General features: G+C 58.8%; 52 protein-coding genes and 1 riboswitch (2 of these 53 only partly in view). Of the genes, 32 read left to right on the forward strand and 20 right to left on the reverse strand.

The annotated features are described in order from the left end of the window. The 4 genes in view from AB5Y76_RS02500 to sdhC are tightly spaced (at most 16 nt apart) and all read right to left on the reverse strand, a layout consistent with a single transcriptional unit that may run on beyond the window. A protein-coding gene (locus AB5Y76_RS02500; protein ID WP_005333549.1) for a succinate dehydrogenase iron-sulfur subunit crosses the window boundary here: on the reverse strand, positions 1-285 show its beginning. The gene continues 432 nt to the left of window position 1, outside the view; 285 of the gene's 717 nt are visible here — the first part of the coding sequence; the start codon lies at positions 283-285; the stop codon falls past the left edge of the window. Between the two features lie 16 nt (positions 286-301). Then, positions 302-2,068, reverse strand: a complete 1,767-nt coding sequence (sdhA, locus tag AB5Y76_RS02505) for a succinate dehydrogenase flavoprotein subunit (protein WP_040066317.1) — start codon at positions 2,066-2,068, stop codon at positions 302-304. A gap of 1 nt (position 2,069) precedes the next feature. After that, positions 2,070-2,414 (reverse strand): succinate dehydrogenase, hydrophobic membrane anchor protein, encoded by a 345-nt coding sequence (sdhD, locus tag AB5Y76_RS02510; RefSeq protein WP_368177668.1) that lies wholly within the window; start codon positions 2,412-2,414, stop codon positions 2,070-2,072. Further along, positions 2,408-2,785: a succinate dehydrogenase cytochrome b556 subunit gene (gene sdhC / locus AB5Y76_RS02515; protein ID WP_005333571.1), complete on the reverse strand. Its 378-nt coding sequence runs from the start codon at positions 2,783-2,785 to the stop codon at positions 2,408-2,410. Before sdhC ends, sdhD begins: the two co-directional genes overlap by 7 nt. A gap of 64 nt (positions 2,786-2,849) precedes the next feature. Here sdhC and AB5Y76_RS02520 point away from each other — a divergent pair, with 64 nt between their 5' ends. From AB5Y76_RS02520 to AB5Y76_RS02530, 3 genes are all read left to right on the forward strand, one after another. Continuing rightward, positions 2,850-3,050 carry a hypothetical protein gene (locus tag AB5Y76_RS02520; RefSeq protein WP_124929313.1) on the forward strand — a complete coding sequence of 67 codons (201 nt, stop codon included), beginning with the start codon at positions 2,850-2,852 and terminating at the stop codon, positions 3,048-3,050. Between the two features lie 177 nt (positions 3,051-3,227). After that, complete coding sequence (locus AB5Y76_RS02525; RefSeq protein WP_040066320.1) at positions 3,228-4,514, forward strand: citrate synthase; 1,287 nt, start codon at positions 3,228-3,230, stop codon at positions 4,512-4,514. 92 nt (positions 4,515-4,606) lie between these two features. Beyond that, positions 4,607-4,927 carry a DUF4377 domain-containing protein gene (locus AB5Y76_RS02530; RefSeq protein ID WP_005352532.1) on the forward strand — a complete coding sequence of 107 codons (321 nt, stop codon included), beginning with the start codon at positions 4,607-4,609 and terminating at the stop codon, positions 4,925-4,927. Between the two features lie 77 nt (positions 4,928-5,004). On the opposite strand, the gene AB5Y76_RS02535 is transcribed toward AB5Y76_RS02530, so the two are convergent. Together AB5Y76_RS02535 and AB5Y76_RS02540 are read right to left on the reverse strand one after the other, a co-directional pair. Then, positions 5,005-5,445, reverse strand: coding sequence for an acetyltransferase (locus tag AB5Y76_RS02535; protein WP_263717319.1), 441 nt, complete (start codon positions 5,443-5,445; stop codon positions 5,005-5,007). A 57-nt stretch (positions 5,446-5,502) separates the two neighbouring features. Then, positions 5,503-6,348 carry a DUF5718 family protein gene (locus tag AB5Y76_RS02540; RefSeq protein WP_139463062.1) on the reverse strand — a complete coding sequence of 282 codons (846 nt, stop codon included), beginning with the start codon at positions 6,346-6,348 and terminating at the stop codon, positions 5,503-5,505. A 299-nt stretch (positions 6,349-6,647) separates the two neighbouring features. On the opposite strand from AB5Y76_RS02540, the gene AB5Y76_RS02545 reads away from it, so the two are divergent. The 4 genes from AB5Y76_RS02545 to AB5Y76_RS02560 all read left to right on the forward strand — a co-directional run bounded on the left by AB5Y76_RS02545 (position 6,648) and on the right by AB5Y76_RS02560 (position 9,629). Then, positions 6,648-7,205, forward strand: a complete 558-nt coding sequence (locus AB5Y76_RS02545) for a class IV adenylate cyclase (RefSeq protein WP_263717321.1) — start codon at positions 6,648-6,650, stop codon at positions 7,203-7,205. Positions 7,206-7,222: 17 nt separating this feature from the next. After that, positions 7,223-7,615: an NUDIX domain-containing protein gene (locus tag AB5Y76_RS02550; protein WP_127006563.1), complete on the forward strand. Its 393-nt coding sequence runs from the start codon at positions 7,223-7,225 to the stop codon at positions 7,613-7,615. A 91-nt stretch (positions 7,616-7,706) separates the two neighbouring features. Beyond that, a complete protein-coding gene (locus AB5Y76_RS02555; RefSeq protein WP_144713480.1) occupies positions 7,707-8,213 on the forward strand; it encodes a GNAT family N-acetyltransferase in 507 nt (168 codons plus the stop codon). A 297-nt stretch (positions 8,214-8,510) separates the two neighbouring features. Further along, positions 8,511-9,629 carry a glycerol dehydrogenase gene (locus AB5Y76_RS02560; RefSeq protein ID WP_263717322.1) on the forward strand — a complete coding sequence of 373 codons (1,119 nt, stop codon included), beginning with the start codon at positions 8,511-8,513 and terminating at the stop codon, positions 9,627-9,629. A gap of 102 nt (positions 9,630-9,731) precedes the next feature. On the opposite strand, the gene pdxY is transcribed toward AB5Y76_RS02560, so the two are convergent. The 3 genes from pdxY to AB5Y76_RS02575 form a co-directional block, all read right to left on the reverse strand. Continuing rightward, positions 9,732-10,595 carry a pyridoxal kinase PdxY gene (gene pdxY, locus AB5Y76_RS02565; protein ID WP_263717323.1) on the reverse strand — a complete coding sequence of 288 codons (864 nt, stop codon included), beginning with the start codon at positions 10,593-10,595 and terminating at the stop codon, positions 9,732-9,734. Between the two features lie 173 nt (positions 10,596-10,768). After that, positions 10,769-11,545 carry a DUF429 domain-containing protein gene (locus AB5Y76_RS02570; RefSeq protein ID WP_368177669.1) on the reverse strand — a complete coding sequence of 259 codons (777 nt, stop codon included), beginning with the start codon at positions 11,543-11,545 and terminating at the stop codon, positions 10,769-10,771. 83 nt (positions 11,546-11,628) lie between these two features. After that, on the reverse strand, positions 11,629-12,192 hold the full coding sequence (locus tag AB5Y76_RS02575; protein ID WP_263717325.1) for a phaC PHA synthase: 564 nt from the start codon (positions 12,190-12,192) through the stop codon (positions 11,629-11,631). A 260-nt stretch (positions 12,193-12,452) separates the two neighbouring features. On the opposite strand from AB5Y76_RS02575, the gene ybcJ reads away from it, so the two are divergent. Further along, entirely contained in the window at positions 12,453-12,686 is a 234-nt protein-coding gene (gene ybcJ, locus AB5Y76_RS02580; protein ID WP_005361116.1) for a ribosome-associated protein YbcJ, read from the forward strand. A 33-nt stretch (positions 12,687-12,719) separates the two neighbouring features. Here the strand turns inward: ybcJ and AB5Y76_RS02585 are convergent, their stop codons facing one another. The 4 genes from AB5Y76_RS02585 to AB5Y76_RS02600 all read right to left on the reverse strand — a co-directional run bounded on the left by AB5Y76_RS02585 (position 12,720) and on the right by AB5Y76_RS02600 (position 19,816). Continuing rightward, positions 12,720-13,193 carry a DUF4442 domain-containing protein gene (locus AB5Y76_RS02585; protein WP_005352552.1) on the reverse strand — a complete coding sequence of 158 codons (474 nt, stop codon included), beginning with the start codon at positions 13,191-13,193 and terminating at the stop codon, positions 12,720-12,722. 167 nt (positions 13,194-13,360) lie between these two features. Further along, entirely contained in the window at positions 13,361-15,112 is a 1,752-nt protein-coding gene (locus tag AB5Y76_RS02590; RefSeq protein ID WP_124929305.1) for an ABC transporter transmembrane domain-containing protein, read from the reverse strand. Continuing rightward, complete coding sequence (locus AB5Y76_RS02595) at positions 15,109-16,845, reverse strand: ABC transporter transmembrane domain-containing protein (RefSeq protein ID WP_263717328.1); 1,737 nt, start codon at positions 16,843-16,845, stop codon at positions 15,109-15,111. The genes AB5Y76_RS02590 and AB5Y76_RS02595 overlap by 4 nt, the downstream gene beginning before the upstream one ends. Before the next feature lie 166 nt (positions 16,846-17,011). Beyond that, positions 17,012-19,816 carry a response regulator gene (locus AB5Y76_RS02600; RefSeq protein WP_139463071.1) on the reverse strand — a complete coding sequence of 935 codons (2,805 nt, stop codon included), beginning with the start codon at positions 19,814-19,816 and terminating at the stop codon, positions 17,012-17,014. A 187-nt stretch (positions 19,817-20,003) separates the two neighbouring features. Here AB5Y76_RS02600 and trxC point away from each other — a divergent pair, with 187 nt between their 5' ends. Both trxC and AB5Y76_RS02610 read left to right on the forward strand, forming a co-directional pair. After that, entirely contained in the window at positions 20,004-20,438 is a 435-nt protein-coding gene (gene trxC / locus AB5Y76_RS02605) for a thioredoxin TrxC (RefSeq protein ID WP_263717329.1), read from the forward strand. Between the two features lie 161 nt (positions 20,439-20,599). Next, the gene (locus tag AB5Y76_RS02610; protein ID WP_005333606.1) at positions 20,600-21,982 is read left to right on the forward strand and encodes a DASS family sodium-coupled anion symporter; all 1,383 of its coding nucleotides are present in this window, start codon (positions 20,600-20,602) and stop codon (positions 21,980-21,982) included. A 175-nt stretch (positions 21,983-22,157) separates the two neighbouring features. On the opposite strand, the gene AB5Y76_RS02615 is transcribed toward AB5Y76_RS02610, so the two are convergent. After that, the gene (locus AB5Y76_RS02615; protein ID WP_263717330.1) at positions 22,158-23,027 is read right to left on the reverse strand and encodes a transposase; all 870 of its coding nucleotides are present in this window, start codon (positions 23,025-23,027) and stop codon (positions 22,158-22,160) included. Positions 23,028-23,259: 232 nt separating this feature from the next. Between AB5Y76_RS02615 and AB5Y76_RS02620 the strand changes: the two genes are divergently transcribed. The 7 genes from AB5Y76_RS02620 to AB5Y76_RS02650 all read left to right on the forward strand — a co-directional run bounded on the left by AB5Y76_RS02620 (position 23,260) and on the right by AB5Y76_RS02650 (position 32,413). Beyond that, entirely contained in the window at positions 23,260-23,709 is a 450-nt protein-coding gene (locus AB5Y76_RS02620) for a hypothetical protein (protein WP_058056695.1), read from the forward strand. A 4-nt stretch (positions 23,710-23,713) separates the two neighbouring features. After that, positions 23,714-26,704: a YncE family protein gene (locus tag AB5Y76_RS02625; RefSeq protein ID WP_263717332.1), complete on the forward strand. Its 2,991-nt coding sequence runs from the start codon at positions 23,714-23,716 to the stop codon at positions 26,702-26,704. Next, complete coding sequence (locus tag AB5Y76_RS02630; RefSeq protein WP_257725015.1) at positions 26,704-27,543, forward strand: FTR1 family protein; 840 nt, start codon at positions 26,704-26,706, stop codon at positions 27,541-27,543. The genes AB5Y76_RS02625 and AB5Y76_RS02630 overlap by 1 nt, the downstream gene beginning before the upstream one ends. Before the next feature lie 102 nt (positions 27,544-27,645). After that, positions 27,646-29,070: an NAD(P)/FAD-dependent oxidoreductase gene (locus tag AB5Y76_RS02635; RefSeq protein WP_368177670.1), complete on the forward strand. Its 1,425-nt coding sequence runs from the start codon at positions 27,646-27,648 to the stop codon at positions 29,068-29,070. Positions 29,071-29,104: 34 nt separating this feature from the next. After that, positions 29,105-29,665: a hypothetical protein gene (locus tag AB5Y76_RS02640; RefSeq protein ID WP_263717334.1), complete on the forward strand. Its 561-nt coding sequence runs from the start codon at positions 29,105-29,107 to the stop codon at positions 29,663-29,665. A gap of 158 nt (positions 29,666-29,823) precedes the next feature. Continuing rightward, positions 29,824-31,131 carry a hypothetical protein gene (locus AB5Y76_RS02645; protein WP_263717336.1) on the forward strand — a complete coding sequence of 436 codons (1,308 nt, stop codon included), beginning with the start codon at positions 29,824-29,826 and terminating at the stop codon, positions 31,129-31,131. A gap of 70 nt (positions 31,132-31,201) precedes the next feature. Beyond that, entirely contained in the window at positions 31,202-32,413 is a 1,212-nt protein-coding gene (locus tag AB5Y76_RS02650; protein WP_257725019.1) for a Bcr/CflA family multidrug efflux MFS transporter, read from the forward strand. A gap of 75 nt (positions 32,414-32,488) precedes the next feature. On the opposite strand, the gene nhaD is transcribed toward AB5Y76_RS02650, so the two are convergent. Together nhaD and AB5Y76_RS02660 are read right to left on the reverse strand one after the other, a co-directional pair. Further along, positions 32,489-33,913, reverse strand: a complete 1,425-nt coding sequence (gene nhaD / locus AB5Y76_RS02655; protein WP_263717337.1) for a sodium:proton antiporter NhaD — start codon at positions 33,911-33,913, stop codon at positions 32,489-32,491. Positions 33,914-34,020: 107 nt separating this feature from the next. Next, on the reverse strand, positions 34,021-34,488 hold the full coding sequence (locus tag AB5Y76_RS02660; RefSeq protein ID WP_005333716.1) for a DUF4357 domain-containing protein: 468 nt from the start codon (positions 34,486-34,488) through the stop codon (positions 34,021-34,023). 197 nt (positions 34,489-34,685) lie between these two features. Here AB5Y76_RS02660 and AB5Y76_RS02665 point away from each other — a divergent pair, with 197 nt between their 5' ends. From AB5Y76_RS02665 to AB5Y76_RS02685, 5 genes are all read left to right on the forward strand, one after another. Beyond that, a complete protein-coding gene (locus AB5Y76_RS02665; protein ID WP_263717338.1) occupies positions 34,686-35,366 on the forward strand; it encodes an ABC transporter ATP-binding protein in 681 nt (226 codons plus the stop codon). Positions 35,367-35,396: 30 nt separating this feature from the next. Beyond that, complete coding sequence (locus tag AB5Y76_RS02670) at positions 35,397-37,826, forward strand: FtsX-like permease family protein (RefSeq protein WP_263717339.1); 2,430 nt, start codon at positions 35,397-35,399, stop codon at positions 37,824-37,826. Continuing rightward, a complete protein-coding gene (locus AB5Y76_RS02675; RefSeq protein ID WP_263717340.1) occupies positions 37,823-38,896 on the forward strand; it encodes a lipocalin-like domain-containing protein in 1,074 nt (357 codons plus the stop codon). The genes AB5Y76_RS02670 and AB5Y76_RS02675 overlap by 4 nt, the downstream gene beginning before the upstream one ends. Positions 38,897-39,384: 488 nt before the next feature. After that, entirely contained in the window at positions 39,385-39,882 is a 498-nt protein-coding gene (locus tag AB5Y76_RS02680; RefSeq protein WP_263717342.1) for a hypothetical protein, read from the forward strand. A gap of 130 nt (positions 39,883-40,012) precedes the next feature. Next, the gene (locus AB5Y76_RS02685; protein WP_263717343.1) at positions 40,013-41,713 is read left to right on the forward strand and encodes a hypothetical protein; all 1,701 of its coding nucleotides are present in this window, start codon (positions 40,013-40,015) and stop codon (positions 41,711-41,713) included. Positions 41,714-41,927: 214 nt separating this feature from the next. On the opposite strand, the gene AB5Y76_RS02690 is transcribed toward AB5Y76_RS02685, so the two are convergent. After that, positions 41,928-42,734, reverse strand: coding sequence for an alpha/beta fold hydrolase (locus tag AB5Y76_RS02690; protein WP_263717344.1), 807 nt, complete (start codon positions 42,732-42,734; stop codon positions 41,928-41,930). A gap of 118 nt (positions 42,735-42,852) precedes the next feature. Here AB5Y76_RS02690 and AB5Y76_RS02695 point away from each other — a divergent pair, with 118 nt between their 5' ends. Genes AB5Y76_RS02695 through AB5Y76_RS02705 form a run of 3 tightly spaced genes read left to right on the forward strand, consistent with a single transcriptional unit; the run spans position 42,853 to position 44,102 of the window. Continuing rightward, positions 42,853-43,236, forward strand: a complete 384-nt coding sequence (locus AB5Y76_RS02695; protein ID WP_263717345.1) for an MmcQ/YjbR family DNA-binding protein — start codon at positions 42,853-42,855, stop codon at positions 43,234-43,236. Continuing rightward, complete coding sequence (locus AB5Y76_RS02700; protein ID WP_263717346.1) at positions 43,233-43,709, forward strand: GNAT family N-acetyltransferase; 477 nt, start codon at positions 43,233-43,235, stop codon at positions 43,707-43,709. Before AB5Y76_RS02695 ends, AB5Y76_RS02700 begins: the two co-directional genes overlap by 4 nt. 57 nt (positions 43,710-43,766) lie before the next feature. Next, entirely contained in the window at positions 43,767-44,102 is a 336-nt protein-coding gene (locus tag AB5Y76_RS02705; RefSeq protein ID WP_005333735.1) for a DUF3802 family protein, read from the forward strand. Positions 44,103-44,363: 261 nt separating this feature from the next. Here the strand turns inward: AB5Y76_RS02705 and msrA are convergent, their stop codons facing one another. After that, positions 44,364-44,996, reverse strand: coding sequence for a peptide-methionine (S)-S-oxide reductase MsrA (gene msrA / locus AB5Y76_RS02710; protein ID WP_005333739.1), 633 nt, complete (start codon positions 44,994-44,996; stop codon positions 44,364-44,366). 268 nt (positions 44,997-45,264) lie between these two features. On the opposite strand from msrA, the gene argA reads away from it, so the two are divergent. Both argA and lysC read left to right on the forward strand, forming a co-directional pair. After that, positions 45,265-46,593 (forward strand): amino-acid N-acetyltransferase, encoded by a 1,329-nt coding sequence (gene argA / locus AB5Y76_RS02715; RefSeq protein WP_005345063.1) that lies wholly within the window; start codon positions 45,265-45,267, stop codon positions 46,591-46,593. Positions 46,594-46,700: 107 nt separating this feature from the next. Next, a riboswitch (Lysine riboswitch) is annotated at positions 46,701-46,924 on the forward strand. A 90-nt stretch (positions 46,925-47,014) separates the two neighbouring features. Beyond that, entirely contained in the window at positions 47,015-48,367 is a 1,353-nt protein-coding gene (lysC, locus tag AB5Y76_RS02720; protein ID WP_263717347.1) for a lysine-sensitive aspartokinase 3, read from the forward strand. An 82-nt stretch (positions 48,368-48,449) separates the two neighbouring features. Here lysC and AB5Y76_RS02725 read toward each other — a convergent pair whose 3' ends face one another. Continuing rightward, complete coding sequence (locus AB5Y76_RS02725; RefSeq protein ID WP_005333743.1) at positions 48,450-49,535, reverse strand: hypothetical protein; 1,086 nt, start codon at positions 49,533-49,535, stop codon at positions 48,450-48,452. 255 nt (positions 49,536-49,790) lie between these two features. On the opposite strand from AB5Y76_RS02725, the gene AB5Y76_RS02730 reads away from it, so the two are divergent. Continuing rightward, positions 49,791-52,046: an LTA synthase family protein gene (locus AB5Y76_RS02730; RefSeq protein WP_263717348.1), complete on the forward strand. Its 2,256-nt coding sequence runs from the start codon at positions 49,791-49,793 to the stop codon at positions 52,044-52,046. Positions 52,047-52,110: 64 nt separating this feature from the next. Here AB5Y76_RS02730 and AB5Y76_RS02735 read toward each other — a convergent pair whose 3' ends face one another. Continuing rightward, positions 52,111-53,127: a S66 peptidase family protein gene (locus tag AB5Y76_RS02735; protein ID WP_263717349.1), complete on the reverse strand. Its 1,017-nt coding sequence runs from the start codon at positions 53,125-53,127 to the stop codon at positions 52,111-52,113. 265 nt (positions 53,128-53,392) lie between these two features. Between AB5Y76_RS02735 and AB5Y76_RS02740 the strand changes: the two genes are divergently transcribed. The 4 genes from AB5Y76_RS02740 to asrC all read left to right on the forward strand — a co-directional run. After that, positions 53,393-54,235 carry a patatin family protein gene (locus AB5Y76_RS02740; protein WP_005333746.1) on the forward strand — a complete coding sequence of 281 codons (843 nt, stop codon included), beginning with the start codon at positions 53,393-53,395 and terminating at the stop codon, positions 54,233-54,235. A 200-nt stretch (positions 54,236-54,435) separates the two neighbouring features. Continuing rightward, positions 54,436-55,494 (forward strand): anaerobic sulfite reductase subunit AsrA, encoded by a 1,059-nt coding sequence (gene asrA, locus AB5Y76_RS02745; RefSeq protein ID WP_043819574.1) that lies wholly within the window; start codon positions 54,436-54,438, stop codon positions 55,492-55,494. Between the two features lies 1 nt (position 55,495). Further along, positions 55,496-56,335, forward strand: a complete 840-nt coding sequence (gene asrB / locus AB5Y76_RS02750; RefSeq protein WP_263717350.1) for an anaerobic sulfite reductase subunit AsrB — start codon at positions 55,496-55,498, stop codon at positions 56,333-56,335. An 11-nt stretch (positions 56,336-56,346) separates the two neighbouring features. Next, positions 56,347-57,061, forward strand: partial view of a sulfite reductase subunit C gene (gene asrC, locus AB5Y76_RS02755; protein ID WP_040066440.1) — the 5' portion only. It continues 296 nt past the right edge of the window; only the first 715 of its 1,011 coding nucleotides appear in the window; it begins with the start codon at positions 56,347-56,349; its stop codon lies beyond the right edge, outside the window.

Genomic DNA, 57,061 nt, shown 5'->3' on the forward strand with positions numbered 1-57,061 from the left:
GGGCAAGGGGCGGATAACGACGTTATTGCCCTTCTTCAGCAGGTCGGAGAGCGGGGTGATACAGGCAAGACCGTTCTTGCCATTCATGTTGAGACCGTCTGATCCACAGACCCCTTCGCGGCAAGAGCGGCGGAAGGCGAGCGTGGGATCCAGCTCTTTCAACTGGATCAGTGCGTCGAGCACCATCATGTCGGAACCTTCAGGAATATCAAGACGATATTCCTTCATATGGGGGACGTTATCAACATCCGGATTGTATCTGTAGACAGAGAATGTGACGTTCATAGGGCTGGCTCCGCAATCAGTAAGTCCGGACCTTGGGCGGGAACGCCTCACGGGTCTTGGGTGACATGTTGACAGCGCGACGGGTCATGGACTCGGTATCCGGATGATAGAGGCTGTGGCACAGCCAGTTCTCATCGTCGCGATCCGGGAAGTCGAAGCGGCAGTGAGCACCGCGACTCTCGGTACGGAAGTTGGCGGCAACCGCCGTGGCAAACGCCGTCTCCATCAGGTTGTCCAGCTCCAGGCACTCGATGCGCTGGGTGTTGAACTCTTTGGAGGTGTCATCCAGACGGGCTGACTTGAGGCGCTCGCGGATAACCTTGAGCTCGGCCAACCCTTCTGCCATCGCCGCACCTTCACGGAATACAGAGAAGTTGTTCTGCATGCAGCGCTGCAGGTCTTTGCGGATCTGCACCGGGTCTTCCCCGTCACGGCAATTTTCCCAGCGGTTGAAGCGGGCCAGTGCGGCATCCAGATCCGACTCGGAAGCATCGCGGCCGTGATCCATCTCGCCCAGGGTGTTGACCAGATGCATGCCGGCCGCGCGGCCGAACACCACCAGATCCAGCAGGGAGTTGCCACCCAGACGGTTGGCACCGTGTACGGAGACACAGGCAATCTCGCCCACCGCAAACAGACCGACTACCGGCACATCGTTGCCGTTCTTGTCCTGGGTCAGGCACTGGCCATTCACGTTGGTCGGCACGCCGCCCATCATGTAGTGGCAGGTCGGGATGATCGGGATCGGCTCTTTGACCGGATCCACGTGGGCGAAGGTGCGAGAGAGCTCGCAGATGCCCGGCAGACGGGATTCCAGCACCTCTTTGCCGAGGTGATCCAGCTTGAGCTTAATATGCGGGCCCCAGGGACCGTCGCAGCCACGGCCTTCACGGATCTCGATCATGATGGAGCGGGCCACCACGTCGCGACCGGCCAAGTCCTTGGCGTTCGGGGCGTAACGCTCCATGAAGCGCTCGCCATCCTTATTGAGCAGATAGCCGCCTTCACCACGGCAGCCTTCGGTTACCAGCACTCCAGCCCCGGCGATGCCGGTCGGGTGGAACTGCCACATCTCCATGTCCTGCACGCCGACGCCGGCACGCAGCGCCATGCCGACACCGTCACCTGTGTTGATGTGGGCATTGGTGGTGGACTGGTAGATACGACCGGCACCGCCAGTCGCCAGCACGGTGGCCTTGGCCTTGAAGTAGACCACTTCACCGCTCTCCATATCGATGGCGGTACAACCCACCACATGGCCGTCCTGGTTTTTCACCAGATCCAGCGCATACCACTCGGAGAAGACGGTGGTCTTGTTTTTGACGTTTTGTTGGTAAAGGGTGTGCAGCAGGGCGTGACCGGTACGGTCGGCCGCAGCCGCAGTACGGGCAGCCTGCTCGCCACCGAAATTCTTGGACTGACCACCAAACGGACGCTGGTAGACAGACCCGTTATCGAAACGGGAGAAGGGCAGCCCCATGTTCTCCAGCTCATAGATAGCCTCGGGACCGGTTTTGCACATGTACTCGATGGCTTCCTGATCACCGATGTAATCGGAACCTTTTACCGTGTCATACATATGCCACTGCCAGTTGTCATCGTGGGCATTACCCAGCGCAACCGTGATCCCGCCCTGGGCGGAGACAGTATGAGAACGGGTTGGAAAAACCTTGGACAACAGAGCGCAGCTCTTGCCGGACTGGGCAATCTGCAGCGCGGCGCGCATACCGGCACCACCGGCACCAATCACTACCGCATCAAATTCACGAGTTGGAATAGTCACCTTACACACCCCACAGCACGACGAAACCCGTCATCAGATAGACAAACAGCACCACGACCAGGGCAAATTGCAGCGCCCCGCGCAGCCCTACCGGCTTGATATAGTCAGTCAGCACCTGCCACAGACCAATCCAGGCGTGGATCAGTACGCAGAGCAGGGTCAACAGGGTGAATACCTTGGTGAATGTTTTGGCGAAGAAGCCTGCCCACACCTCGTAGGTGATGTCGTTGAACGCGACAAAGCCCACCAGATAGAGGACATAACAGGTCATGATGACGGCGGTGGCGCGGATCAGGATGTAATCGTGAACGCCGCTGCGCCCGAAGGTTGCAGAATTGGTTACCATACAAGCACTCCCGCCAATACAGCCAGGATCGCGGTGATCACGAAGGCCACGCGGGCGCTCTGATTGCCGGATTCCAGCTCTTCCCAATAGCCCATATCCATGACCAGATGACGCAAGCCGCCCACAATGTGGTATGCCAGCGCAGTCAGGATCCCCCACAGCACGAGTTTGACCAGGAAGTTGTCCATGATGGCAACCACGGTTTCAAACCCTTCGGGAGAGGCGAGTGAAGTACCAAGCATCCACAGCAAAATGCCCAGTGCAACAAAGGTAATGACCCCTGAAACACGGTGCAGGATGGATGCAATGGCAGTGACAGGAAAGCTGATCGTCTGTAGGTCGAGGTTGACCGGTCTCTGTTTGTTTTTCACGCTTGCCCACTCAGCTCCATTGAGCACGTTAGTTATTGTTTTAACTCACACTTGAGGGCACGGAATGGTGATTGTTGGTTTTTTGTTACCAAAACACTCTGAAAAAGCCAAAACGCGAGTTTTCGGTTTCACATCAGGCTTTGCCAAAGCGTTTCAAACACCCGCAGCCATGACCCACGTGGCGCAGTATATCGGCGGCCTTAACCGAAGACAATCAATTAGCTACAAAGAAAACACAAAACCGCAAACTCGATCGCATATTTAATTTAACATTTCATTAATGCCATTAATGGGGTTCCAGCAAAATTGACATTGATAAGGAACTCTGTTTCAAATAAGGCGCTCCAGCCACTTCGGTATGGGTAACAACCTTTGCCAGCGTCATAAAAGTCGTAATAGAGTAGGACTGGAACCAAATTATAAAGAGCAAAGGAGACGTGCTATGGCTGATAAGATAGCCACCCTACACCTGCCCGGAAAAGATCCGGTCGATCTGCCGATCCTCTCCGGCACCATCGGCCCGGATGTCATCGATGTCAGAAAATTGGGATCACAGGGGTATTTCACCTTTGACCCCGGTTTTATGGCGACCGGTTCTTGCAAATCTGCCATTACCTACATTGACGGGGATCAGGGTGTCTTGCTGCACCGTGGTTACCCCATCGCCCAGTTGGCCACCCAGGCCACCTATCTGGAAGTCTGCTATATCCTGCTGTACGGCGAAGCGCCGACCAAGGCCCAATATGCCGAATTCGAACGCTTGGTCACCCGCCACACCATGGTGCACGAGCAGATCGCCTTCTTCTTCCGCGGCTTCCGTCGCGACTCCCACCCCATGGCCATCATGTGCGGTGTAGTCAGCGCCCTCTCCGCCTTCTATCACGATGCCCTCGACATCAACAACGAGCAGCATCGCGAGATCTGTGCCTTCCGTCTGCTCTCCAAGATGCCGACTCTGGCAGCCATGTGTTACAAGTACTCCATCGGCCAGCCGTTCATGCAGCCGCGTAACGCCCTCTCCTATGCCGGTAACTTCCTGCACATGATGTTTGGCGTGCCGACCGAAGAGTACAAGGTCAACCCCATCGTTGAACGCGCCATGGATCGTATCTTTACCCTCCATGCGGATCACGAGCAGAACGCCTCCACCTCCACCGTTCGTCTGGCTGGCTCCTCCGGTGCCAACCCGTTCGCCTGTATCGCCGCGGGGATCGCCTCCCTGTGGGGACCGGCCCACGGTGGTGCCAACGAAGCCTGCCTGCGCATGCTGGAAGAGATCGGCTCGGTGGATCGCATCCCCGAGTACATCGCCAAGGCCAAGGACAAGAATGATCCGTTCCGTCTGATGGGCTTCGGTCACCGTGTCTACAAAAATCACGACCCCCGTGCCACCGTGATGCGCGAAACCTGCCACGAAGTACTGACCGAGCTGCAGATCAAGGATCCGCTGCTGGACGTGGCCATGGAGCTGGAGCGTATTGCGCTCTCCGACCCCTACTTCGTCGAGAAGAAACTCTACCCGAACGTGGACTTCTACTCCGGCATCATCATGAAGGCGATCGGCATCCCGATGAGCATGTTCACCGTGATCTTCGCCATCTCCCGCACTATCGGCTGGATTGCGCACTGGAACGAGTTCCACTCAGACCCGGACAGCAAGATTGGTCGCCCACGCCAGCTCTACGTGGGCCACCCGCTGCGCGAGTTCACTCCACTCGAGCAGCGCTAACCACTGCGCTGATATGGTTTGTTACAAAGGCGGTCATTGACCGCCTTTTTGTTTGCCGCTCTAATGCCCCCTTTCGCGTTAAGGAGTCCATTATGAAACCACTGTTTATCAGCGCAGCCTTGCTGCTGACCGCCTGCCAGAGCGCCCCCGCCCCGTCACAGGGGGAGACCCTCTATATCAACAGCCAGTTGGTCGATTGCGTCGGGGTTGGCCCAATGCAGTGCATGCAGGTTCGCAGTGATGAGCAGCAGCCCTGGACGCTGTTCTACCAGAATATTGAAGGTTTCCAGTTCGAGCCGGGTTACCGCTACCAGCTCACTGTCAGCAAGGAGCAGCTCACCGATGTGCCGGCCGATGCCCCCTCCGTGCGCTATCAGCTGATCAAGGTGGTGAACAAGGTCGCCAGCAAGTAACAAACACGATCAAAAAACGGGGGATGGCTGATGCCATCCCCCGTTGGTTTATGGGTACTGCGCCTCATCAGGCACGATCAGGTCGGCGCCAGCGCCATATGCAGCAGAGGATAGGGCTTGCCCTGACCATCCAGCGGCGAACGACCCGTCACGGTGAATCCCATCTTCAGATAGAAGCCCACCGCCTGTTCGTTCTGCTCGTTGACGTCAACCTGCGTCGCGCCGCCCTGCGCGATGGCATGGGCCACCAGCAAACGCCCCACGCCACTACCGCGCGCCCCGGGAGCCACAAACAGCATCTCCAGCTTGCCCTCGTACACTCCGCTAAAACCCGTAATCTGCCCCTCTTTTGTGCGGGCACTGTGCAGTGTCACCGCATCGAAGTAGTGCTCCAGAATAAGCGGTTTAAGCGCGAGGATCTCGGCCTCGGGCAGGAAGTGGTGGGTCGCCCGCACAGAGGCCTCCCACAGATCGATCAGGGCCGGATAATCGGCCCGGGATACCGGAACAATCGTCATGAAATGACTCGATATGATAACCAGCGGGAAGAGACATCTTCCCACTGGCAACGGTGATTAGCGCGCCTGCACCGCCTGCAGCAGCACCGACATATCAGCGCCAAAGTGGCGGCTGCGGATCGCTTCGCGAATATCCGCTTCGCTATAACGGCTGCCCGGGTAGACCACTACGCAGGAGGTGTCGCCCGGTTTGAGGAAGTGGGTCTCGCCAAACGGGGTATAGCGGGTGGCACCGATACTGATGAGCGCATGGGGAGGATGTCCCGCCTGCGCCAGCAGTCCCTGAATATGCTCCGCCGGCCCCTCATCCTGCTGATGATTGAACTTGTCGATGGCCCAGTCGAGCAGCTTGCCGTGGAAGTAGCTGTAGTCGATGGCGGCGCTGTCTACCCCGTAGGCGTGCAGCTCACCGTCCCGCTCCAGATAGCAGGCGATACGATAGTCATCGAGTTCGCAACCGGCGGCAAAACCGGAAAGCGGCAGCAGCTTGGCCGCCAGCCCCTTGCTCTCTTCGCCCCAGTTCTTTTTCTCGCTGATCTTCTTGGCGTTGGGACGACGGATGGAGCAGTCGTTATAGGCACCAAAGGCACGGGGATGGATCGCCACCACCTGCTTGCCGGCATACTCCAGCTCGCACCAGAGGGCTACTTCCGGCTCGATCTGCACCTTCTCATCACCGCTGACCGCCGCTTCCGGCAGGAAGATGGCGTTATTGCTCAGCGGAAAGACCCCGAGCTGACCCGGATGACCCGGCACGAAAAAGGGAAACAGCGCCTTGGGTGCCGTGGTGTCGCGCACAACTACCGCTACGAAGTCCGACGCTTCACCCGCCTGCTCCAGGTGACCGGCGAAATTGCCCGCGACCCCGAGTCCGATAAACTTGCTCTCTGCTGCTATCTGCATCTTGCTCACCTGCATCTTGCCCACGCAAGGTAGCAGGCTCGTCGCCCACTACCGCTAAAGTGGCAAGATTAAACCACAAGGATCCCGCCTTCGCCCAGTCCGGCCCTGTCGTGATGTGCGCCAGTCCGCTTTTTTAGGGACGAGAAGGCTGTGGCGAACCAGCCATTGCGCACTCATTCAGCTACGCGGTCACCGCGCTGGAAACAGTGCGTTTCCGGCATCTGCCCTCTTTCTCCTTGGGACTCAACTTCATCTTTGTTAGGCTGCCTGCCACACAGGCTCACAGAGGGATCTTCTTGATGTCACAGGCGCACTTTCAGGGCCGCTTCGAAGTCGAGTTCAAATATCAGCTGACGGATCGCCCCGCCTTCCTCCAGGCACTGCTCGCCCTCAATCCGGAGATCATGCTGGAGGATAATCTGGAGCAGGATCGTTACTTTGACACCCCGGACGATGCCCTTGCCCAGGCTGGTAAAAGTCTGGCTATCCGCACCATGCAACCCTCCGGCATCCAGCTCTGGATCGTCAAAGGGACCAAGACGGATCGCTGCGAGGCGGTCACTATCAATGATGCGGACAAGGCCGTCAGCATGCTCTTGACCATGAACTACCGGCAGATACTCGTGATCACCAAAAGGCGCAGCATCTACTTCATTGGCCCGTTTCACGTCACCCTGGATCATCTGGCCAAGATCGGGGATTTTGCCGAGCTCGCCATCATGACCGATGACGAGGAACGCCTCCCGGCGTTTCGCCAGCAACTGCTCGCGCTGGCAGATCAGTTGGGACTCTCTCCCGATGCGCAGGAGCCTCGCTCCTACCGCACCCTGTACATGCAGGCAATACACACCACATAACCAGAGGATGCAACTCAATGATCGACAAACTCGCCTGGCTCACCTTTAAAGATCAGCAACTGCTCTGCGCCCGCTCCCACGGCAAGGACATCTATTACATCCCAGGTGGCAAGCGGGAACCGGGCGAGAGCGACGAGGCGGCGCTGATCCGCGAGATTGAGGAGGAGCTGGCTGTCACCCTGCAGCCCGATACCCTACGCTTTGTCTGCGAGTTCAGCGCTCAGGCCGATGGCAAACCGGCAGGAGTCGAGGTGCGACTGCGCTGCTACACCGGCGAAGCGAGCGGCACCCCGATCGCCTCGGCAGAAATTGCCGAGCTGCGCTGGCTCGACAGCTCTCACCTCGATGAGCTCTCCCCCGTCTCCCGCCTGCTGTTTACCTGGCTGGTTGAGCAGGAGCTGATCCGCTGACAAGCCGTACTCGCGGCGAGCATAAGTACCTACCTCATATGAACCAACGGTGGCAATCAGCTACATAACAGCGCAACGACAAGGATGTCAGATGAACATTGTGGAAGTTAAGAGCGCAGCAACCTACCAAAGTGCGCTCATCACCCTGCTGCAAGATTGTGTCGATAGCGGCGCCTCGGTCGGTTTTTTACCGCCGCTGACCACGGAGGAATCTACCCGCTACTGGCAAGGAGTTGAAGCGGATCTAGCGGCAGGTCACCGAAAGCTGTGGCTGGCCCTTGAGCAACAACAGCTCGTGGGAGCGGTTCAGCTCGCGCTCTGTGGCAAGGCCAACGGTCGCCACCGGGCCGAGGTGGAAAAACTGATGGTACTGCAAACGGCGAGAGGCAAAGGTGTCGGTCATGCGCTGATGCAGGCAATGGAACAAGGCGCCCATGCCGCGGGCCGTTCGCTGCTGGTGCTCGATACTCGCGCCGGTGATGTGGCCTCCCACCTCTATCGTCAACTCGGCTATCTGGAGGCGGGCCAGATCCCGATCTTTGCGCGCAACGCAGATGGCACTCTTGCTGCGACCGTCATCTTCTATAAACCGCTCTGACCATCCCCTATCTCTTATCCACATACAGCAGGGCCGCACCAAGCGGCCTTGCTTGTTGCCCGCGTGACTGTTTGTTGCAGCAATATGGCTTGCGACGGATTGCCACGATACGGCCATTGCGCCTGTATGCCTCAACACCGCCAATCGCCGCCCCAAAATACAGCCAAACAAATAGAAAGATTAATTAATGATTAAAACGCCCCCCTTTTCTTCTTCATCTATTGCCTCATCAGGCGTATCGTAAGAGACCCATTTGATAATCAATTTTATGTTATTCACTGCCTTGAGGAATAATGGATGCCCACTTTGCCCCGTACAGTTACCTCCCCCAAAAAGTTCATCATCGGTCAACACCTTCTCCCGCAACTCCATGAGCACGTTAAGGATTTTGGTGACTATGCGTTGCTCATCAGCGATGAGTTCATTCTGGAGCGGGTACGGGAAGAAGCTTTGGCGGGGCTCCTGCAGGCAGGTCTCAGGGGAGTGGTCGACAAGTTTCGCTACGAATGCACCGAACAGGAGATCCACCGCCTGACCCACCTTGCAGAGCAATATGGTGCGAACGTGATTGTCGGGATCGGCGGCGGCAAGACGCTGGATGTCGCCAAGGCCGTGGCCTTCTATCTGCGCCGTCCGGTTGTGCTGTTCCCGACGATTGCCTCTACGGATGCCCCCTGTACGGCGCTGGCGGTGATCTACAACCAGGCGGGTGAATTTGAACGCTATCTGTTCCTGCCGCAAAATCCGGACGTGGTGCTGGCTGACACGGCCATCATTGCCGCCGCCCCTCCCCGCTTCTTTTCCGCAGGCGTCGGCGATGCCCTGGCCACCTATTTCGAGGCGCGCGCCTGCTATCGGGCGGACGGGCTCAATCTGGTCGGCAAGCGTCCTTCACGCACTGGCCTTGGTCTGGCAAAGCTCTGTTACGAGCTGCTTGGTGAAAACATCGAGCTGGCCATGGATGCGATACGCCACCATGTCTCGACTCCGGCGCTGGAGCAGGTTATCGAGGCCACCATCTACCTTAGCGGGGTCGGCGCCGAAGCCGGTGGACTGGCCGCCGCTCATGCAATCAACAATGGCATGTCACTGATCTCGGAGCTCCATCGTGCCCAGCATGGCGAGAAAGTAGTCTTCGGCCTGCTGACCCAACTCGTGCTTGAGCGCGCCCCGCAACACGAACTTGATGAGGTGTTTCGCATCATCGACTGTGCAGGTCTGCCCATGACGCTGCAAGAGTTGGGGCTCACCCACTTTGATGAAAGCGAGTGGCGCAAGGTGGCGCAGTTGGCCTGCGATCCCCTCGATACCATGGGCAACATGCCGATGACAGTGAGTGAACAGGATGTCTACGCCGCCATGGTAGCGGCCAATGCCATGGCTGAGCGTTATCGCCTCCGCCATCCCCGCGCCTGATTGCTTGCCGCACTAAATAGGCAAACAGTAAAAAGGCTTGCCCATTGGCAAGCCTTTTTCATCTGCATCCCCTTGTCGGGATAGACGAGAGTCCGCGTTGACTCAGGGCAGTTTCACCGCTCGCACTTCAACCTCTGACAGGGCGAAGGCATCTTGCGCGGCGATGAGTTGCAGCTCGTAAGCCTGCTGGCGCCAGGTCTCCTGCAGCACCGCATCCACCGAGGCGTTGGTGCGCTCGAACGCGCTGACCGCATCGTGACCGGCAAGCAAATTCGCCAGCATCAGGGCGCTGATAAGATCGCCAACCCCCACCGGCTGGCGGGCAAAGTCATAGAGCGGACGGGCAATCAGGTAATCCCCTTGCGGGGTCGCCAGCAGCATCTCGAAGCGGCTGGAGTCCTGCGCCGCACGACCGAGATGCTTGACCAGCACCAGCTTGACGCCGCGGGCCAGGAGCTGATGGGCAGCCGCGCGGGTCTGATCCAGATCAGCCAGATGGGTATCACAGAGGGTCTCCAGCTCCAGCAGGTTGGGGGCCATCATGTCGGCCACCGGTAGCGCCTGCTCGGTCAGGAAACGGGTGACGCCAGGAGTGACGATACACCCCTTCTCCGGGTGACCCATCACGGGGTCGCAGAAGTAAATGGCATCGGGGTTGGCCGCCTTGACGGCGTTGACCACGGTCAGGATCTCGTCTCCCTGTTCGGCGGAGCCAAGGTAACCGCTCAGCACGGCGTCACACTGGCTCAACACCTCGATATTGCCCAATCCTTTTACCAGCGCACTGATATGACCCGCCGGCATCGCCATTCCCTGCCACCCTTGGGCATATTGGGTGTGGTTGGAAAACTGCACCGTGTTGATGGGCCATACATCCATACCGAGGCGGCGCATGGGGAAGACGGCCGCGCTGTTGCCGGCACAACCAAAGACCACGTGGGACTGAATAGAGAGAACGGATTTCATCGGGAATACCACAGCAAAGGATCAGCAAGGTGGGCAATATATCGGATGAAGATAACGATGCGCCACCTTGGCGCGGGATGAACAGGCAATTTCCTGACTAAAGACAGGTTTTTTGCGCCATTTGGCCCGCATCGACAGGATGAGCGGCGCCATGATGCGCCGCGTCACCGTCGTCACATGCCGCTCTGCTCTACAGCATGACGGGCAAAGTGATAGACCCATCCCTCATCACACGGCATGTCACTGGGTGGCGAAATCAGCTCAGGCAATACCGTCACCTTGCCACCAGCGGCATATTGCAGCGCCATCAGGGCACAGAGCGCCGCATCGTAGCGATCAGTGCCGACCAGCACATCCGCAGGCAGCTGCGCCGCCAGCTCGGGCCGTGCCGGGGAGGCCTTGCCGCCGACTTTGGACAGTGCCGGATAGACCTCCAGCACGGCGCGACTGGCCTTCGGGGCAACGGTCGGCACCAGTTGCAGATCCGAGAGTCGCGGCAGCATGGAGAGCGCCAGAGTGGCGTTGTTGCCAAGCCGGTCGAAGGTGGCCGACAGCGGCTTCTTGCCGTACTGCTGATACAACCAGCGCTCGCAGTCGCGATAGGCGTAGGGGTTGTCTATCTCCCGTTCGGGCACGGCGCAGCTATGTGGCTGGCCGTTGAGCAGATCCCGCAAGGCACGGGGAAAGGCGAGCGGCGCATCGATGCCGAGCGCCAGTTGCGGGAAGGCTTCTACCTGCATCAGGGTCAGCTCGTTTTGCAGGGCCGGACGCAGCAGGGCGGCCAGATCCGGCGCCACCCGCGAGCTCAGGCGAAACAGCGGAGATACACCGAGCCAGTGCAGGCTGTTGGAGTCGGCCTGCCAGCCCACCACGGCCACCGCCTGGGCACTGCCCTGCCAGCCACGCACATCCCAGCCGATCCCGATTGCACTCATTTGCCCTGCCGTCATCAATTACCTCTGTTCGCCTGTCACAAGTTGCAAGAGACACAGGGTAATCAGCAGAGGCCCTTAACGCAAAGCGAACCGCCCACTCAGAACGATTTCTGGAAGTTCACCAGCGGCAGAATAGGGAACACACCGTTGGCGGCATAGTTGGCCAGCCCGACCTGCAAGCCGTCGAGGTGCTTGGTCGCATTGATAAAGCCAATCTGGAACGTGGTACGCTCGGCATAGTTGACGAAGCCAACGTTGGCCAGCGCATTGCCCTTGGCGATATTGACCGCCCCCCAGTTAAGCCCCTGCACATTGTTGGTCAGGTTGACCAGCCCCAGATTGACGCCGGTATCCTGCCCTTCATGCCAGTTGATGGCATTGATGGCGACCCCGCCAAACTGGTGACGCACCCGACCAGCACCCAAGAATACCCCGAGCTGCAGGCCGCTGAACTGATCCACATCTGAGAGGGCGAAGATCGGCAGATCAATGCCCTTCACCTGACCGGTCCGACCGTAGAGCAGCGAGGCGCGCGCCCCTTCCACCTGATGGGACGCGGGCAAATTGACCCCGGGCAGCGAGACCTGCACCGGAGTACTGGCCTGCGCGACACCGCACAGAGTAAGGGCGCTGCATGCCAGCAGCAGGCGGGAGAGTGTCATGGAAAGTTCCTTGGGCCATTGAAAGTGGCCCGATCCTAACAGTCAGGGGAGAGTGTGGGCACACCAGCAGGGACGAGGTGCGTCACGATACGTCACGGTTGGCCCTCTCACCTCTCCATCAGGTCTTGCGAAAGCGCCACCTCAAGGACAATCGGCCACTTTTTCGCAGCGAGTGGCCCCTCTTCCTTTCTTTGCCTGAGCGAACTGCCTAAAATAGTCGCCCTGCTGTATCCGGCATTCATCCATCTAGAGGATTTCCCATGGAGACGTTTCTGCTCGAAGGTCACCCCTTCGTTGCCTTGTGTGACCTTATCAAACATCAGGGGTGGGCCGATTGTGGCGGCGCCGCCAAAGCCCTCGTTGCCGAAGGGCTGGTCGAGGTGGACGGTCAGGTGGAGACCCGCAAGCGCTGCAAGATCGTGGCCGAACAGGTGGTCAACTTCAACGGCATGAAGGTCGTGGTGAAAGAGGGCGTCAGCCCGGAGATTGGCTAAACCCGTTTCGGGGAGCCACTCTCCGGCAACCCGCTAGCTGGCCTTGATCGACAGGGTCAGCACAAAACGCGCCATCGCCTCATCCCCGTTCAATGACGGACAGGTGGCTACCACCCGGATGGGGCGATTGATACGCTGACCGCTTGCCAGCGATTCGTCGATCATGGCGTCAATCTCCTCCCCCGCTGCGCAGTCGAACTGCACATCCCCCTCCGGTCGTTTCAAAAACTCCCCCTGCACATCCTTGAAGGCGAAGTGCACCTTCTTGCGCCGCTGCCGCCCCTTCTCCATCACCAGCAGACCGCCTACCAGATCGGCGCCGGTCGCCAGCGCGCCAAAATACATGCTGCCCAGATGGTTGCGGGTACGCCATCCAAGGGGAATGCGAATGCGCAGCGCCTTGGCGTTCATCTCTTCGATGATCGGGGCACAAAACCCGATGACGGGAATATAGCGCCAGGCAAACAGCCGAAGTGCCAGATTGGCTTTGAAGCGTTGCAAATCCATATGCGAACTGATCCGATGAGTTAATGTAAACAACATGTTGCCTGCATCTGCGCCATTCGACAAGCACAGGGATCACGGTTACGACCTTTTGCCCAACCCAAAAAAACAGAGGGAACCGCACCGGTTCCCTCTTTTCACTCATGTCGCTGTTACAGCAAATGTGCCGATCAGGCGCGCTTCTCTTCGAGCCAAGCCCCCTGACTCTGCATCTCGAACAGCTGGGCATAGTGACCGCCGAGGGCCATCAACTCACCATGGGTACCCCGCTCATTCACCTGACCGCGGGAGAGCAGCAGGATCTCGTCCGCATCGACGATGGTCGAGAGGCGGTGGGCGATGGCGATGGTGGTGCGGCCACGACGGGCAGCAGAGATCGCCTGCGACAGCGCCAACTCGGTCTGGGAGTCCACGCTGGCCGTCGCTTCATCCAGAATGAGGATACGCGGATCTCCCACCAGTGCACGGGCAAAGGAGAGCAGTTGCCGCTGACCGGCGGAGAGGTTCTTGCCACCCTCCTCCATCAGGGTGTTGATCCCCTGTGGCAAGCTGTGCACAAACTCGGCCAGCTGCACCTCGCTCAGCGCCTGCCAGAGCCGCGCGTCATCTATGCCGGCGCGGCCGAGACGCAGGTTCTCCGCCAGGGTGCCGACAAAGATAAAAGGATCCTGCTGCACCAGCCCGATGCTGCGGCGCACCGCCGCCAGCGACAGGGTATCCAGTGCGTGATCATCGAAGCGGATCTGCCCCTGATCCAGCGGATAGAAGCCCATCAGCAAGCTGATGATGGTGGACTTGCCGCTGCCGGTATGGCCCACCAGCGCCAGCATCTGGCCCGGTTTTGCGGCAAAGCTGACCTCCCGCAGCACCTGCTGCTCACCATCGTAGGAGAAGCTCACCCGCTCGAAACTGACCCGCCCTTCCAGCGGGCGCAACTCGCCCTCGGTGCTCTCGCGGGTTTCATCGAGCAGAGCAAAGACCCGCTCCCCCGCCACCATCGCCTGCTGCAACTGATTAAGCTGGTTGGTCATCTCGATGAGCGGCTCGATCATCCGGCCCAGATAGCTGATAAAGGCGTAGAGCACCCCTACCTGAATAGCACCCGCGTGGCTCCCCCCCTCATGGGCAAACAGCGCCAACAAGCCGATCAGCACCATCATGTAGAAGAGATCGATGAGCGGACGCAGCAAAATGCCGTTGATCTTGAGGCTCTTGATCCGTGCCGACCAGTGTTGCTGGTTCACCTCGGCAAAGGCGTTGGCAAAGTGGCGCTCCTGCACCATAGCCTGAATAACCGGCATCCCCTGCAGCGACTCGTTGAGGCGGCTGTTGATGTCGGAGAGCAGACTGCGGGTCGCTCGCACCACCGGCACGCTCAGTTTCTGGTAGAGCCACATCACCCCCCCCACTGCGGGCAGCAACAGGGAGCAGACCAGCATCAGCCGCAGATCCAGCAGCGCCATGGAGATGAGGATGCCGCACAACAGCACCACCTTTTGCACCAGCAAGCCGATCACCTGCACATAGAGGTTCATGATCGCCTCGGTGTCGTTGGTGATGCGGGAAATCAGCGAGCCGGAGCGATGCTTGTCAAAGTAGCGGGCCGGCAAGCGGATGGCGGTGGCAAACACCTGCTCGCGCAAGGTTTGCACCACCGCCTGGGCGATGCGATTGAAGCGCAGGGATTGCAAATAGAAGCCCGCCGCCGACAGCACCTGCAAGCCCAGATAGCCCGCCGCAATCAGAGCTATGGTAGGCAGCACGATATTGCGAGGCGCCAGATAGTCATCGATAAAGAGCTTGATCAGCAGCGGCCCGGCCACTTCGGCGCCGGTGGCAAGCAGCAAACAGATCCCCGCCTGAATAAGCCAGCGAGGATACTGGGCGCAGTAGGCGAGCAGTCGTTTAATGGTCGGATTCACAGGCTCTCCTCCACCGCTTCTTCGAGACGCTGGTAACGCACCATATCTGCATACCAGCCATTGTGCGCCATCAGGGTACCGTGATGACCTCGCTCGCTAACGGCCCCCTGCTCCAGCACCAGGATCTCGTCGGCCTGCTCCACCGCCGTCATGCGATGGCTGACCAGGATCAGGGTGCGACGATGGGCTTTGAGGGCATGCAGAATTTGCTGCTCAGTGTGGGCATCTACCGCCGAGAGGGCATCATCGAGCACCAGAATGGGCGCATCCAGCAGCAGGGCGCGGGCAATGGCCAGCCGCTGTTTCTGGCCGCCGGAGAGGGTCACCCCTTTCTCCCCCACCTCGGTCTCATAGCCCTTGGGGAAACGCACGATATCATCGTGGACACAGGCAATGCGCGCCACCCGTTCGACCTCCTGGCGGCTCGCATCGGGTTTGCCGAGGGCGATATTGGCGGCGATAGTGGTGGAAAACAGGAATGGCTCCTGCGGCACATAGGCAAACTGGCTGCGCAGTGTGGCGAGCGGCAGCTGGTCAATCGGAACGCCACCCATGACAATCGAACCGTGAGTCGGATTGGCAAGGCGCATCAACAGCTTGAGCAGGGAGCTCTTGCCTGCCCCGGTGCGCCCCACCACCCCGAGCATCTCCCCTTGCTTGAGGGTAACGTCGATATCCGCAAGCAGGGTGCGCTGCTCAAGTTGATAGCTCACCCCTTTGATCTGCAAAGGAAAGGCAGAGGTAAACGCGGCCGGCTGGGCGGGCTCTTCGATATCGCTGCGCTCCCCCAGCAGGCTTTCGATACGGGAGTAGGCGGCGCTACCCCGCTCGATGATGTTGAACAGCCAGGCGATGGCAAACATCGGCCAGATCAGCTGGCCGAGGTACATGGTGAAGCTGGTGAGCTCACCCAGGGTCAGCTCATCGCGCAGCACCAGCACACTGCCCCCCGCCACCGCGAGGAAGTAGGAGCAACCGATACAGAGATAGATGACCGGATCGAATTTGGCATCGATGCGGGCCACCGCCATATTGCGCTCCCCCGCCTGTTTGGTCAGCTCGGCAAAGCCTTCATCTTCCAGCGATTCAACCGCATAGGATTTCAACACCCGCACGCCGGAAAGGGCCTCCTGGGTCTTGTTGTTGAGCTTGGAGAAGGCCCCTTGCGCAGCCTTGAACTGGGTGTAGATCTGGGTGCCAAAGCGGTTCATGAAATAGGCCATCACCGGTAGCGGCAGCAAGGAGACCAGCGTCAACTGCCAGGAGTACTGGCTGCACATGATGGAGAGCACCAATACCCCGACCATGATGGAGTCCACCAGAGTCAGCACCCCTTCGCCAGCGGTCATCTCCACAGCCTGAATGTCATTGGTGGCATGGGCCATCAAATCGCCAGTACGGTGGCGCTGATAAAAATCGGGGCTCATCCGGGTGAAATGGCTGAAAAGGCGATTGCGCAACACATAGGCCAGACGGTAAGAGGCACCAAACAGCATCACCCGCCAGACGTAGCGCAGCAGATAAATCAGCACACCCAGGCCAAACAGCCCCGCCAGATAGCGCATCAGGGTACCATTGTCGAGACCGCCCTTGGTGATGCCATCCACCACCCAGCCCACCACTTTGGGCGGAATAACGGTCAACAGGGCTACCATCAGTAGCAGGGAGATGGCAGCCAGATAACGGGGCCACTGCTCCTTGAAAAACCAGCTCAATCGTAGAAATACGCTCACACCACCAACCTTTAGCGCTCTCTGCCCGTGACCGCTCCAAGGAGCCGCCATCAGAGAAGCCACGCAGAAATAGAAGAATGAAAACAATCGCCTCCGGCTGGAGGCGATTCGAACGAAAGCTCATCATATCCCGAACCGGGATGGTTGAGAATAATTACTATTTAATTCACTGTGACATGCGATCATCCCCTGATGAATAGGGATTATACGAATTTTCATGCTGCTCACCGGTCAACAGGAAGTGTGACACCTCTTCCCGGGTCTGGCTGAACACCTGTTGCAACTGCTCCAGATCCGTCTCGCTTAGCACCTCGTTTTGCCGCAGGCGCCACTCCAGCTCGCCAGCCACCAATTGCAGACGGGCCGCCGAGATATTGGCAGACACCCCCTTGAGGGTGTGCAGAAGCTTGCTGGCCACCTCGGGCTGCTGACGGCGCAGGGCAGAGCGGATCTCCCACAGATCGTCCTTGTGCTCCGACATGAACAGCTTGAACAGGATCTGCAATGCCTCCTTGTCCTGCTCCAGCCGCTTGAGGGCATCCTGCAGATCGAGGATCCCGATCATATCCGGCGGTTTCACCTCCATGATCCCCGCCTGCTCCACCCCTTGCGGCTTTACCCACTGCAGCAGGTTGTTGTAGAGATCCAGCTTGCTCACCGGCTTGGTAACATAGCCATTCATCCCCACCCCCAAGCAACGCTCCTTGTCACCGGGCATGGCGCTGGCGGTGAGGGCAATGATGGGCACATCGTGTTTGTCGACCATCTTGCGGATCTGGCGGGTGGCATCGAGTCCGTCCAGCACCGGCATCTGCAAATCCATCAGGATCACGTCAAAAGGCTGCTCTGCGACCCGCTCCACCGCCTCCCGACCATTGCTGACCACACACACTACCGCATCGACGCGCCGCAGATACTCGATGATGAGCTGCTGATTGACCCGGTTATCTTCCGCCAACAGCACTCGGGTACCCTGCAACAGAGATTTGAAGTGTTGCTGATCCCCCTGTGCCTCGGCCTTGCGCAGGTTGAGCTCGTAAGAGCTGCCGTTGAGCAGTTCGTCCACCTTGGCCAGCAGGGCATTTTCGGTCATCGGTTTGGGCAGAAAATGGGTCAGCCCCATGCTATCCATCCGGGCGTGCAGCCCCTCTCTGGCCCAGGCGCTGATCATCAGGATGGGGATCCGCCGCCACTGGCTGTGCTGATACATCTCCAGCGCCAGATCGAGCCCATCCTCCTGACCCATGCGCCAGTCGAGGATCGCCAACCGCAGATTCGGTCCCTCTTCACGGAGCAGCTGACGGGCGCGGGAAAGGGAGTTAACCGGCAGCACTCGCACTCCCGCCCGAGTCAGAATGTCCCGGGCCAGATCCAGCACCAGTTCGTTGTCATCCATCACCATCACCAGCGGCTGGTTTTCGAAGAAGACTTTCCGTCCAGCCACGCCGTAGACCGCCTGCGCCATCGGAATATCGAACTTGAACAGAGAGCCGACGCCAGGCTTGCTCTCTACGGTGATCCGCCCCCCCATCAGCTCCACCAGCCGCTGGGAGATATTGAGCCCGAGTCCCGAGCCGCCATATTTTCGGGTATTGCCCGCCTCCAGCTGGGTAAACGCCTGAAACAGTTGGGTCTGCTTCTCTTCGGCAATACCGATGCCGGTATCGCGCACACTGAAGCGGATCCGCATTGGGTGAGGATTGGCCAGCTCGATGCAGACTTCGACTTCACCGCGTTCGGTAAACTTGATGGCGTTGTTCACCAGATTGACCAGCACTTGTCCCAATCGCAAGGGATCCCCACGCAAGAAGACCGGCACTTCCGGTGACTTGCGAATAACCACTTCCACGTGTTTGCGCTCCGCCAGATCGGCAAACATGCCCGCCAGCGAATCGAGCTGCTCGCTGAGATCGAAGTCGATCTCCTCCAACGTCAGCTTGCCTGACTCCACCTTGGTCAAATCAAGGATGTCGTTGATCAGCAGCAGCAGGGTATCGGATGAGGATTTGATCTTGCCCAAATAGTCCCGCTGTTGCTGATCCAGTTCAGTCTGCAGTGCCAGCGAGCTAAAACCTATGATGGCATTCATGGGGGTGCGGATCTCATGGCTCATGTTGGCCAGAAAATCGCTTTTGGCCTGGGCCAGCAAGCCGGTCTGGCGCGACAACTCGCTCAGCTTCTGGTTGCGGCGCCACAGGGTGAAGGCCACCAGCGCAAAGCAGATCAAAGCCCCGCACAGCACCATCAGATAGAAGCGGTTCATCAAAGAGGAAGCGCGCTCCAGCTTGTCGAGTTTCCAGCGCACCAGACTCTCGATCACATGCATGTCGATGAGCTGGTAACGCAAGGTGTGATAGGCAATCACCTGCTGGCTCATCTCCTTGCTCAGGCGGATCAGGGTAGCGATCTCCGGCAAGTTGCCATAACGGGATTGCAACTGCTGTTGCAGCTGATCCAGCGTAGTCTGTTCACGTTTGTCCCAACTGCGCTGCAGATAGTTGCTCAGTTGCGCCAGCTCCTCCAGGTCGCGATGGAGAGCACTGTCTGACGGGCTTATCCCCCGCACCTTTTTAATCTGGGCCTGCAGGGGCGCATTGAGATACTCGATAGCCATCTCAATGGCATGAAGCCTGGCCAGCGCCATCAGATAGGTGTCCATGTCCTCAAGCAGTGCCTGGGAGAGATCGTCTTGCACCAGCTCGGGATCGCTTCTGACTTCCCGTACAAAACCGTCAAGGGTGATGGATAACTGGTTCAGGCGCTGCTGGACATTGCTGTCATTGGCCTGCTCCCGCCCAAGCAGATAGACGGTATCGGCGTTGATCCGGTTCAGCACCACCTCGGCCGCGTCGTTCAGGTCGTGGGCCTGTTGCTGCTGACTGAGCGACTGCCAGCAGTAGCCCGAAAAGGCGAGCAGCAAGGCAACGATCAGCCCTGGCACAGCACGGTTTTTCCGTGATCCTTTATTCATCCCGTCTCGACTCTCATCTGGTGGTCGCTGAATTATCCGGTCAGGCAATGAACCCTGGGGGAATTATCCACTCCCGCTGGGCACTGTGTTACCGTTATTGCTCTGATATTTCGCTATTGTTTCGCGATTGCTTCATTCTGGCTTCTCATCATATCCCCGGCCAGAGCTGATTTAGAAGGAACCAATTATGTCATTTATCACTACTTATTGTAGCCACTGCTTTACCAGGAACCGCCTGCCCGGTACCCATATCGATACATCTGCCAAATGCGGGCGCTGCAAAGCCCTCCTGTTCAGCCAGACCCCTTGCCTCGGGAAGGCGGATAACTTCGATACCCTGATCCACTCAGATATCCCGGTCGTGGTCGATTTCTGGGCCAGCTGGTGCGGCCCCTGCCAGCAGTTTGCTCCGGTATTTCATGAGGTTGCCCATGAACTCGAACCACGGATGCGCTTTGTCAAAGTCGATACCGAGCAGCAGAGCACCATTGCCGCCCGTTACGCCATTCGCAGCATCCCCACCCTGATGGTCTTCAAACAAGGCAAACTGGTGAACCAGATAAATGGCTCCTTGCCCAAGAGCATGTTCAAGCAATGGCTGGAACAGTTCATGGATGTTTGATTTATATTTCGCACATGTTTTATTTATGTGTTCATTTCCTCATTTTTATCAATGAGTATGTGAGTAGAGGCTGATTTTCAACATGTGAGTCTGTTTCAAACAAGTGAATGGATGTAATCTCGGCAACACAAAAACAACCATAAATTAACCGAGAGAACATTATGCACACATCAGCTGTACCCTCTGCTCCATCTCGCTGGCTGGACATCAAATCAGGGATCGTCATCCTGGATGTTTTGCTACTTTGTGCCATGCTCGCCTGGCTCCCGTTTGACCCCATGGTCAACAAGGGGCTGGGTATTCTGGTCTTTATCGCCATCCTCTGGCTGACCGAAGCACTGCACGTCACCATCACCGCACTGCTGGTACCCCTGCTGGCTACCGTGCTCGGGGTGTTTGACATGAGCAAATCCCTCACCGATTTTGCCAACCCGATCCTGTTCCTCTTTTTTGGCGGTTTCGCCCTCGCGGCAGCCCTCTCAAAACAGGGACTGGATACCCTGATGGCAGGCAAGGTGATGCACCTGGCCAATGGCCATCTGGGTTGGGGCGTCATCCTGCTCTTTACCATCACAGCCGCCATGTCGATGTGGATCAGCAACACCGCTACCACCGCCATGATGCTGCCACTGGCGATCGGTATGCTGGCACGCCTCGATAGCAAAAAAGAGCGCGCCACCTTCGTCTTCGTATTGCTGGGGATCGCCTACAGCGCCAGTATCGGCGGCATCGGTACCCTGGTGGGTAGCCCACCCAACGCCATCGCAGCCGCCCAGATGGGGATTGGCTTCACTGACTGGATGAAATTCGGTGTTCCAGTAGTGCTGATCCTGATGCCCTGCGGCATTGCCCTGCTCTATCTGGTAACCCGCCCGCGTCTCAGCCACCGCGTCGAGATCCAGGATGTCACCATCAACTGGACCCGCGAGCGTAAAGTGACGCTGGCAATCTTCCTGACCACAGTTGTGCTCTGGATCGGCTCACAACCCATCTCCAACGCCTTTGGCGGTATTCCGCAACTCGACACCCTGATTGCCATGGGCGCCATCGTAGCCATCGTAGTCAGCCGTGTCGCCAGCTGGGATGACGTCAACCAGAACACCGACTGGGGCGTGCTGATGCTGTTTGGCGGCGGTCTGACCCTGAGCGCCATTCTCAAGGCCACTGGTACCAGCGCCTTCCTGGCCAGCCATTTGTCGGCCGTGCTCTCCAACGCCAACATTTTTGTCGTGTTGCTTATGCTGGCCGCCTTCGTGGTATTCCTGACCGAACTGGTCTCCAACACCGCCACCGCCGCACTGTTGGTTCCCCTGTTTGCCGGTGTCGCCGAGGCGCTGGGTGTATCACCTGTGGTGATGTCGGTGTTGATCGCTATCGGTGCCTCCTGTGCCTTTATGCTGCCGGTCGCCACGCCGCCCAATGCCATCGTCTTTGCCAGTGGCCACATCCGCCAGAGGGAGATGATGAAAGCCGGTATGGCTCTGAACGTGGTCTTTACCGTGTTGCTCGCCCTGCTGGCCTACTTCGTTGGCGATATCCTCTGATCCACCTCCCCCCCCCAATAAATAAAAGGCTATGTCCTAAGGAAGGTGCGAACAAGCGGTTCGCACCTTCACCACGAACTCCTTGTCCGCATTTGAAATGCCCATCACTCCCAAAAACTGACTTTTTGCTGCAAGTATTCGGCTATTAAGCGCCATTTAGCCTCATTTTCGAGGCTTATATCAATTTTTGGGCACAGCTATCCCATGCCCGTATCATCTGGTCCACGCGAAACAGATTCGCCAGCGTAAACAACATCGCCAGTTGGTTGTCGTTCTTGCGCAGCCCCTTGAACCGCGCCTTCACAAAGCCAAACTGACGTTTGATGATCCGAAACGGGTGTTCCACTTTGGCGCGGATGCTGGATTTGAGCCTCTCAAAGGCAATCACAGCCTTGTTTTTTCGCGGATGCTTTTTGAGTTCCTTGAGCCTGCCAGGTCGCATCGCAATCGCCCATTGTGCCTTTACATCGGCCAGCTCTTCACGGTTTTCTGCACCCTGATATCCTGCGTCAGCGAACACAAATGCCTCCTCGCCATGGAGCAGATGTCCCACTTGATTGAGGTCGTGCTCATTGGCTGCCGTGGTCTCCAGACTGTGCGTCAGGCCACTCTTGGCATCGACCAACGTGCCTTGCTTCATCATGATGCCGGCGTCAGAAAGCCATTGGTTGACGGCGTCGAAGAGCTGCCGGGCCAGCCGGTGCTGCTCCAGCAGATGGCGGAAGTTCATGATGGTGGTACGGTCGGGGATGGCCTGGTCCAGTGAGAGCTTGGCAAACAGACGCATCGAAGCAATCTCGTAGAGCGCATCCTCCATGGCGCCGTCGCTAAGGCTATACCACTGTTGCATGCAGTGAATGCGCAGCATGGTATCGAGTGGGTAGGGGCGACGGCCATTACCTGCCTTGGGATAGACGGGCTCGATGACCTCCAGCATCATTGCCCATGGGAGCAACGCCGCCATGCGAGCCAGGAATAACTCCTTACGGGTTTTGCGGCGTTTGCCATTGAACTCGCTATCCGCGAAGGTGATCTGATGATTCATGCTGAACCTCATAACAGGCACCAAGTGGGGCTTGCAATCTCACATCAGGGACTTGTTCGCACCTTCCCTATGCGGTGACCGAGCGGATGGCGGAGCATAAATAGTCGAGCTTGATCACTGTGCTTGTTCAGCCTTGATTCACCAGCAATACAATTGATAACACTTTTCATTACTCTTACTGCGTTATAAACTTGCTCCCCCCGGGCTGCCCCGCCCGGGTGCTGGAGCCTTTATGACAAGCCTTTCTCTCTCACCCCGACAATTCTGGCAGTGGCTGGCCTACCACCATCAGGCCGCCGAGGGCACCCTCTATCTGATGTTCTTCTCCGGCCTGCTGCTGTGGGAACCGCTGACTCCGCTCTGGTCGCTGGCACGCTGGAATCTGTTTTTGCATGTGATGCTCTCGCTCACCCTGTTTCCGCTGCTGTTTGGCGCCTTCTGGCTCTCCCATCGCAGCTTGTTGAACCGCAGCAACAAACCTTTTTTGCGCACCACTGGGCGGATTATCGAAGCCCTGCTGCTGATCTGTCTGGCCAGCGGCCTGCTGCTGGTGCTGCACGGTACTCCGGGCGATGCCATGGGCAACCTCGCCAGCTGGGCCCACTGGTTGAGCGCATTGGCGTTAACTCCTCTGGTGCTGCGCCACGCCTGGCGCTGGACCATCTTGAAATGGCGCTCCTGATCCCATGTTGAAGTCATCTCTTTGTGCATGTTTGTCACCTCTGTTGGCACTCGTCCTGCTGCTGGCCAGCCCCTTCGCGTTTGCCCAGCAGATGAGTTCAGGGATGCTCGCCTATGAGGAGGGAAACGCCCCGCGCCTCGTCACCGCCAACCTGAGCGCAGGTTCCGTCACCCTGCTTGAGCGCGATAGCGGCAAGCGCCTAAAAGAGCTGCAGTTGGGGGGCGATCTGCGCCAGCTTGCCCGCGCCGATGACGGTACCCTGCTGGTCACCGACTACAGCGGCGATCGCCTGCTGCTGCTGGATGATGATCTCGATCTGGAAAAGGCGATCCCCACCGGTCATAGACCCTACGGGGTCATCTTCGATGCCAAGCGGCAGTGGTTCTGGGTGACGCTGTTCGAATCAGCTCGTCTGCAGGCTTACGACAGCGCCGGCAACCTCCAGCTGGATGCAGAAACCGCCGAGACCCCGCGCGGGCTGGCCCTGACCGACGACGATCGCCTGCTGCTCACCCACGCCATGACCGGCCAGCTCGCCATCTATGATCTCGCCAAACTCGGCAATAGCGCCAAGGGAGCTTCGCTTCCCAAGCCCAAGCTCATTACCCTGGCCGAGACCCATAGCGACACGCCGAGCGACTCTCAGGGATTGCCGCGCCTGCTCGATGGCATCGCCCTCTCCCCCGATGGCAGCGAGGCCTGGTTGCCTCATGTGCTGTGGAGCTTTGATCACCCTTTCCAGTTTCAAAGCACCGTCTTTCCGGCGGTCTCCATCATCGATCTCGATGAGGAGAAAGAGCGGGTCGATGAAAGAAAACAGCTCTTTTTGCAGATCAACCTGCCCAGCGTCGGCAACCGCAGCCAGATCGTCTCCAACCCGTTCGCGGCGCGCTTTGCCGCCGACGGCAAGCGGGTCTATCTGACCCTGGCGGGCTCGGAAGATCTGCTGGTGTTTGATCTCTCCCGCAGCGGCAAGTCCAACAACAACCGTCACCGCCGCAAGAAGTTTCAGGGGGGCGCCAAGGCGACCCAGCTCTTGCGTCACCTGCCGGGCCAGAATCCGCGGGATCTGCTGATCGATGGCGACCATATTCTGGTGCACAACGCCATGGGGCAGGATCTTACCCGCCTCAATAGCGGCGGTAGCGGCCCGTTTGCCCGAGTCACCGTCGATCTGCCCCACTTCGCCAAGCTGGTAGAGACGGATCCGCGCCCCGAACCGCTTCAGCGCGGCGAGCGGCTGTTCAACCTTGGTAACACTGCGTCCAACCCACGCTTCCCCATGGCGGGAGACAACTGGATGAGCTGCAACTCCTGCCATCTGGATGGGTTCAACTTCACCAACCGCTATCTGATGGCAGCCCATCGCCAGAAGAGCGGCGACAACGCCATCAACGGCCACGCCAACCTCACCAATATGGTGGCGGGGGATTTTGTCGGCGAATACCTGCGCATGACCCAGCAGACCCAGGGCGGCATGGGCCATGACACCCGCGATGGCGCCGAGCCTGTTGACCCCGCCAAGCCCCAACCGGAAGTGAAAGCGATGATGGAAGACTTACACTCCTTCGTCACCGCCGATGGCAACCTCCCCTATCTCGCCAACTGGCTACGACTCGATGCCCCGCGCACAGATCCCGCCAAGGCGCCAACTACTCACCCGAAGGAGTGGCTCAACTCTGCCTCCTGCCAGAACTGTCACAACCAAGCGTTCAAGGATTGGAGCGAGAGCAACCACCGGCTGATGGGCAACTCCCACCCCTACTACAAGGTGGTACAGGCGCTGGCCCGCGAAACCGAAGGGGAAGCGTTCGGCCAGTGGTGTCAGGGCTGCCACATGCCCCAGCAGGTGATGACAGGCCAGCTGGATCTGCCCAAGGGCTCCCACATGTTCGAGCAGGGGGGCGCCTCGCTGATTGCCGCTCACAAAGCGGGCGAACCTGTGGTGGAGGAAGGGACCGGCTGCGTGCTCTGCCATCGCATCACCAAGGTAGAGGATGCGGGCGGCAACAGCGCCTTTACCGTGAATTTGAAAGACCGCGAGAACTATGTGTTCGAAGATGCCGCGGGCGGCAGCCTCCAGCACTGGCTGGCCGAGCGGCAGATCAACGCCCGTCCGGCGGCCCACAAAGCCTCCTATCAGAAGGATTTCTACCGCGATGCCGCCCTGTGCAAGTCGTGCCACAACGAGTTTGCCCCCGGCACCGGCGCCAATATCGTCAACACCTGGGACGAGTGGGAAAAATCCAGCTTCGCAAATGCGGAGGATCCCGCCAAGCGGCGCACCTGCATCGACTGCCATATGAACCCGGAGCCGGGCAATGGCGGTGCGCCGGTGGCGGGCCAGTCCACCGAAAACGGCACCATGAAGGCGCGGCTCTATCGCCACAACTTTACCGGCGCCCAGCACCAGCTGGTGGGGCTGCGCAATCCAGAACTCGAGCAGGAGAGCCTGGCGCTCTTGCGCTCCAGCGCTACCCTCTCCGCCCGTATCGAACAGGCTGCCGATAGTCAGCAGCTGGTGGTGCGGGTCGCCAATACCGGCGCAGGCCATGCCCTGCCCACCGGGGTGGCCGATTTTCGTGAACTCTGGCTGGAGCTGACCGTCACCGACACCAGCGGCAAGCTGGTGCTTGCCAGCGGCCAGCCGGTGGATGGCGCTGTCCCTGAGAATGCTCGGTTGTTCAGAAAAGTGTTCGGTGATGCCGAGGGCAAGCCGGTGGGGCTCAAGTTCTGGCGCTACGCCAAGCTCTTGGAAGATACCCGCATTCCGGCCGATGGCTGGCGCGATGAAGCCTGGCCGCTACCTGCAGATGCCCAAGGGCCCTTCAAGGCCGATATCAAACTCAATTTCCGCACCTACCCCAAGTGGGTCAATGATGCGGTGCGCGCCGCCGAGCCGAGCTTGCCGGAGCCACCCATAGTGCAGCTAAATCGGTTGCAACTTACCCTGCAGCCTCTCCCCGTCACGCCCGCTACGGAGCCTCAATCCTGATGTTTGCAAGTTTTCTGATTACCCTGCGCGAGGGGCTGGAAGCCTTCCTGCTGGTCGGCATCTGCCTCTCCTACCTCGCCAAGCTGGGGGCGAGCCGCTACAACAAGTTCATCTATCTGGGGGTGGGGCTTGGCCTTATCGCCTCACTTGTCGTCGCCTTCCTGTTCCAGGTGGTGGTGAGCCAGTTCGAGAGCGAGCGCTACAACCACCTGTTGATGGCAGGGATCCTGATGTTTGCCACTCTGGTGCTCACCTATATGGCGATCTGGATGCAAAAACAGGCCAAATCCCAGGTAGGGGCCATGACGGCGCGCATAGATGCAGCCATCGATGGCGGCAACCTGTTTGGTCTGGTGCTGCTCGCCTTCCTTGCTGTGATGCGCGAAGGGTTTGAAACCGTGCTCTTCTTCTCCGCCCTGCTCTATTCGGGCCAAGGGGTCGATCTGCAATCCGGCCTGATGGGCGCGCTGGCGGGGTTGCTGGTCTCCATCGCGCTGGTGTGGGGGCTGCTGCGTTCCACCCGCAAGGTGGCGCTGGCGCCTTTCTTCCGCTGGACCGGCCTGCTTATCATCATCATCGCCGCAGGCTTGCTCTCGTCTGCCGTCAACATGTTGCAGGCGGCTGAGATCATCACCTTCTGGACCACGCCGGTGTTCGACATCAGCCACATTCTCGACGATCAGGGGGTATTTGGTACCTTCCTGCGTGCCCTGTTTGGCTACAATGCCTCACCCGCTGGCTTGCAGCTGCTGACCTGGGCCCTCTATCTGGCGATCTTCGTGACCCTCTGGCAGCGCAGCTATCGTCCGCAGGTGAGCGCCGCGACTGGCAAAGGCTGAGCCAACTCGCCCTGTGGCAACAAGGCCACGGGGTAACAACACTATTCAGGAGCCGCGCCTTGGCGCGGTTCCCTTATCTATCAAGCAGTTTCGGAATAGGTCATGAGCGATAACAACAAGAAAAGCATTGCAGTGCTGGGCGCTGGCCCCGCCGGTTTGATGGCCGCCTGGCGCCTGCGCCGCGCCGGTTTTGCAGTCACCCTGTTCGAGCAGGAGCCGGTGGTCGGCGGCATGTGCGCCACCCAGACCTTCAAGGGGCGCGATGGGGAGTATCGTTTCGACTACGGCGGTCACCGCTTTATCACCAAAAACCCCGAACTGCTCGCCTTTATCGACGAGCTGATGGGGGACGATCTGCTCCACGCCGAGCGCAAGAGCGTGATCCGCTTTGGCGGACGCACCTATGACTACCCCTTGAACCTGCCCAACCTGCTCAAGACGGCGCCGCTGGCCCTGATGGCCGGTGCGGTAAAAGACTTGCTGCTGTTGCCCTTTAGCAAGAAGCCGGATGATTTTGCCAAGGCGAGCTTTGCCGAGTGGATCCAGAGTCACTTTGGCCGCACCCTCTACCGTCAGTTCTTCGAGGGCTACACCGGCAAGCTGTGGGGCATCAACCCGGACAAGCTCTCCGCCGACTGGGCCGGCCAGCGCATCAGCCTTATCGACCTTAAAGACGTGGCGCGCCGCCTGCTGCCAAGACGCAACGGCAGCCTCTCGGTACGCACCTATGCCCGCAAATACCGCTACCCCAAATATGGCTTCGGCCAGATCTTCACCACTCTGGGGGAGCGACTGGTGGCAGAGGGCGTTGAGCTCAAAACCGGCGCCACCATCACCCGCCTTGAGCAGGCCGATGGCCGCATCGAACGGGTTTATTGGAAAAAAGATGACGTTGAGCAGAGCGAGCGCTTTGATCAGGTGATCTCCACCCTGCCGCTGCCGCTCACCTGCCAGCATCTGGGCTTGCCGTGCGATCTACACTACCGGTCGCTTCGCTTCGTCAATATGCCGCTTAAAACAGAGAACCTGTCGGACAACACCTGGCAGTACCTCTCCGACCCCCATATTCTGGCGACCCGCCTGCAGGAGCCGCGCCGCCGCAGCCCCTTTATGGCGCCCCAGGGCCAGACCTCGGTGATGCTGGAGATCCCCTGCAATCCGGGGGATGCCACCTGGCAGGCACCGCTCTCTGATCTGCGCGGTCGGGTTACCGCCGATCTGGCGAGCCTCGGCGTCGATACCGCCAAGCTTGGCGATGAAACTTTTGAAGCGCGTAGCGAATACGCCTATCCGCTGATGGATCTCGGCTATCAGGCCCGTCGTAACGAAGCGATCAAGGCGCTGATGCCCATCACCAACCTCATCATGACCGGCCGTCAGGGGACGTTCCGCTACATCTTCACCGACACCGCCATGGAGATGGGGATGATGGCTGCCGACATGGTGATCGACGGGGTGGACAGACGCCACGCCATCTTTAACCATCGCAACGAAAATACCGTGATTGAAACCCAGAGCGTGGCCTGATGGCCGCGCCATTGGCATAAGTAAGGAGAACAGGATGACCATCCGCCCGGGTTTACTCGCCCTCACCCTGCTGCTGGCCCTGAGCGGGCAGGCGCAGGCTTACTCCTACGCCGCCGCCGGCAAGGAGCCACTGATCGACGCCCGCGAAGCGCTGCTGGGCGCCGCCACTGACGGCAAGGATGCCAGCGCCACCTTGAGCGAGATTGCCGACGAGCTGGCCTATCTGGAACAGCACCACAAGGTGGAACTGCAAGCGCCGCTGGCCGCCGCCATCAAGGCCAAAGATGCCGCCGCCACCGCCGCCCTGCTCAACCGCGCCTACAAGGCGGAGATCGAGCGCCGCCTCGAAGGGGCCAGCCAGAATCTTGGCGACTACCAGACCGCCAAGGTGCTGGTGGTCAAGAGCAAGCGCTTCCTCGACTTGATCCTCCCATCACTCAATGAAGGGGATCGCAAGGCCGCCGAGCTGGCGCTGGCCAAGGTGCTGGATGCCATCGGCAACCCGGGGGTATTCGGGGTGGGCGCCAAGCCCGCCGATGCTGCCGCCTTTAGCGATGCAGAAAAAGCGCTGATGGCCGTGCTGGCGCCGCTTTGATGGCAACCTGCCAATCATTGCGCCACCTCGCTGTGACAAACGGTGGGTTTCGCTGCGATCTACCCACCCTACGCACGGCCTGCCGATAAATGCACCCGGACGCTGGTTTGCCCCCTTCTCCCCTTGCGGGAGAAGGGCTGGGGATGAGGGGTAAGGTAATGGCCCGGCGTTGGCCTTCCCCCTGCTCCACCACCATTTGGCTGCTCATTCTGCTGCAACTGGCCTGGCTCGGCTGGCTGCTGGCCTTCCCGGTGGCGCTCGATTCCGATGATGCCCTCAATTTCGCCCACGGGGTGACGCGCTTTAGCGTGCTGGAGTTCTCCCCCCACTTTCCGGGCTACCCCGCCTTTATCTGGCTGGCGCGGCTGATCAATCTGGCGATGGACGATCCGGCCCGCGCGGTGCAGTGGGCCAGCCTCTTGGGTAGCAGTTTGCTGGCGCCGCTCGCCGCCTTGCTGGCGGTCAGATTGTGGCAACGGCCCAGCCTGCTCGCCCCCGTCTGGTTGCTGGTACTGGCACTGCCGCTCACCCCGACGCTGGCGCTCTCCGGCCTTTCGGACGGACCCGCGCTCGCCGCCTGGCTCGGAACGCTGCTGGCCTTGCAGCAGCGCAAGAGAGCGCTGGCGGGTCTGTTACTGGGCCTTATGCTGGCGCTGCGTCCCTCCTATTTTGTGCTGGCGTTGCTGCCCCTGTGGCTCGGGCTGGCGCAGAAGGAAACGCGCGTCAGGTTTGTGCTCCCCATCGTGCTGGTGGGGCTAGCCTGCCTGCTGTTTGTCTGGCAGGCCGATGGCTGGGCCTATTTCAGCGAGGGGCGGCGCTTTACCGATGGTCACTTTACCCTGTGGGGCAACACGGCGGCGGCCCACGGCGATCGGCTGCTGAGCTGGGCGAGCACCTTCAACGATCAGCTCACCCCGCTTTGGCCCTTGACTGTCGGGACACTGCTGGTACTGCCGCTTTGGCAAAGAGCAAAAAACCACACTGCCGCCCTCCCCCCGCTCTGGACGCTCTACTGGTTTGCCCTGCTGCTCTGGACCCTGTTTGGCCAGAACCCTGACAATCCCCGCCATCTGGCCCCCATCACCCTGCTCGGTATTGTGCTGCTGGCAGGCTGGCTGCCACGCCGTGGTGAGTGGGTGGTCGCAGTCGCCGGATTGCTGCTGCTCGGCGTGACCTTTACCCTGCCCCGTCCACCCGCCATGGTGCAGGCAGCAAGGCTCGCAGAGAAAAGCTGCCCGGCGCTGGTGACCCAGTGGGGAGTGAGATTGCTGCGGGAGACCACAGCTCTGCCGGTGACCGATGGCTGGTACAAGGGGGATGCGGCGCTGGCGCTCTCTCTGGGAGCCTGTCGCCTCAGTCGCCGCCCCATCGCCGCGAGCGAGATGCCCAGCGCGGTGCGCCAGCACTGGTTTGCCCCGCGCTTTGCCGCCGAGCCCGGACTCTGGCTCGCCATACCGGATCCATAGCTGCGACAAAACTGATAGACTGCTTTTTTCGCGCTTTTCAACCCGACGTTTCGCATCAACTGGACACCCTATGCCCCAATCGCCAACAGCTCAGGCTGCCGCCCTCTCCCCCCGCTTCCTGTTTATCCTGCTCGGCGCTCTGGCGGGTCTGACCCCGCTGGCGGTGGATATGTATCTGCCCGCCATTCCGGCCATCGCCCGGGATCTGGCCACCAGCATCGACGGCGCCCAGCTCACCATCAGCGCCTTTTTGGGCGGCTTTGCCATCGGCCAGCTCTTCTACGGCCCGCTCGCCGACAGCTATGGCCGCAAGCCGGTGATCCTGGCGGGGCTCATCATGTTTGCCATCGCCTCGGTGGGCTGCGCCATGGCGGACTCCCTGCCCGAATTGCTGGCCTATCGGATGTTGCAGGCAGCGGGCGGTGCGGCGGGCTCTGTGGTGGTCAATGCCCTGCTGCGCGATCTGTTCGAGAAGGATGCGTTTTCTCGCGCCATGTCGTTCGTCATTCTGGTGATGACCCTGGCGCCGCTGGTGGCCCCTGTGGTGGGCGGCTATATCAGTGCCCACGCCGACTGGCGGGTGATCTTCTGGCTGCTGGTGGGGATCAGCCTGCTGATCTGTCTGGTGATGCAGTGGAAAATTCAGGAGACCCTGAAACCGGAGCACCGTCAGCCCCTTAATCTGGGCCAGATCCTCAAGAACTACTGGGGGGTGCTCTCCCATCGCGGCGCCATGGGTTATGTGCTGTGCGGCTCCCTCTCCAGCTCCGGCATGTTCGCTTTCTTAAGCGGCTCCCCTTACGTCTATATCGAGTACTTCAAGGTGCCGACCGAGCACTACGGCTGGCTGTTTGGCCTCAATATCCTGCTGATGATGGTGGTCACCTTCGTCAACAGCCGACTGGTGAAAGGGGTGGGCGCCGAGCGGATGCTGCAATACGGCCTGCTGGTGCTGCCCTGCGCGGGCGCCCTGCTGGTCTACAACGCCTGGAGCCAGACCGGCGGTCTGTGGGGCATCGTCATTCCGGTGGTACTGTTTGTCGGCCATATCAGTCTGGTGGGCGCCAACGCCATGACCGGCCTGATGGGCCACTTCCCGCAATCTGCGGGCACCGCATCGGCACTGGCGGGCACCCTGCGCTTTGGCATCGGCGCCCTGGTCGGCATTCTGGTCAACCTCAATCCGCCCCACTCGCCGCTGCCCATGGCCATCGCCATCGCCTGCTGCGGCGTGGGTTCCACCCTGAGTTACTGGCTGCTGACCGGCAAGCGAGGCAATTGATCCCCCTCCCCCGGTCAGAAAAACGAAAGAGGCTTCCGTCAACGGAAGCCTCTTTTCGTACTGGCGCCCAGACGTTCAGAACTGGGCACTGTTGAGCCAAAGGTGCGCCCCTATGCTCACCAGATAACCGAGCAAGATGGCAGGCAGCCACTTCAGGTGGCCAAAAAAGGTATACATGCCGTGGGCCTGTCCCATCAGGGCCACCCCGGCCGCAGAGCCGATGGAGAGCAGGCTGCCGCCCACTCCGGCAGTCAGGGTCACCAGCAGCCACTGCCCCAACGCCATATCCGGGTTCATCGACAGCACGGCAAACATCACGGGAATGTTGTCGATGACGGAGGACAAGACCCCGATGAAGATGTTGGCCATGGTGGGATCCCCAGCGTCATACAACCAGTGTGATACCAGCTCCAGATACCCCATAAAGCCCAGCCCACCGACACACATCACCACCCCGTAGAAGAAGAGCAGGGTATCCCACTCCGCCTTGGCCACCTTGTTGAACACATCAAATGGCACCACAGAACCCAGACTGCGTAACCGCACGTCATCGCCATTGCGTTCATAGAGCGCACGCTTGCGGGCAAGGGATCGCGGCAGCGACTTGCGCAAATAGAAGCCGAAAAACTGCAGATAACCGAGCCCCAGCATCATGCCCAGTACGGGTGGCAAATGGAGGAAACTGTGGCATAGCACCGCCGTGATGATGGTCAGCAAGAACAGCGCGACGATGCGGCGGGCCCCCCGCTTGAGATCGACCACCTCGTTATCAGCCTCCGGCACATGACGCGGCACCATCAGGCTCATCAGGATGGCCGGCACCAGAAAATTGAGCAGAGAGGGAATAAGCAGGGTGAAGAACTGGCCAAATTGCACCTTGCCCGCCTGCCACACCATCAGGGTAGTGATATCGCCAAAGGGACTGAACGCCCCTCCGGCGTTGGCGGCGATCACTATGTTGATGCAGGCAAGATTGACAAAACGCCGATCACCGTTGGCCACCTTCAACACCACGGCGCACATCAAGAGCGCAGTGGTCAGGTTATCTGCCACCGGCGAAATACAAAAAGCAAGCCCGCCGGTCAACCAGAACAGGGTGCGCAAGTGAAAGCCGGATCGCACCAGCCAGGCGCGCAGGGCATCGAACAGCCGCCGGTCCTCCATGGCGTTGATATAGGTCATCGCCACCAGCAGGAACAGCATCAGCTCGGCATATTCCAGCAGGGTATGGCGAAATGCCTGCTCGGCGACAGGGCTCATCCCCTGTTGTGCATAGGCGATACCGATCAGGATCCAGATCACCCCGGCGGCCACCAGCACGGGTTTGGACTTGCGCAGTTGCAGATACTCTTCAGCCATCACCAGGGCGTAGGCCAACACAAACAATCCGACACAAAAAAGTCCGATTGAGGAGGATGTCAACAGAACTGGGCCACTACTGGCATGGGCGGGAGGGATAAACAGGGACAGCAGCAAAATAACAGGGGTGAGCGCAGACATGGTCTCTTCCTTTTAGAACCATCTGGCAATGATGCTAGCACCTGGATGAAAAGAAAAATTCATCCAGGTCAATTAACGCTTAATTGGTTTGCTGTCGAAACGCGGGATTATTTCTTGCCGAAACCCGACTGCTTGAGGGTATAGCCTGCGCTGTTTTGCCAGGCATCCAGACCGCTGCGGTTATTGCCCGCCACCAGACTGGCGGCCAGACTCGGGCTGTTGAACAACTGATCGGCGGTAAAGACAAAGCCGCCCTGACTGCGGGGCACTATGACCCCCTTTTCCAGCAGTTCGTGACGCAGCTCGATCACCGCTTCACGCAAAGAGGCGGCATCCTCGCCATTGGCGGTGGAACCGGCCAGCACCATAAAGCCCGGATTTTGCCGCTTGCCCACCGGATAACCGTGGGCCTCGGCCCCCTTGCCGTTGAAGTGGTAGAGCTCGCGCTCCCCCGGCCGGTTGTCGGAGAGTGCCTTTTGCAGGGTCATCAGCTCGTTGTAGATCTCGATGGGGACGACGGCAGCCTGCTTGTTGCCCTTGCTATCGATGATAAAACTGACTTGCTTGTGTAACATCCTTGCTCATCCTGTGACCCATGGAAGCCCCTATTCTAACCACCTCGGGCAAGCGGGATCCAGCGAGGATCCACTGCTCTTTTGCCGCCTTGATCACTAACTGGCACTCTTGATCAACCGTAAGGGGTGTTGATCAATGCTGGCCGTGCTAGCGTACCAAGCATGATGAAAGCCATTGACCATCAAACGGTTATCCCATGCTGACCCTGCGCAACCTCTGCAAGAGCTTCGATAACGGCAGTGAACGACTGCCGCTGTTCCACCATCTCGATCTCGCCCTCCCCGCTGGCGAGATCACCCTGCTGCTGGGCCAAAGCGGCTGCGGCAAGTCGACCCTGCTGAATCTCATCGCCGGGCTGATTGCACCGGACGAAGGGGAGATCTGGCTGGGGGAGACCCGGATCGACAACCGCTCCCCCGACGAGCGGGCGCGCCTGCGGGGCCGCCATTTCGGTATCGTCTATCAGGATTTCAACCTGCTGCCGACCCTGAACGTGGCCGAGAATCTGGCCCTGCCGCTGGCCATCAACGCTCTGCCACCGGATGAGACAAGGATTGACCAGTTGCTGCAACGGCTCGATATGAGCCACAAGCGCCATGCCTGGCCGGAGCAGCTCTCCGGCGGTCAGCGACAGCGGGTGGCGCTGGCCCGCGCCCTTATCCATCAACCCGGTTGGCTGCTCGCCGACGAGCCCACCGGCAGCCTCGATGAGCACAATGCCGAACAGGTGATGGCGCTGATGGTGGCGGCGGTGCGGGACACTGGTGCAGGCTTGCTGCTGGTGAGCCACAACCCGGCCTATGCGGCCTTGGCCGACAGGGTGCTGCGCCTCGAAGGGGGTCAACTTATCGAGCTCAAGGGACCCCATCATGACTAAACAACGACTTCGTCTGTCGGGGGCACGCTGATGCTGCCACTCAAAGCGCTGCTGCGCCTCTATCGCAGTCACCCCTGGTTGCTGCTGATGAGTCTGGCCGGGCTGGTATTGGGGGTATCGCTGGTGGTGGCCATCGAGCTGCTCAATCACAGTGCCCGCACCAATTTTGTCGCCGCCCGCAGTCAGCTGGCAGGGGAAGCCAACTACCGGCTGGCTCCTGCAGGCGGGCTGGATGAACAGCTTTATGTGCAACTGGTGACAAGCCAACCCGCCCTCGATGCCATGCCCCAGATCCATGGCTGGCTCAAGGATGAAGAGGGGCGCAGCTTTCAACTGCTGGGAATGGATCTCTTCAACCCCGGCCCCCTGCGCCAGCTGTTTGGCGCCCAACCCGCGAGCGAGCCCACCTTTTCCCTCAACCGGGCCGACAGCATCTGGCTGGCGGCCCCTGAGGCAGCTCGCCTTGGCTGGCAAGCGGGCCAGAGCCGCCGCTTTGTATTGGGCGGCAGCGATGGCGCCAGCGCCAAACCCCTAACCCTGACGCTGGCAGGCACGTTTGAACCGGGCGCCGTGCCCATGGAGCGACTGCTGATAACCGATATCGGCCTCGCCCAGCCGCTGCTGGATAAAGCGGGTCGGCTCGATCGCATCGTCTTCAAGCTAAGCGAATCAGAAGCTCGCACACTGCAGGCTACCCTGCAAACCGATTACCCTAACCAGCCCTTGTGGCTTGAGCCCATCAGCCCGGCGCTCGATGCCAGCCAGCTTGGCGATGCGCTGGCCCTTAACCTGACGGCGCTGTCATTGCTCGCCATGGCGGTGGGATTGTTTCTGGTGTTCAACGCCCAGCGATTTGTGCAGAGCGTGCGTCGCCCCCAGCTGGCCCAGTTGATCATTCTGGGGATGGGGCCGAGTCGGGTGCTCCGCTGGCTCATTCTGGAGCTGCTTATTCTCGCCACGGTAGGCACCCTGCTCGGGGTGCTGCTCGGCAGCCTGTTGGCGCTGGCGCTGATGGGGCAACTGACCCAGGCGCTGGCCGATCTCTATGGGCCCAACCCCATCGATCTGTTGCGCCTCTCCCTTGTGAGCCTGCTCAAGGCGCTGTTGATCGGGCTGCTCGGCACGCTGGCCGCCAACCTGCCCGGCTGGTGGCAACTGCTGCGCCAATCCCCCCTCGAACTGCGAGCAGGAAACAGCCGCCCCCCCGCTCACCCGTGGCGACGGCGCGGGCTGGCCATCGCCATCTTGCTGCTGTGCGCTCTGTGCCTGTGGTTGCCGCAAACCGGTCTGAGTGGCGCTCTCTTTATCGCCGGAGGCTGGCTGCTGGCCATGGCGCTCTGGCTGCCCGATGCCCTGCGCGGCCTGCTTGGCTGGTTGCGACGGCGCGCGGGCGGCCCCCTCACAGCCCGGCTCGGGGTGGCCGAGACCCTCTATCATCTCGATCGCACCGCCATCGCGGTGATGGCATTGCAGTTGGCCATCGCTGCGGCCATCGGCATCGGGGTCATGGTGTCGAGCTTTCGCTCAAGCGTAGAGATCTGGCTCGGCCAGCGTCTGGCCGCCGATCTCTATGTCACCGCCCCCAAGGGGGGGGCGGGCAACAAGGGCACCTTGAGCGACGCCACCCTCGAGACCCTGCTCACCAATCCGCTGGTGAGCGCCGCCTCGCGCCGCTCGGTGCATCCTGCCCGCTGGCAGGGGCAGCCCATCGAGTGGGCGCAGATGGACTTTATCCCCCAGCTTAAAGCGGCCTATCCACTGCTGGCCGGACGCTGGCCGACCCGCCCCGACGAGGTGCTGGCGAGCGAACCCCTGACGGTGCGCCTCGGGGTCAAGGTGGGCCAGACATTGGCGATCAGCGGCGAACAGGGGCCAAGGCAGTTCACCGTCACCGGCGTCTATCAGGACTACGGCAGCGACAAGGGGCAGATCCTGCATGCCTTCGAGGCGGGGGCGGTGCAATCCCTCGCCCTCTTTAGCAACGACCCCGAACAGCTGGCCGATCGCCTGCGCGAGCGCTTTGGCGAGCAGCTCAATCTGCTCTCCGCCCCTGCCATCCACAGCGCGGCACTCAAGGTGTTTGACCAGACCTTTGTGGTGACCGAGCTATTGAAACTGCTGATCCTCGGTATCGCCTTTGTCGGCATTGGCTCGGCCTTTATGGTGCTGGGGCTGGCGCGCCGTGGCGAGCTGCAGACCTTGCAGAGTCTGGGCTTGAGCCCCCGCCACTGCCGCCAGCTGCTGGTGTGGCAAGGAGCGGGATTGGGGCTGCTCACCGCCCTGCTGGCTCTGCCGGTGGGGTATGGCCTTGCCTGGGTGCTGATCGAGGTGGTCAACCCACGCGCCTTTGGCTGGCGCCTCGCCTTCGAGGCCGCCCCCCTTCATGCGGTCACCGCCCTGTTGCTGGCGCCGGTCTGTGGCGCATTGGCCTCCTGGTATGCAGCAAGGAGAGTGGTATGAAACAGATCAAAGGGTGGCCGCTGGCGCTGGGTATGCTCTGGACGCTCTATAGCGGGACTATCGCTGCCAGCGATCTGGGCGCCCTGCTCGGCGGCGGCAGCGACAGCTTTAAAAAGGTGCAGCCGGGGCAAACCATCCAATTGCCGGAGGATCACGCCGCCCACCCCGATTACCGCTCCGAGTGGTGGTATCTCACCGGCAACCTCAAGGATGAGCAGGGGCGCGAATATGGCATGCAGTGGACCCTGTTTAGGCAGGGTATCGAGCAAGATCTTCGCACCAGCAACCCCTGGCTCACGCCCCAGCTCTGGCTGGCCCAGTTTGCCATCACGGATCTCGACTGTGGCAGCCACCAGCAAGATGAACGGGCCAGTCGGCAGGGGCCGGGACTAGCGGGAGCCAGCGGCGGCCAATATTGGCTCAGGGAGTGGCGGCTTGCCTCGCAAGGGGCTGCGCTCTTCCCCGCCACCCTCAAGGTGCAGAGCAAGATTGGCGAGCTGAACCTCACCGTCACTGCTGCCAAGCCGCTGGTGCTGCAAGGCAAGGCCGGTTACAGCGAGAAGAGCCCGGGCAACGCCTCCTTTTACTACTCCTACCCACGCCTGCATTTGAGCGGCACCCTGACTCGCGATGGCGAAACCCGCACCGTCACCGGACAAGGCTGGTTTGATCACGAGTGGAGCAGCTCGGTATTGGCCGAGTGGCAATCGGGGTGGGACTGGTTTTCGCTGCAACTGGCCGATGGCCGCGAGCTGATGTTGTTTCGCCTGCGCACCAAGGCGGGTAACACCGAGCCAGAAAACCGTTACGGCATCTTGATTGAACAGGATGGCAGCAGCCGGGTGCTCGCCCCCGACGCGATTCGCCTCACCCCGGGCAACACTTGGCGCGGCCCCAAGGGGCAAGCGTACCCCGTCGAGTGGCAGCTCAACGCCGCCGGAATGAGCCTCACCATCAAGGCCCGTCAGCCCAATCAGGCCATGACAGGTCGCTTTGACTACTGGGAGGGAGCTGTTTCTGTCTCGGGGGATGCCAAGGGGGTCGGCTATCTGGAGATGACCGGCTACTGAACACCCTCGACAAAGGTGGCCGGTTACTCGATGACCTAAAAACAAATCGCCCTTATAACAGGGCATCACAGTGATATTGCCCAGCCACTCCTGTCACTTGGCGCCAGTAGCCAAGGATGCCTTATCTGTTTATTTATTAAACACACTCACCCACTCAACCCGCAGCCAACTTGGCTCAAGTCTGATCTTTGTCAAAAAACCTTTCAAAATCCGAGCGATAACTAACTTTTTACTCACTTAAATTATTCACTGTTTGATAGGATTCTCATCCGGACCTCAAAGTTCCAAAAGTAACCTGTCGCTGTAATTTTCCAGTTTCAGAAATCAGGCTAAAAATAGCACTAAGGGAGAGATAACCCTTTACTGTAGCCATCATACTCACCAAGGTAATTTGGTTAAAAAGTGCCCCCTATAGGTTACTGGTTTGCTATAACCACAACCGATTAATTAATCGTGCATATTAGTTGTTATAAAAATAGAGGTGTGAATTGAATAAAGAAATTTGGTTTGAATTAATAAAACAGTGGAAAAGTAGCGGAAGAGGACACTATGGCCTAACTTTCCCTTTTTTAATTGGCGCTATTGCCATAATAAATAAAGAAGAACCAACAAAACAATTTGTAACTGATATATTCACAGAAATAATAACCAAACCAGTAACAGGGTTTTATGGTGAGGTAAGATGGTGTGGCAATATTGATGAGCCTGTTATATCTGTCAGCCATATCGAAAATTTTCCTCTAATTTCAACAAAGGATAGCTTTAAAATAAATGGCGTAACATCTTTAGCATTTACTACTGATTTAATGGACATGTTTCATTTAGATTGTGAAACAGCCAAAGAATGCTTAAATAAACTTATTGAATACACATATAGTATTACAAAGGATAAAGTTTTCTCAAAGAATGGCAGAATTTTCACTGCATTCACCAACGACGACTTACATTTTATATCTGAAATATCAGGCGTGAAGTCTGCTCATTGAAATAATTCCCTTCATGACACTTACGTAACATAACAACACGTGTTTAACTCTTCATGTTACGTTGTGGAAAAATATTTTAACACCTACCAACTTTTAACAAAAGTGGGAATGACATAGCAATGAGGTTTTAATGGCAAAGGTTAGATGTAGACTAAAAGACCCTTTTCCACTTGATATATTACCAACCATAGATCTTGGAAACATGGATGGGCATAGAGACACTTTAATCGAGCATGTGTTCATTGTTACAAAGAGCATGCGTATATTTAAGCAAGACCGCCACTCCATCATTGTTGGTTCATTCGGCTCTGGCAAGAGTGCAGTTTTTAACTTATTAAAAAATAATAGCGACATATTCAATGAATATCAAAATGATCTGGTAGTATCGATTGACGAGCAAATTCAATTCGATCAACTCAAAGCGGATACTGAAATTTTATTCCCTGGTCTTTCCGAAAAACTATCATTCCAACTTTTATGGAAATTCCAAATATGCCGAAGAATATGTGAAGAGTTATCTTTATGCCCAAATTTTGGCAATGTTTCAGATGATGAAAAATACATCGCTGAATTCTTAAGTAGAACAGGTGGACTAGGTGGTCACCTTTCAATTATATCTAGATTAAAAGAACTTTTTGAGCGAGTTTCTTTTAAAGTAAAAGCAAAACTAGCTTCAATTCCAGTGGATGTAGAGGTTGCCAAGGACTCATCAAAAATAATTCACCGAGTTGAAATAAACCTAGATCAGGTCATTGAAAAAATAATAAACATTATAAATTCAAGAGGATATAGGAAGGCCACGGTAATAATTGACAAATTAGATAAATTTGTAGCTGGAGAAGAGTATAAAACTCAAAAGATATATATTGAGTCACTACTTCAAGTAGAGGATGATTTATATGATCATGAGAATATTGGATTTAAAATTTTCATACGCTCTGACTTATATGATCGGCTTGATTTTTCTGCTTTAGGTCCAGACAAAGCTGGAGATAATACTCTTAGATTACATTGGAGCACACATGAAATACAATCATTTGTTGCAAAGAGACTATTCTTTTCTTTTATGAAAGCTGGTGTTTGGACACTAAATGACATTATTCAATCGAGCGACTTCTCCGAATACTCATTAAGATGGTATGAAAAAATTCTGCTTAATGAGAATAAATCAGGTTCAAGATATATGGTAGCTCATTTTTTCGCAAAACTATTTGGGAGAAAAAGAAACCATCAACCACTTTTCGACAAATTAAATTTAATTGTTATAAACAAGCTTTTTGAAAGCAAAATAATACATGAGTGTCCACTTGGAAAGGAAAAGGAAATTAACATTAAAGATTTCTTAGATACTCATTTTTTAGATGGAAATGGTAGTTGTACTCCGAGATATATGCTTATATTCCTCAAAGAGTTACTTGATGAAGCTAGCAACTTTTATTTTAATAGCCCTGATATATATGTAACTCCAGTTTTGTCTGGAAAAGACTGGGTTTATAACATTTTTAAGCCAAATTTAACATACAAGGCGTATATCCAAGCAAAAGAGCTTTATATAAATCATGTTAGTAAAGTTGATGATAAATGGCGAGCTGCAATATTAGAGCTTCTTTCTAAAAAAGGGGTTAGAACTACTTTTGAATACAAGTGGATTAAGTCAAACATCACATTAAAACCTGATGAGAATGATGTTGGGGTAAATTTCCTCGTATATCTAAAAGTCATAGGCTTTTTAAAAGAAACAAAATATGATGTAGACATAAAGAAAAGAAACTTTGAGTTGCCTATTCTATATAAGAAAGCAATAGGTACAACTAACTCTACATTAAGTTAACTTTATAATGAACAAATAAAGATAGTCTGAAAAGGCACTGATATTAGTTCAATTATTATTTTCAAGTGCTCAAATTTGCTTATGTTATTTTGAGCACTTATTTATCAATCAAGGCTAGCTAAGATAGCTACCTATATACTTACGTATCCATATTCAATACACTTTTAAAAACCACGAACAACGATAGTTAACAGTTCATGAATCCCAGAATTCACTACTGAACCAAAATTACTTCCCCCCGCCCCCCCAGCGATTGAATAAACGCCAGAGTACGACGATTAAACTGCTCCGGCTGCTCCACATTGCAGACATGGCCGCACTGTTCAATAACCGCCAGCGAAGAGCTGGCATCGCGGGCCACCTGTTCGCGCACCGGTGCCAGAAACATATGATCCTCCTCCCCCATCACATAGAGGGTGGGAATGGGCAGGGAGCGTTCGCGAAAATAACGCATCAGCGGGTTAACCTCGGTGGCAAGGCGGAACCAGCGTTTGAACTCTTTCTGGCAGAGCTTGCGGGCCTCGCGCACAAAGAGGTTGCGCGACTCCTGATGGTGCTGGCGCGGCATGATGATGAAGGCAAACAGCCGGTAGAGCCACATATAGGGCAGGAAGTGCTGGCCGAGTCGGCCCAGTTGCACCAGCACCCGCGAGCGGATATCGAGCCGCAAAATGGCGCCCCCCAGTACCATGCTTTTCACCCGCTCCGGGCAGAGCTCGGCCAGATGACGAATAAGGATGGTGCCAAGGGAGATGCCGACAAAGTGGGCGCGGTGGATATCGAGATGATCGAGCAGCCGAACGATATCTTCGGTCACTTCCCGAAAGCTGTAGTGGCCCTTGACCACCTGTTGCAGCTGGTGGGACTGGCCGTGGCCGCGCAAGTCCAGCAGCAACACGTTGAAGTGTTCGCGATAGGCGCGCAGCTGCTTGAACCAGATGGAGGAGCTGCCACCGGCACCGTGGACAAACACCACCCAATCCCGCTCGGGACCCAGTTCGAAAGTCTTGTGATACAACATCCAATAGGCTCCCTTGGTGATGGGGGGTATACTCGGCTGCGCGCATATTAACAGAACAGGCCCGCCGATAGATATGCGCCTGACATGACCCGGATCACCCCTTGTGCGAGAACTTTCCATGGATTTGACCCGTTTGCGCCACTTTCTGCTGACCCTGCCGGGCGCCACCGAAGATACCCCATTTGGCCCGGAGATCCTGGTCTACCGCATCGCGGGCAAGATGTTCGCGCTGGTGGATTGGCAGGCCGAGCCGCTCACCATCAACCTCAAATGCGAGCCTGAACTGGCGTTGCTGCTGCGCGAGCTCCACCCCGAGGTCAAACCGGGCTGGCATATGAACAAGCAACACTGGAACACAGTGACCCTGAACAGCACCTTGCCAGATGATCTGTGGCAAGGCTGGGTGCACCACTCCTATGAGCGGGTTGTCGCGGGTCTGCCCAAAGCCAAACGGCCACAGGCGCCGCGCCCCCTCTCCCCTACTGACGACCCCACCTTATGACGCCAGCACTTTGCATTGTCCCCCTTGGCGAGGCACATATCCCCGCCCTCGTGACCCTGTTTGAGCAGGCGGTGCGACGCAGCGGCCCCGAGCACTACAGCGCCGAGCAGGTGGAGCAGTGGGCCCTCGGTTCACAACATCCGGGCTTTGTCAGCCAACTGCGCGAGCACCACGGCTGGGTAGCGGAGCAGGCAAATGTGCCCCTCGGTTTTGTCACCCTGAGCCCCGATGGCCACCTCAGCCTGCTCTATGTCAGCGCCGACCATCAGCGCCAAGGGCTGGGCAATCTGCTGCTCACCACAGCGCTCGCGGGGGCCAGAGGGCTCGGTATGACCCTCATCACCACCGAGGCCAGCGCCTTCAGTTATGAGCTATTTTTACGACATGGCTTTACGTTGACCGGGCTGGAGTGCGTGGAGCGGGGCGGAGTCAGTTTTACTCGCCATCGCCTGCACTGCTGCTTGCCAAGCTAGGGCAAGCCACTAAAATACGCTTAATTTTCGTATTGTTACTGTATTGAGGCAGCAACCATGGTGGTAGAAAGTGAAGGCTATATCTCGCTGATCGAGTATCTGGTGGAGAGTTTGGGATTGTTTGAATCCCAGCAGCAGAACGATGGTGAAGAGACCATCGAAGATCTGGTCAGTGGTCGTGTTGCCAGCAACCTGATGGCCATTTGTGAGCAAAACCCCCAGCTCGATCCCAAGGTGCGTTTCGCCATCATGCAGGAGGCCGACGCCGTGGTCGCCGATCTGGAAGAGGTGCTCTCTGCCGTCTGGCTGCGCGCCCCGACCCCGGAACAGAAAACCTTCCTCATCGAGTTTATCGATCTCATCAAGAACCTGTTCGACAGCGCCATCGGCTGATCTGCCGTCCGGTTTTCCCGCCCAACGCAAGATTTCAGAAAAGCAGATAAGGAAAAGGGCCGCCTTGGTGGGCAGCCCTGCTTGCTATCATTTTCAACCCGCCAGTGCGTTCATTCATCAGGCGGTTATCAAGGCAAGAAATGTGTCTGGACTTTGCATCCGATCCCTGGACGCTACCTAGTTAGTCCCGACTGGTCGCAATAAGTTCCCTCCTCCGACCATTTATTTTCACTTTTATTAAGAAATCGACTACAAACCTGTTCAGCGGTTCAGGCTTGGCGGCAAACAGACTCCAATGCCACCCAATCCGCAGTAGCCATCCGGGTTTTTCTCCAGATATTGCTGATGGTAATCCTCGGCATAGTAGAAGGGCGCCAGCGGCAAAATGCGGGTGGTGATGGCACGGCTGTCGCCGCTTGCCGCCATCGCCTGCTGATAGGCCGCCATGCTCTGCTGGGCAATGATTTGCTGGCTCTCGTCGCCATAGAAGATCACCGAGCGATACTGGGTGCCAATGTCCCCGCCCTGCCGCATCCCCTGCGCCGGATCGTGCTGCTCCCAGAACAATCTGAGCAGATCGCCGTAGCTGATCACCGCCGGATCAAACACCACCTGCACCGTCTCGGCATGGCCGGTCAGCCCGCTGCACACCTCTTTGTAGGTGGGATTCTGGGTCACGCCGCCCTGATAACCTGCCGCGGTGGAGTAGACGCCCGGCTGCTGCCAGAACAGGCGCTCCACGCCCCAGAAACAGCCCATACCAAACCAGGCGATCGCCATGTTCTCGGGCCAGGGACCCTGGGTCGGGTTGCCATTCACCGCATGCTGCTGACCAATCACCATCGCTTCGCGTCGTCCCGGCAGGGCATCTGCCGGTGAAATAATCTGTTCCATGAATTCTGTCCTTGTATAAAACCCTGTGAAATCACACAGCTGACGAAAAGGAGCATCGAAGATAGCAGTTTATCGCGCCGGATCAACCGGCGGGCCCCTCCCCGCTCGCCCCGGCGGACGTCTGCACCGTCCGTCACCCTTTCCCGATCCGCACGGCCAAGCCGCTCCTCGTAGACCAGAAACGGCCAAAATCAATATTTAGTCTTGATTTGTGAATTAATTTTCATATATTGAGCAAATCGCTGTTTTTTTATGGAAGAAATATCAAGTGCGTGAACGCGAACCCAGTCTGGTCAATGCCTTCCGGCAATCCACCCCCTATGTCAATGTGCATCGGGGTGCCACCTTTGTGCTGATGATGGGGGGAGAAGCCATCTGCCACCCCAACTTCGCCAATATCGTCAGCGATATCGCCCTGCTGCAGACACTGGGCATACGCCTGGTGCTGGTGTTTGGTTCACGTCCGCAAAACGATGAAGCACTGGCCCGCGCCGGTATCGAGGCCCAGTACCACAAGCGGATCCGGGTCACCGATGACGAGAGTTTCACCATCATCAAACAGGTGTGTGGCGGCCTGCAATATGACATCACCGCCCAGCTCTCCATGGGGCTCGCCAATACCCCCATGCAGGGAGCGCGGATCAGCGTGGTGAGCGGCAACTTCGTCACCGCCCAGCCGCTCGGTGTGGATGATGGCATCGACTTTTGCCACAGCGGCCGGGTGCGCCGCATCGACGTGGAGGGGATCACCCGCCAGCTCGACCAGAAGAGTCTGGTGCTGATCTCCCCCATCGGCTGCTCGGTCACCGGCGAGAGCTTTAACCTGAGCTCGGAAGAGGTGGCCCGCCGGGTGGCGGTCGATCTCAAGGCGGACAAGCTCATCTGCTTTAGCAGCACCCAGGGGGTAATGGACAGACGCGGCGAAGCCATCTCCGAGCTCTTCCCCGAGCAGGCCGAAGAGCTGCTGGTGGAGCTGGAACAAGCGGGCGAAGAGATGTCCGGCACTGCCCGCTACCTGCGTGCGGCCATTGCCTCCTGCCGTGGCGGGGTGCCCCGCTCCCATCTGGTCAGCTATCAGGATGATGGCGCCATGCTGCAGGAGCTGTTCAGCCGCGACGGCCTCGGCACCCAGATAGTGCGGGAAAGTGCCGAGCAGGCCCGCGCCGCCACCATCGAGGATATCGGTGGCATTCTGGATCTCATTCGCCCGCTGGAGGAGGAAGGCATTCTGGTGCGCCGCTCCCGCGAGCAGCTGGAGATGGAGATCGACAAGTTCACCATCATCGAGCGCGATGGTCTCATCATCGGCTGCGCGGCCCTCTACTGCTTTATGGAAGAGGCGATGGCGGAGATGGCCTGCGTCGCCATCCACCCCGACTATCGCAACTCCAACCGGGGGGATCAGCTGGTGGCCAAGGTGGCCGAGCGGGCCAAGCGGCTCGGCATTCGCCGCCTGTTCGTGCTCACCACCCGCTCCATCCACTGGTTCCGGGAGCGGGGCTTCGATCCGCTGGAAGTGGAAGATCTGCCGGTGGCGCGCCAGCGTCTCTACAACTGGCAACGCCGTTCCAAGGTTTTGTCAAAGACCATTGCCTAAGCCATTGATTATGCGTTGAGTTAGCCGACAATTTGAACTTTTTCACAAACTCGATTGACAGTGCAATCCAACGCAGGGTATTTCTAAATGCACTCCACCGCCCTGGTGGAGCCAGAAGAGGAGCGCTGCCCAGGCAGCCCAAGGGAGGACGCCAGCGTCCGGTGAACTTGGGTCAGGGGGAGTAGCGCCGAGACGAGTGAGGAGACTGGTGACCTCAACGTCGGCTGCGGGGGCTGAATCCCCCGGGTTGTCATCGGTAGTGATCATCCCACACCGCGCCCTGTCAGGGGCGGTACGGGATGGGCTCTGCAGGTGGAGTGCTTCTGGCCGGGATAGCTTCGTTCATTCCTGCCATTTTCAGCCTCCTCCTCTCTTTTTTGCCCGATGGAACCGGAATCTTAAAATAAGACAGGAGTAAGCAATGAGCCCGATCAATGTCGCCAAGTTTGGCGGAACCAGTGTCGCCAACTTCCCGGCCATGAATCACTGCGCCGATATCGTGCTGGCCAATCCCGCCACCCGGGTGGTGGTCCTGAGCGCCAGCGCCGGTGTCACCAACCTGCTGGTCGCTCTGGCACAAGGGGAGCTGGACGAAGCGGGCCGCGACGAGCAACTGGCCAAACTGGCCGGGATCCAGCAGGCCATTCTGACCGATCTCGGCAACCCCGTTGATGTGAGCGCCATTATTCATGGTCAGCTGGACGAAATTCGCCTCATGGCCCAGCAAGCCCACCAGCATACCGATGCGGAGCTGGCCGATCGCCTCATCGCCTGCGGCGAATTGATGTCTACCCGCCTCTTTACCGAACTGCTGCGCCAGCGCGGCGTCAAAGCCCACTGGCAGGATGTGCGCCAGCTGATGCGCACCGACAGCCGCTTTGGCAAGGCCACCGTCGATCTGGCCACCACCCGCACTCTCTGCCAGCAGACGCTGGGCCCGCAGCTTGGCGACAGCCTTATCATCACCCAGGGCTTTATCGGCGCCGATGGCGATGGCCGCACCACAACGCTGGGGCGCGGCGGCTCTGACTACAGCGCGGCCCTGCTCGCCGAAGCGCTCGATGCCGCCAGTATCGAGATTTGGACCGATGTGCCCGGCATCTACACCACGGATCCGCGCCTCGTCACCCGCGCCCGCCCCATTCCCGAAATCAGCTTTGTCGAAGCAGCCGAGATGGCCACTTTCGGCGCCAAGGTGCTGCACCCCGCCACCCTGCAACCGGCGGTGCGCCAGAATATTCCGGTGTTTGTCGGCTCCGCCAAGGATCCTGCCGCCGGTGGTACCTGGATCCGCGCCAGCACAGATTCAAGCCCGCTGTTTCGCGCCGTAGCCCTGCGCCGCCAGCAGGTGCTGGTGACCCTGCACAGCCTCAACATGTTCCACGCCTACGGCTTTTTGGCCGAAGTGTTCGGCATTCTGGCCCGTCACCGCATCTCGGTCGATCTCATCACCACGTCGGAGGTGAGCGTGTCGCTGACCCTGGATCACACCGGCAGCCAGAGTAACGGCGAACCGATCCTGAGCGACAAGGTACTGGCCGAGCTGGGGCAGCTCTGCAAAGTGGAAGTGGAAACCGGTCTGGCACTGGTGGCGCTCATCGGCAACCGGATGAGCGAAGTGAACGGGGTGGGCAGTCAGGTCTTCGACGCCCTGCGCGAGCACAACATCCGGATGATCTGCTACGGCGCCAGCGCCCACAACCTCTGCTTCCTGGTCAAGGAGAGCGAGGCGGGCAATATCGTCAACCGCCTCCATCAGGAGTTGCTGGACTGACCCTCACCGCGAGGTGAACCAGACCATGCAACAGGGCGCCCGCAAGGCGCCCTGTTTATTTGTATTCCGCAAAGGTATCGACTCAGGCAAGGCTGGTGGCTGGCAACTGACAGGCGACGGCTTCCCGGCGCAGTTGCTGCAAGCGGGCCAGCAGCCCGGTCTGGCCGAGCTCCGTCTCCTGAGGCGAGAGATTGTCCACCAGCAGCGGATAGTGATCCGTCACCGCCTGCATCAGCCAGTCGAGGCGACGCAGGGTGAGCGGGCCGCAGCTCTGGCCGCTCAGATCATCGGCCACATCGAGCCGGTGGCTGCGATACATGTCCCGCCACCAGTTGGCGACCAGCGCCTCGTCGCTCGCCAGCGCGGCGCTCCACTCCCCTTGCAGGGCGTGCAGGCGGGCCAGCACGGGCGCGCTGGCTCCTTCGCGGATCAGGTGGTGGATCTCCCGTTTCACCCACTTGAGGCAGAGCTCGCGCCAGTAGCGAAATTGCGGCAGAGGATCGGCCTCATCGAGCCAAAGCCCGGAGAGGGTACGGGTCTCCAACCGCTCCGGCACATGAAACTGCGGGTCGACCAGACCATTGGAGTTGTATTCAAAGCGGGGATCGAAGGTCCACATATAGCCAAAGTCGAACACGCAGATCTGCTCGCCGTCATCGAGCAGGTTGCCCGGGCTCGGGTCCCAGTCAAACCAGCCCCAGCGGGCCAGCTCACCCTGCACCTCCAGCATCTGGGCCAGATTGCGCTCGTTGAGCTGGTGGACCGGCACACCCCGCAACCAGGGGGAGACCAGCACCCCGGCCCGCGCCGAGCCGAAGCTGGTGCAGACCACGTGGGAGAGGACAGTAGGATGCAGCTCGCGCAGCGCCTCGATTTCGCGCCGCCGCTCCAGCTCGGTCAGAAAGGCAGTCTTGCCATCGAGGTTGGCCACCAGTGAATCCTGACGGCGCCGCTTGAGGCACCAGTGATGCCCCTCCACCTTGAGGTGAAACACCTCGGCGGTGAGACCGTGGCGATAGACCTTGACCACAGCCGGATGGCTATCCTTCAGCTTGACCAGTTGGGCCAGCGGCAGCGGGCAGTCGCGCTCGCGTCCGATCCGGATCTCTTCCTTGCTCTCCAGCATGCGCAGCAATCTGGCCTGACGTGCCATCACTTTGGGATTCATACATGTACCTCCAGTCGCTATCGAGAGACTAAACAGCAGATCCCTCCCAAGCCAGTGGCAAAACCCCATGATGACGCTTTCATCACATATTCCGAACAACCCCTCGATCGGGATCACAATTTGCAAGGTTGAGCTGTAACCAAATATTCATTAAGTGGTCATTAAATTGACAAGCTGAAACAAGGCCCGCACCATCGGGTCAAACTCTATGCGGATGAACGATCTCTCCCTCACTCGCTCAAAGGATGAGCTTATATGAATCGCCCCTCCTCAGGCCGCCCCCGCGTTCTGAGTCTGCCCTCTCTGCTGCTTGCCCTGCTGGGCGGATTGCTGCTGCTGACCCTGTTGTTGCCGCTGATCAATCCCGGCAGCTGGCTGGGCCGCGCCCAGCCGCTGGTGCTGGGCCCCGCCGACAATCCACTGGCCACCCTCACCCGCCACGCCCTGCTCTATAAAAGCGACAGCCGCGGCCTCTATCTGGTGGTGCGGAGCCAATGGCAGTTGCGAGGGCCGCTGCAAGCGGGGGACAAGGTGCGGGTGGAGCTGCTCAACGACAAGGGGGAGCGGATCGACCAGCTCAGTCAAGCGGTGGATAAGCGTCAGGTGTGCCGCAATAACCGCTGTACTCTGGATCTCAACAGCACCCTGCGCGCCCCGGACGATGCGCTGGCCAGCCGTTATCAGCTGCGCATCGGTCTGCTGCTCAAAGATCGCCCCGAGAGCGGCGACTTCAGCCAGATCCTGCAAACCCTGCCGGAGCAGGGCTTCAACCTCACCTATCTGGTGGTGAGCCTGACGCTGGTGCTGGCCCTGAGCGCCGCCGTGCTCAAAACGGTGCTGCCAAAGCTGCGCCGCAGCCTGCGCTGGCGGATCATCGGCAGCCTGCTGCTCGGCAACCTCACCTTCGTGCTGTTGCACGGCTTCGTGGTGTTCAAGCTGGGGGAGTTTCTGCTCTGGTCAGGCTTTCGGCCGGAGCACTACTATCTCGCCTGGGGCAGCATGGTGCTGGGCTGGAGCCTCTGCGCGCTGGCGGGCTTCAACCTCTATATGGGGCTGGTCTTTACCGCGCTTTCCGGTATAGGCCTGCTCGCCAACTTTATGAAGATCGCCATCTACGGCGTGCCGCTCGGCGGGGACGATTTTGGCAACCTGCTGGCGCTGCTGCGGATCCTGCTCGACCAGCACCCCATCCTGCCCATCTTCACCGTGTTGCTGGCACTGTTTCTCTGCTGGCGCTTTGCCCTGTCACGCTGGGTGTTGCGCACTGCCGCCGCCACCGTCGCCTTCTTTGCCCTCTGCGTCTTTGCCACCCAGACCGGCAACAAGCTGCTGGGGGCCAACATTCGCTACGTGGATCGCGCGGTCAACTACCACAGGGACATCATCCGCTCCGGCCCCGGCCTCTATCTGTTCAATCTGGTGGACGAGATGCTGCAAAGCGGCAGCGTGTTTCGCTACCCCTTGCAGATCAACGAGCTGGCCCCGCAGCTGAGCTATCCGCCCCGTGGCATCACGCCGCGCTGGGATCTGGTGATCGTGCTGCAATATGAGTCGCTCTGGCTCGACTGGAAGGGGCGGATCTGCGCCCCGGCTCCCACCCTCTCCCTGCCCGCCAGCGTACAGCAGTGGCAAAAAACCATCCACTCCCCCACCACCGGCGGCATGACGGTGCTGGCGGAGTTCGAGATGAACACCGGCCTGCCGGTGGGCTTGCTCAAGCAGGGGGTGGTGCCCTACTACTACCTCTCGCAGCAGGTGCCGGGGCTGGCCCAGAGCGCCAGACAGAGCGGCTACCAGACCCTGTTCGCCCACCCCTATGTGGAAAAATTCTGGGGCCGCGCCAAGGCGATCCCGGCGCTCGGCTATGAGGAGCGCTGGTTCGACACCCGCTTCACCACCCTTGAGCACAAGGGACTCTATATCTCCGATGATGCGCTGATCGACCACATACTCAAGCGCAGCGAACAGGATGACAAACCGCTGTTTGCCTATGCGGTCACCATGCAGGGGCACGGCCCCTTCGATGGCCCCCGCTATCAGGGGCAGGAGCGCAGCGGCGCCTGCCCGAACCAGAGCGAGAGCGACACCCAGCTGCTCAACACCTATTACACAGGGGTGGTGGATGCCATGGCTTCGCTGGAGCGGCTGCTCAAGACCCTCGACCAGTCGGGCAAGCGCTATCTGGTGGTGGCCTTTGGTGATCACCAGCCGTTTTTGATGTCCGCCGGCAAGGGCATTCACGGTGACAAGCCGGCGCGCGATGCCACCTACCAGATCCCCATGATGGCCTTCACCCGCGCAGATGATCCCCTCAATCTGGCGACCCAGTTTGCGCCGGTGCGCCAGCTCTACCAGATGGGTCAGGCCACCCGCCAGCTGCTGGCGGGGGATATCACCCCCATCGAAGAGAAGCCCCTGCTCCATCCGGTGCTGGGGGAGGAGAAAGGCTTCGACCCATCAAGCCTGGTGCCGCAGATCCGCGCCAGCTTCCGGCCCGATGCCCTGCCCTGATCCCTCCACACAAAATGAGACAAGGCCGCATCCGCGGCCTTGTTTTTTGACATTCATTTAGCTCTCATTCTGCTCGCCACCAGGGCTCCAGTAGCGTGAGCTGCTGGCGGTCGAGATCAAGCGCCACCTCGATACCCAGCGGCAACGTCAGCATGGGGTGGGTATGGGCACAATCAAACTCCGCAAGGATAGGAAAGGTCGGCTCCCCCACTACCTCCAGCAGGATATCGAGCGGGCGTTTGCCACTGCCCTGCTCGTTGAACAGCTCGTGCTTGCCGAGGATAAGGGCGCCGATCCGATCAAACACCCCGCACAGCTTGAGATGGGCAAAAGAGCGCTCCAGCGTCTCGGCAGATTTCAGGCTGTCCTCCAGCAACAGAATGTCGCCGCGCTCGATGGCCGGCATATAGGGGGAACCCCAGATCCCCGCCATGGTGTTGAGGTTGCCGCCCATCAGCCGCCCCGCTACCCGACCTGTCCCCACCGAGATCAGCCGGTTGGGTTGGCACTGCTTGGCCCGGGTCTGATTTTCCCAATCGAGCCGCTCATCGCTCCATTGCGCGGGTGTGGGTAGCGTGCAGGGGACGCCAGCTTCATCGGCCAGCACAATCTGTAAAAAGCTGGCGAGCGTCTCATCCACCAGCGGCGGCAACTCGCCAAAGGAGGCCACCAGCGCCGGGCCATAAAAGGTAACCAGGCCAGTTTGGGCGTGGATGCCGAGCAGCAGCGCCGTCACGTCTGAGTAGCCAACGATGATCTTGGGATCGCGCCTCAGCGCCTCAAAATCGAGGTAGGGCAGCAGGGAGTTGGAGTTGCTGCCGCCAATCACCGACATGATGCAGCGCACTTCTGGGTCGCGAATAAGGGCGTTGAGCTCCTCGGCCCGCGCGGCGATGGAACCGGAGCGCCAGTTATCCTGCTGGCCGGTGAGGCTGCCCGCCTTGAGCCTAAAGCCCTGCCCCTCAAGAAAGGCTTTTGCGCGGGCAAAACGGGTGGGTGCCCAGGCGGTCGCCGCGCTGGAGGGGGAGAAAAAAGCGATGGTATCGCCACGTCGGAGCAGCGGGGGAACCAATAACGTCATGACACACTCATCCTTGCCAATATCCAGCCATCACAGAGTCGTTGAGACTCCTACACAACCCCTTTGATCACAACGGGTTTATCACCATCGTTTAGAAATACAAAACACTTGATTCATTATTAACAGATATTCTAAACACTATCCCCTTCCTAGAATGACCTCATTGCGATGGCCAACCCCGGTTGGTTGTCAGAACGGTCGGCCTGACAGCCCGAACGTTCTCTTTCCCACTTTTTCTCTCTGACTTATCAATGAGGTGCCTGTCATGAACAAAAACGCATCCCCCAGCGCATTGGTTGTAGAAGGCGGCGCCATGCGCGGCATATTTGCCAGCGGCGTACTGGATGCGTTTATCGAGCATGACTATCGCCCCTTTGACTTCGCCATCGGCGTCTCGGCGGGGGCCACCAACTTGCTGGCTTATCTCGCCAGCCAGCATGGCCGCAGCCACGAGATCCTGACCAAACTGGCGTGCAGCCAGCAGTTTATGGATCCCCTGCGCTTTGCCAAAGGAGGCAATCTGGTGGATATCCACTGGCTGTGGAACACCAGCTGCCGCAAGTATCCCCTCGACATTCACGCCTACCGGGAGACCGGCATCCCCTTCTATGCGGTGGTGACCAATACCCTGACCGGCAAGGCGGAGTACATCCGGGTCAAGCCGGAGAACATGAACGAGGTGCTGCCCGCCAGCTGCGCCATTCCCCTCGCCTCCCACGAATACCCGGAGGTACACGGGGTACCGATGACAGATGGCGGGGTGGCCGACTCCATCCCGGTGATCGAGGCCTACCGCCGCGGTGCCCGTCACCTGACGGTGATCCTCTCCGAGCCCCTTGGCTATCGGCTCAAGCCGATGCCCTTCCCCTGGATGATCCGTACCCTGCTCAAGACCCGTCCCGCGCTGGCACAGGCGCTGGAGCAGCGGGATCGCAGCTACAACGAGGCGCTCGATTTTATCGCCAATCCGCCGGAGGACTGCCAGATCGAGGTGATCGCCCCGGCAGACTACTTCCCCGTTTCCCGTTTCACCCGCGATATCAACAAGCTGGAGATGGGATACGTGATGGGCAAGTGCGCAGGCTATCAGGCCGCCCTGCTCAATTGATAAGGGTTTTACAGGCATGACCCGACCTGCAGCGACGCTCGCGCCGCCAACACAATAACAATCGGGTCAGTTGAGCAACATGAGTCATAAAAACAGACCGTGGCGAGGCAAGCGCGGCCAGAACCGGTGCCAGACACTCTTAGCTGCTTGCGCCTCATCCCTATGCCAGGGCATCTCACCCTCATACAAGGTGTTTATTTATGTCGTTTCTTCTCACCCATCCCGCGCTGGCGCAGCTGTTCGAGCGGCTGCTGCCCGATTACCGGATCATGGCGCCCGCGGCCGAATATCGGGGCGGCCGCTTCTCCGACACCGACAACGTCACCTACCACAGCATCCGTCATCCGGCCGATCTGGTGTGGCAGGAGAAGTCCCACTTCTCCCCAAAAGAGGTGGTGCTCCCCATCACCCAGACCCTGTTCCACTTCGACAATCTGGAGCTGCGCGAATCCAAGGTGGAGGCCAAGCCCACCCTGCTGTTCTTGCGCAGCTGCGATATCCACGCTCTGCGCAGGCTGGATCAGGTCTACCTGAAAAATGGCCAGAACAGCGACGTCTACTACGCCCGGCTGCGCAGCAAACTGAAGCTGGTGCTGCTGGAGTGCCGCGAGAGCTTCGAGAACTGCTTCTGCGTCTCCATGGGCAGTAACGAGACCCAGGACTACGCCGCCGCCATTCGTCTGAGCGATGAGGGTGCCCGCATCGAGGTGAAGGATCCCGAGCTGCTCGGCTACTTTGCCGAACTGGGTGAATCCGACGACTTCACCCCGGAGTTTGTCCAGAGCAACCCGGTCAAGGTACGCACCCCGGACAGCGTCTGTGACGACCCCCAGCGGATCCGCCAGATCCTCACCGCCCATCCGGTCTGGGCCGAGTACGACAGCCGCTGCATCGGCTGCGGCCGCTGCACCACCTCCTGCCCGACCTGCAGCTGCTACAGCGTGCACGACCTCACCTATGCGGAAAATCCCAAGCAGGGTGAGCGCCGTCGCCAGTGGGCCAGCTGCATGGTGGATGGCTTCAGCGACATGGCCGGTGGCCACGGTTTTCGCGCCAAGCATGGCGAGCGCCTGCGTTATCGCGCCCTGCACAAGGTCAACGACTACAAGGCCCGTCAGGGAGAGGAGCACATGTGCGTCGGCTGTGGCCGCTGCGACGATCGCTGCCCTCACTACATCTCCTTTAGCAACATCATCAACAAGATGACCGATGTGGTCGAACAGACCATCGCAGCCGACAACGCGCAGGGGGCGAACTGATATGTGCCAGTGCCAGCAAACCGCAACAGCAGAACCGCAGCAGGAAGCAGTCGAAAACCGCCTGCTGCCCAAGGCCTACACCATTCTGGCCATCGAGCGCCACACCGAGCTTGAGTGGAACTTTCGGGTCTCCCGCGACTTTGATGTCCACTACGGCCAGTTTGTGGAGATCTCCCTGCCCACCGTCGGCGAAGCGCCCATCTCGGTCTCCGACTATGGCGATGGTTATGTGGATCTGTTGATCCGAAAGGTCGGCAAGGTGACCGATGCGCTGTTTGCCCTCGATGTGGGCGACAAGGTGTGGATGCGCGGCGTCCACGGCAACGGCTATCCGCTGGAGACCTACCGCAACCAGCACCTCATCGTGGTGGCGGGCGGTACCGGCGTCGCACCGGTCAAGGGGCTGCTGCGCCGCTTCAGCAAACATCCGGAAGAGGTGAAATCCCTCGACATGATCCTCGGCTTCAAGAACGAGCAGGCGGTGCTCTATCGCTACGAGATGCCGCTCTGGGCCGAGCAGCAGAACCTCATCGTCACCCTGGACGAGGGCAAGGAGAGCGAGCAGTTTCGTATCGGCCGGGTCACCGACTACATCGACCAGCTGGATCTCGCTGACAAGGAGGATATCCAGGTGATCGTGGTCGGCCCCCCCATCATGATCCGCTTCGTGGTGCTTGCCTTCCTCGAACGGGGCATCCCCAAGGATCGCATCTGGGTCGACTACGAACGCCGCATGGCCTGCGCCGTGGGCAAATGCGGCCACTGCCGGATGGGCGACACCTATATCTGCGTGGATGGACCGGTCTTTCGTTTTGACCAGGCCCAGCATCTGATCGACTGAGGGAGAACACCATGAGTCTCGATATCGACATCATCAAGGCCCGCGCCAAGAACGAATACCGCCTCTCCAAGGTGCGCGGCGAAGCGATGATCAGCGTACGCATTCCCGGCGGGATCATGCCCGCGCACCTGCTGGCAGTGGCCCAGCAGATCGCCGAACAGTATGGCAACGGCCTGATCCACCTCACCACCCGCCAGAAGCTGGCGATGCCCGGCATCAAGTATCAGGACATGGACAAGGTCAACGCCGCCCTCGAACCCTTTATCAAGGAGATCGAGGTGGAGACCTGCGGCATCGAGGTAGAGGACACCACAGCCGGTTACCAGACCATCGGCGGGCGCAACATCGTCGCCTGTCAGGGCAACACCATCTGCCAGAAGGGCAATATCGACTGCACCGGGCTGGCCCAACGGATGGAGAAGCACCTCTACCCCAACCCTTATCACCTCAAGATGGTGATCGCCGGCTGTCCCAACGACTGCGCCAAGGCCAACATGGCCGACTTCGGCATCCTCGGCATCGCCAAAATCCACTTCAATGCCGAGCGCTGTATCGGCTGCGGCGCCTGCGTCAAGGCGTGCAGCCACCACGCGGTCGATTGCCTCGCCATCAAGCATGGCAAGGCGGTCAAGGAGGAGAGCAAGTGCATCGGCTGTGGCGAGTGCGTGCTGGCCTGTCCGACCCTGGCCTGGCAGCGGGATCCCAAGCAGCTCTACATGGTCAAGC

Origin of the sequence: Aeromonas sp. R1-2 (assembly GCF_040908505.1) — a bacterium.
Classification (GTDB): domain Bacteria; phylum Pseudomonadota; class Gammaproteobacteria; order Enterobacterales; family Aeromonadaceae; genus Aeromonas; species Aeromonas veronii.

Excerpts from the sequence above, each read along its gene's own strand:
- AB5Y76_RS02630 (WP_257725015.1), top strand. The coding sequence starts at position 26,704 with ATGTTTGCAAGTTTTCTGATTACCCTGCGCGAGGGGCTGGAAGCCTTC.
- AB5Y76_RS02725 (WP_005333743.1), bottom strand. The coding sequence starts at position 49,535 with ATGAATCCCAAAGTGATGGCACGTCAGGCCAGATTGCTGCGCATGCTG.
- AB5Y76_RS02545 (WP_263717321.1), top strand. The coding sequence starts at position 6,648 with ATGTCACAGGCGCACTTTCAGGGCCGCTTCGAAGTCGAGTTCAAATAT.
- AB5Y76_RS02615 (WP_263717330.1), bottom strand. The coding sequence starts at position 23,027 with ATGAATCATCAGATCACCTTCGCGGATAGCGAGTTCAATGGCAAACGC.
- AB5Y76_RS02620 (WP_058056695.1), top strand. The coding sequence starts at position 23,260 with ATGACAAGCCTTTCTCTCTCACCCCGACAATTCTGGCAGTGGCTGGCC.
- nhaD (WP_263717337.1), bottom strand. The coding sequence starts at position 33,913 with ATGTCTGCGCTCACCCCTGTTATTTTGCTGCTGTCCCTGTTTATCCCT.
- AB5Y76_RS02690 (WP_263717344.1), bottom strand. The coding sequence starts at position 42,734 with ATGTTGTATCACAAGACTTTCGAACTGGGTCCCGAGCGGGATTGGGTG.
- AB5Y76_RS02660 (WP_005333716.1), bottom strand. The coding sequence starts at position 34,488 with ATGTTACACAAGCAAGTCAGTTTTATCATCGATAGCAAGGGCAACAAG.
- AB5Y76_RS02670 (WP_263717339.1), top strand. The coding sequence starts at position 35,397 with ATGCTGCCACTCAAAGCGCTGCTGCGCCTCTATCGCAGTCACCCCTGG.
- trxC (WP_263717329.1), top strand. The coding sequence starts at position 20,004 with ATGTCATTTATCACTACTTATTGTAGCCACTGCTTTACCAGGAACCGC.
- sdhD (WP_368177668.1), bottom strand. The coding sequence starts at position 2,414 with ATGGTAACCAATTCTGCAACCTTCGGGCGCAGCGGCGTTCACGATTAC.
- pdxY (WP_263717323.1), bottom strand. The coding sequence starts at position 10,595 with ATGAAATCCGTTCTCTCTATTCAGTCCCACGTGGTCTTTGGTTGTGCC.
- AB5Y76_RS02585 (WP_005352552.1), bottom strand. The coding sequence starts at position 13,193 with ATGGATTTGCAACGCTTCAAAGCCAATCTGGCACTTCGGCTGTTTGCC.
- AB5Y76_RS02535 (WP_263717319.1), bottom strand. The coding sequence starts at position 5,445 with ATGACGATTGTTCCGGTATCCCGGGCCGATTATCCGGCCCTGATCGAT.
- AB5Y76_RS02625 (WP_263717332.1), top strand. The coding sequence starts at position 23,714 with ATGTTGAAGTCATCTCTTTGTGCATGTTTGTCACCTCTGTTGGCACTC.
- AB5Y76_RS02525 (WP_040066320.1), top strand. The coding sequence starts at position 3,228 with ATGGCTGATAAGATAGCCACCCTACACCTGCCCGGAAAAGATCCGGTC.
- asrA (WP_043819574.1), top strand. The coding sequence starts at position 54,436 with ATGTCGTTTCTTCTCACCCATCCCGCGCTGGCGCAGCTGTTCGAGCGG.
- AB5Y76_RS02575 (WP_263717325.1), bottom strand. The coding sequence starts at position 12,192 with ATGACACTCTCCCGCCTGCTGCTGGCATGCAGCGCCCTTACTCTGTGC.
- AB5Y76_RS02600 (WP_139463071.1), bottom strand. The coding sequence starts at position 19,816 with ATGAATAAAGGATCACGGAAAAACCGTGCTGTGCCAGGGCTGATCGTT.
- AB5Y76_RS02640 (WP_263717334.1), top strand. The coding sequence starts at position 29,105 with ATGACCATCCGCCCGGGTTTACTCGCCCTCACCCTGCTGCTGGCCCTG.
- AB5Y76_RS02730 (WP_263717348.1), top strand. The coding sequence starts at position 49,791 with ATGAATCGCCCCTCCTCAGGCCGCCCCCGCGTTCTGAGTCTGCCCTCT.
- AB5Y76_RS02735 (WP_263717349.1), bottom strand. The coding sequence starts at position 53,127 with ATGACGTTATTGGTTCCCCCGCTGCTCCGACGTGGCGATACCATCGCT.
- AB5Y76_RS02635 (WP_368177670.1), top strand. The coding sequence starts at position 27,646 with ATGAGCGATAACAACAAGAAAAGCATTGCAGTGCTGGGCGCTGGCCCC.
- msrA (WP_005333739.1), bottom strand. The coding sequence starts at position 44,996 with ATGGAACAGATTATTTCACCGGCAGATGCCCTGCCGGGACGACGCGAA.
- AB5Y76_RS02665 (WP_263717338.1), top strand. The coding sequence starts at position 34,686 with ATGCTGACCCTGCGCAACCTCTGCAAGAGCTTCGATAACGGCAGTGAA.
- AB5Y76_RS02675 (WP_263717340.1), top strand. The coding sequence starts at position 37,823 with ATGAAACAGATCAAAGGGTGGCCGCTGGCGCTGGGTATGCTCTGGACG.
- AB5Y76_RS02650 (WP_257725019.1), top strand. The coding sequence starts at position 31,202 with ATGCCCCAATCGCCAACAGCTCAGGCTGCCGCCCTCTCCCCCCGCTTC.
- AB5Y76_RS02700 (WP_263717346.1), top strand. The coding sequence starts at position 43,233 with ATGACGCCAGCACTTTGCATTGTCCCCCTTGGCGAGGCACATATCCCC.
- ybcJ (WP_005361116.1), top strand. The coding sequence starts at position 12,453 with ATGGAGACGTTTCTGCTCGAAGGTCACCCCTTCGTTGCCTTGTGTGAC.
- AB5Y76_RS02540 (WP_139463062.1), bottom strand. The coding sequence starts at position 6,348 with ATGCAGATAGCAGCAGAGAGCAAGTTTATCGGACTCGGGGTCGCGGGC.
- AB5Y76_RS02695 (WP_263717345.1), top strand. The coding sequence starts at position 42,853 with ATGGATTTGACCCGTTTGCGCCACTTTCTGCTGACCCTGCCGGGCGCC.
- lysC (WP_263717347.1), top strand. The coding sequence starts at position 47,015 with ATGAGCCCGATCAATGTCGCCAAGTTTGGCGGAACCAGTGTCGCCAAC.
- AB5Y76_RS02705 (WP_005333735.1), top strand. The coding sequence starts at position 43,767 with ATGGTGGTAGAAAGTGAAGGCTATATCTCGCTGATCGAGTATCTGGTG.
- AB5Y76_RS02570 (WP_368177669.1), bottom strand. The coding sequence starts at position 11,545 with ATGACGGCAGGGCAAATGAGTGCAATCGGGATCGGCTGGGATGTGCGT.
- AB5Y76_RS02685 (WP_263717343.1), top strand. The coding sequence starts at position 40,013 with ATGGCAAAGGTTAGATGTAGACTAAAAGACCCTTTTCCACTTGATATA.
- AB5Y76_RS02550 (WP_127006563.1), top strand. The coding sequence starts at position 7,223 with ATGATCGACAAACTCGCCTGGCTCACCTTTAAAGATCAGCAACTGCTC.
- AB5Y76_RS02520 (WP_124929313.1), top strand. The coding sequence starts at position 2,850 with ATGGTGATTGTTGGTTTTTTGTTACCAAAACACTCTGAAAAAGCCAAA.
- AB5Y76_RS02610 (WP_005333606.1), top strand. The coding sequence starts at position 20,600 with ATGCACACATCAGCTGTACCCTCTGCTCCATCTCGCTGGCTGGACATC.
- AB5Y76_RS02560 (WP_263717322.1), top strand. The coding sequence starts at position 8,511 with ATGCCCACTTTGCCCCGTACAGTTACCTCCCCCAAAAAGTTCATCATC.
- AB5Y76_RS02555 (WP_144713480.1), top strand. The coding sequence starts at position 7,707 with ATGAACATTGTGGAAGTTAAGAGCGCAGCAACCTACCAAAGTGCGCTC.
- AB5Y76_RS02740 (WP_005333746.1), top strand. The coding sequence starts at position 53,393 with ATGAACAAAAACGCATCCCCCAGCGCATTGGTTGTAGAAGGCGGCGCC.
- asrB (WP_263717350.1), top strand. The coding sequence starts at position 55,496 with ATGTGCCAGTGCCAGCAAACCGCAACAGCAGAACCGCAGCAGGAAGCA.
- AB5Y76_RS02530 (WP_005352532.1), top strand. The coding sequence starts at position 4,607 with ATGAAACCACTGTTTATCAGCGCAGCCTTGCTGCTGACCGCCTGCCAG.
- AB5Y76_RS02645 (WP_263717336.1), top strand. The coding sequence starts at position 29,824 with ATGGCCCGGCGTTGGCCTTCCCCCTGCTCCACCACCATTTGGCTGCTC.